The organism is Streptomyces sp. NPDC034086, from assembly GCF_055575515.1.
Genome location: NZ_JBVISM010000005.1, coordinates 114414 through 169858, shown reverse-complemented (window position 1 = coordinate 169858; position 55445 = coordinate 114414). Strand labels below are relative to the sequence as shown.

The 55445-nt window shown below is 74.2% G+C and carries 53 protein-coding genes and 1 pseudogene (2 of these 54 cut by a window edge); 25 read left to right on the top strand and 29 right to left on the bottom strand.

Going from position 1 to position 55445, the window contains the following annotated elements:
- Both ACZ514_RS15390 and ACZ514_RS15385 read right to left on the bottom strand, forming a co-directional pair.
- Window positions 1-216: the start of a UdgX family uracil-DNA binding protein gene (locus ACZ514_RS15390; protein ID WP_469124915.1), read on the bottom strand. The gene continues 507 nt to the left of window position 1, outside the view; only the first 216 of its 723 coding nucleotides appear in the window; it begins with the start codon at window positions 214-216; its stop codon lies beyond the left edge, outside the window.
- A gap of 160 nt (window positions 217-376) precedes the next feature.
- A complete protein-coding gene (locus ACZ514_RS15385) occupies window positions 377-643 on the bottom strand; it encodes a DUF4235 domain-containing protein (protein WP_468168370.1) in 267 nt (88 codons plus the stop codon).
- Window positions 644-843: 200 nt separating this feature from the next.
- On the opposite strand from ACZ514_RS15385, the gene ACZ514_RS15380 reads away from it, so the two are divergent.
- From ACZ514_RS15380 to ACZ514_RS15370, 3 genes are all read left to right on the top strand, one after another.
- Window positions 844-1071: a hypothetical protein gene (locus tag ACZ514_RS15380; RefSeq protein WP_468168367.1), complete on the top strand. Its 228-nt coding sequence runs from the start codon at window positions 844-846 to the stop codon at window positions 1069-1071.
- A gap of 260 nt (window positions 1072-1331) precedes the next feature.
- Window positions 1332-3521 (top strand): catalase/peroxidase HPI, encoded by a 2190-nt coding sequence (katG, locus tag ACZ514_RS15375; RefSeq protein ID WP_468168364.1) that lies wholly within the window; start codon window positions 1332-1334, stop codon window positions 3519-3521.
- 145 nt (window positions 3522-3666) lie between these two features.
- Entirely contained in the window at window positions 3667-4827 is a 1161-nt protein-coding gene (locus tag ACZ514_RS15370) for a baeRF2 domain-containing protein (protein ID WP_468168361.1), read from the top strand.
- Window positions 4828-4902: 75 nt separating this feature from the next.
- On the opposite strand, the gene ACZ514_RS15365 is transcribed toward ACZ514_RS15370, so the two are convergent.
- Together ACZ514_RS15365 and ACZ514_RS15360 are read right to left on the bottom strand one after the other, a co-directional pair.
- Complete coding sequence (locus ACZ514_RS15365; RefSeq protein ID WP_468168358.1) at window positions 4903-6621, bottom strand: acyl-CoA dehydrogenase family protein; 1719 nt, start codon at window positions 6619-6621, stop codon at window positions 4903-4905.
- Between the two features lie 58 nt (window positions 6622-6679).
- The gene (locus tag ACZ514_RS15360) at window positions 6680-7246 is read right to left on the bottom strand and encodes a PadR family transcriptional regulator (RefSeq protein WP_468168355.1); all 567 of its coding nucleotides are present in this window, start codon (window positions 7244-7246) and stop codon (window positions 6680-6682) included.
- A gap of 200 nt (window positions 7247-7446) precedes the next feature.
- Between ACZ514_RS15360 and ACZ514_RS15355 the strand changes: the two genes are divergently transcribed.
- Window positions 7447-8007 (top strand): DinB family protein, encoded by a 561-nt coding sequence (locus ACZ514_RS15355; RefSeq protein WP_469124914.1) that lies wholly within the window; start codon window positions 7447-7449, stop codon window positions 8005-8007.
- A gap of 17 nt (window positions 8008-8024) precedes the next feature.
- Here ACZ514_RS15355 and ACZ514_RS15350 read toward each other — a convergent pair whose 3' ends face one another.
- Together ACZ514_RS15350 and ACZ514_RS15345 are read right to left on the bottom strand one after the other, a co-directional pair.
- Window positions 8025-9017, bottom strand: a complete 993-nt coding sequence (locus ACZ514_RS15350; protein ID WP_469124913.1) for a DUF1648 domain-containing protein — start codon at window positions 9015-9017, stop codon at window positions 8025-8027.
- Entirely contained in the window at window positions 9014-9361 is a 348-nt protein-coding gene (locus tag ACZ514_RS15345; protein ID WP_468168346.1) for a GntR family transcriptional regulator, read from the bottom strand. Before ACZ514_RS15345 ends, ACZ514_RS15350 begins: the two co-directional genes overlap by 4 nt.
- 216 nt (window positions 9362-9577) lie before the next feature.
- Between ACZ514_RS15345 and ACZ514_RS15340 the strand changes: the two genes are divergently transcribed.
- From ACZ514_RS15340 to ACZ514_RS15310, 7 genes are all read left to right on the top strand, one after another.
- Window positions 9578-10525: an NmrA/HSCARG family protein gene (locus ACZ514_RS15340; protein WP_468168343.1), complete on the top strand. Its 948-nt coding sequence runs from the start codon at window positions 9578-9580 to the stop codon at window positions 10523-10525.
- 123 nt (window positions 10526-10648) lie between these two features.
- Window positions 10649-11605: a TIGR03557 family F420-dependent LLM class oxidoreductase gene (locus ACZ514_RS15335; protein ID WP_468168340.1), complete on the top strand. Its 957-nt coding sequence runs from the start codon at window positions 10649-10651 to the stop codon at window positions 11603-11605.
- Window positions 11606-11681: 76 nt separating this feature from the next.
- The gene (locus tag ACZ514_RS15330; protein ID WP_468168337.1) at window positions 11682-12095 is read left to right on the top strand and encodes a CBS domain-containing protein; all 414 of its coding nucleotides are present in this window, start codon (window positions 11682-11684) and stop codon (window positions 12093-12095) included.
- A gap of 50 nt (window positions 12096-12145) precedes the next feature.
- Window positions 12146-12460 carry a hypothetical protein gene (locus ACZ514_RS15325; protein ID WP_468168334.1) on the top strand — a complete coding sequence of 105 codons (315 nt, stop codon included), beginning with the start codon at window positions 12146-12148 and terminating at the stop codon, window positions 12458-12460.
- Between the two features lie 165 nt (window positions 12461-12625).
- A complete protein-coding gene (locus tag ACZ514_RS15320) occupies window positions 12626-13036 on the top strand; it encodes an STAS domain-containing protein (RefSeq protein ID WP_468168331.1) in 411 nt (136 codons plus the stop codon).
- 153 nt (window positions 13037-13189) lie between these two features.
- Window positions 13190-13978 carry a VOC family protein gene (locus ACZ514_RS15315; RefSeq protein ID WP_468696824.1) on the top strand — a complete coding sequence of 263 codons (789 nt, stop codon included), beginning with the start codon at window positions 13190-13192 and terminating at the stop codon, window positions 13976-13978.
- A 118-nt stretch (window positions 13979-14096) separates the two neighbouring features.
- Window positions 14097-14399, top strand: a complete 303-nt coding sequence (locus tag ACZ514_RS15310) for a hypothetical protein (RefSeq protein WP_468168325.1) — start codon at window positions 14097-14099, stop codon at window positions 14397-14399.
- 18 nt (window positions 14400-14417) lie between these two features.
- On the opposite strand, the gene ACZ514_RS15305 is transcribed toward ACZ514_RS15310, so the two are convergent.
- From ACZ514_RS15305 to ACZ514_RS15290, 4 genes are all read right to left on the bottom strand, one after another.
- A complete protein-coding gene (locus ACZ514_RS15305) occupies window positions 14418-15224 on the bottom strand; it encodes a DUF72 domain-containing protein (RefSeq protein WP_468168323.1) in 807 nt (268 codons plus the stop codon).
- Between the two features lie 37 nt (window positions 15225-15261).
- Entirely contained in the window at window positions 15262-15741 is a 480-nt protein-coding gene (locus ACZ514_RS15300) for a cupin domain-containing protein (RefSeq protein WP_468696818.1), read from the bottom strand.
- A gap of 141 nt (window positions 15742-15882) precedes the next feature.
- Window positions 15883-16686 (bottom strand): hypothetical protein, encoded by an 804-nt coding sequence (locus ACZ514_RS15295; RefSeq protein WP_468168319.1) that lies wholly within the window; start codon window positions 16684-16686, stop codon window positions 15883-15885.
- Window positions 16687-16696: 10 nt separating this feature from the next.
- Entirely contained in the window at window positions 16697-16918 is a 222-nt protein-coding gene (locus ACZ514_RS15290; protein ID WP_469124912.1) for a hypothetical protein, read from the bottom strand.
- 303 nt (window positions 16919-17221) lie between these two features.
- On the opposite strand from ACZ514_RS15290, the gene ACZ514_RS15285 reads away from it, so the two are divergent.
- From ACZ514_RS15285 to ACZ514_RS15275, 3 genes are all read left to right on the top strand, one after another.
- Window positions 17222-17485, top strand: a complete 264-nt coding sequence (locus ACZ514_RS15285) for a GlsB/YeaQ/YmgE family stress response membrane protein (protein ID WP_468168314.1) — start codon at window positions 17222-17224, stop codon at window positions 17483-17485.
- A gap of 263 nt (window positions 17486-17748) precedes the next feature.
- Window positions 17749-18966 (top strand): M4 family metallopeptidase, encoded by a 1218-nt coding sequence (locus tag ACZ514_RS15280; protein ID WP_469124911.1) that lies wholly within the window; start codon window positions 17749-17751, stop codon window positions 18964-18966.
- Window positions 18967-19015: 49 nt separating this feature from the next.
- The gene (locus tag ACZ514_RS15275; RefSeq protein WP_468696812.1) at window positions 19016-19303 is read left to right on the top strand and encodes a protealysin inhibitor emfourin; all 288 of its coding nucleotides are present in this window, start codon (window positions 19016-19018) and stop codon (window positions 19301-19303) included.
- 17 nt (window positions 19304-19320) lie between these two features.
- On the opposite strand, the gene xdhC is transcribed toward ACZ514_RS15275, so the two are convergent.
- From xdhC to ACZ514_RS15255, 4 genes are all read right to left on the bottom strand, one after another.
- Window positions 19321-20133, bottom strand: a complete 813-nt coding sequence (gene xdhC, locus ACZ514_RS15270) for a xanthine dehydrogenase accessory protein XdhC (protein WP_469125019.1) — start codon at window positions 20131-20133, stop codon at window positions 19321-19323.
- Between the two features lies 1 nt (window position 20134).
- Window positions 20135-22516 carry a xanthine dehydrogenase molybdopterin binding subunit gene (gene xdhB / locus ACZ514_RS15265; protein ID WP_469124910.1) on the bottom strand — a complete coding sequence of 794 codons (2382 nt, stop codon included), beginning with the start codon at window positions 22514-22516 and terminating at the stop codon, window positions 20135-20137.
- Window positions 22513-23976 carry a xanthine dehydrogenase small subunit gene (locus ACZ514_RS15260; protein ID WP_469124909.1) on the bottom strand — a complete coding sequence of 488 codons (1464 nt, stop codon included), beginning with the start codon at window positions 23974-23976 and terminating at the stop codon, window positions 22513-22515. The genes xdhB and ACZ514_RS15260 overlap by 4 nt, the downstream gene beginning before the upstream one ends.
- Before the next feature lie 396 nt (window positions 23977-24372).
- Window positions 24373-24660: a hypothetical protein gene (locus ACZ514_RS15255; RefSeq protein WP_468168299.1), complete on the bottom strand. Its 288-nt coding sequence runs from the start codon at window positions 24658-24660 to the stop codon at window positions 24373-24375.
- Window positions 24661-25002: 342 nt separating this feature from the next.
- Between ACZ514_RS15255 and ACZ514_RS15250 the strand changes: the two genes are divergently transcribed.
- The 4 genes from ACZ514_RS15250 to ACZ514_RS15235 all read left to right on the top strand — a co-directional run bounded on the left by ACZ514_RS15250 (window position 25003) and on the right by ACZ514_RS15235 (window position 30298).
- Window positions 25003-26430, top strand: coding sequence for an amidohydrolase family protein (locus ACZ514_RS15250; RefSeq protein ID WP_469124908.1), 1428 nt, complete (start codon window positions 25003-25005; stop codon window positions 26428-26430).
- A gap of 339 nt (window positions 26431-26769) precedes the next feature.
- Window positions 26770-28122 (top strand): uracil-xanthine permease family protein, encoded by a 1353-nt coding sequence (locus tag ACZ514_RS15245; protein ID WP_469124907.1) that lies wholly within the window; start codon window positions 26770-26772, stop codon window positions 28120-28122.
- Between the two features lie 32 nt (window positions 28123-28154).
- Window positions 28155-29591, top strand: a complete 1437-nt coding sequence (locus ACZ514_RS15240; protein ID WP_469124906.1) for an amidohydrolase family protein — start codon at window positions 28155-28157, stop codon at window positions 29589-29591.
- Window positions 29588-30298 carry a sulfite exporter TauE/SafE family protein gene (locus ACZ514_RS15235; protein WP_468696798.1) on the top strand — a complete coding sequence of 237 codons (711 nt, stop codon included), beginning with the start codon at window positions 29588-29590 and terminating at the stop codon, window positions 30296-30298. Before ACZ514_RS15240 ends, ACZ514_RS15235 begins: the two co-directional genes overlap by 4 nt.
- Here ACZ514_RS15235 and ACZ514_RS15230 read toward each other — a convergent pair.
- Window positions 30282-31358, bottom strand: a complete 1077-nt coding sequence (locus ACZ514_RS15230; RefSeq protein ID WP_469124905.1) for a LacI family DNA-binding transcriptional regulator — start codon at window positions 31356-31358, stop codon at window positions 30282-30284. The two genes, ACZ514_RS15235 and ACZ514_RS15230, sit on opposite strands and share 17 nt — an antisense overlap.
- Before the next feature lie 353 nt (window positions 31359-31711).
- Between ACZ514_RS15230 and ACZ514_RS15225 the strand changes: the two genes are divergently transcribed.
- Together ACZ514_RS15225 and ACZ514_RS15220 are read left to right on the top strand one after the other, a co-directional pair.
- Window positions 31712-31942 (top strand): CbtB domain-containing protein, encoded by a 231-nt coding sequence (locus ACZ514_RS15225; protein WP_469124904.1) that lies wholly within the window; start codon window positions 31712-31714, stop codon window positions 31940-31942.
- A gap of 14 nt (window positions 31943-31956) precedes the next feature.
- Complete coding sequence (locus tag ACZ514_RS15220) at window positions 31957-32772, top strand: CbtA family protein (protein ID WP_469124903.1); 816 nt, start codon at window positions 31957-31959, stop codon at window positions 32770-32772.
- A 66-nt stretch (window positions 32773-32838) separates the two neighbouring features.
- Here ACZ514_RS15220 and ACZ514_RS15215 read toward each other — a convergent pair whose 3' ends face one another.
- The 3 genes from ACZ514_RS15215 to ACZ514_RS15205 all read right to left on the bottom strand — a co-directional run bounded on the left by ACZ514_RS15215 (window position 32839) and on the right by ACZ514_RS15205 (window position 36520).
- Window positions 32839-34080, bottom strand: coding sequence for an MFS transporter (locus tag ACZ514_RS15215; RefSeq protein ID WP_469124902.1), 1242 nt, complete (start codon window positions 34078-34080; stop codon window positions 32839-32841).
- Window positions 34081-34163: 83 nt separating this feature from the next.
- A complete protein-coding gene (locus ACZ514_RS15210) occupies window positions 34164-35471 on the bottom strand; it encodes a DegT/DnrJ/EryC1/StrS family aminotransferase (protein WP_469124901.1) in 1308 nt (435 codons plus the stop codon).
- Window positions 35465-36520: an NAD-dependent epimerase/dehydratase family protein gene (locus tag ACZ514_RS15205; protein WP_468168269.1), complete on the bottom strand. Its 1056-nt coding sequence runs from the start codon at window positions 36518-36520 to the stop codon at window positions 35465-35467. The genes ACZ514_RS15210 and ACZ514_RS15205 overlap by 7 nt, the downstream gene beginning before the upstream one ends.
- Window positions 36521-37104: 584 nt before the next feature.
- Between ACZ514_RS15205 and ACZ514_RS15200 the strand changes: the two genes are divergently transcribed.
- Window positions 37105-37491, top strand: a complete 387-nt coding sequence (locus ACZ514_RS15200; protein ID WP_468696787.1) for a hypothetical protein — start codon at window positions 37105-37107, stop codon at window positions 37489-37491.
- 633 nt (window positions 37492-38124) lie between these two features.
- Window positions 38125-39852, top strand: a complete 1728-nt coding sequence (locus ACZ514_RS15195) for a thiamine pyrophosphate-dependent enzyme (protein WP_468168264.1) — start codon at window positions 38125-38127, stop codon at window positions 39850-39852.
- A gap of 28 nt (window positions 39853-39880) precedes the next feature.
- Here ACZ514_RS15195 and ACZ514_RS15190 read toward each other — a convergent pair whose 3' ends face one another.
- From ACZ514_RS15190 to ACZ514_RS15170, 5 genes are all read right to left on the bottom strand, one after another.
- Window positions 39881-40684 carry a phosphatase PAP2 family protein gene (locus ACZ514_RS15190; RefSeq protein WP_469124900.1) on the bottom strand — a complete coding sequence of 268 codons (804 nt, stop codon included), beginning with the start codon at window positions 40682-40684 and terminating at the stop codon, window positions 39881-39883.
- 77 nt (window positions 40685-40761) lie between these two features.
- Window positions 40762-41742: a YihY/virulence factor BrkB family protein gene (locus ACZ514_RS15185; protein ID WP_468168258.1), complete on the bottom strand. Its 981-nt coding sequence runs from the start codon at window positions 41740-41742 to the stop codon at window positions 40762-40764.
- A gap of 5 nt (window positions 41743-41747) precedes the next feature.
- The gene (locus ACZ514_RS15180) at window positions 41748-43517 is read right to left on the bottom strand and encodes a bifunctional phosphatase PAP2/diacylglycerol kinase family protein (RefSeq protein ID WP_469124899.1); all 1770 of its coding nucleotides are present in this window, start codon (window positions 43515-43517) and stop codon (window positions 41748-41750) included.
- Between the two features lie 28 nt (window positions 43518-43545).
- Entirely contained in the window at window positions 43546-44433 is an 888-nt protein-coding gene (locus tag ACZ514_RS15175; protein ID WP_469124898.1) for a DUF72 domain-containing protein, read from the bottom strand.
- Between the two features lie 312 nt (window positions 44434-44745).
- Window positions 44746-45627: a S1 family peptidase gene (locus tag ACZ514_RS15170; RefSeq protein WP_468168249.1), complete on the bottom strand. Its 882-nt coding sequence runs from the start codon at window positions 45625-45627 to the stop codon at window positions 44746-44748.
- A 263-nt stretch (window positions 45628-45890) separates the two neighbouring features.
- Here ACZ514_RS15170 and ACZ514_RS15165 point away from each other — a divergent pair, with 263 nt between their 5' ends.
- On the top strand, window positions 45891-47357 hold the full coding sequence (locus ACZ514_RS15165) for a collagenase (protein WP_469124897.1): 1467 nt from the start codon (window positions 45891-45893) through the stop codon (window positions 47355-47357).
- A 102-nt stretch (window positions 47358-47459) separates the two neighbouring features.
- On the opposite strand, the gene ACZ514_RS15160 is transcribed toward ACZ514_RS15165, so the two are convergent.
- From ACZ514_RS15160 to ACZ514_RS15150, 3 genes are all read right to left on the bottom strand, one after another.
- Window positions 47460-48959: a DHA2 family efflux MFS transporter permease subunit gene (locus ACZ514_RS15160; protein ID WP_468168244.1), complete on the bottom strand. Its 1500-nt coding sequence runs from the start codon at window positions 48957-48959 to the stop codon at window positions 47460-47462.
- Between the two features lie 260 nt (window positions 48960-49219).
- A complete protein-coding gene (locus tag ACZ514_RS15155) occupies window positions 49220-50536 on the bottom strand; it encodes a DUF5685 family protein (RefSeq protein WP_468168241.1) in 1317 nt (438 codons plus the stop codon).
- A 275-nt stretch (window positions 50537-50811) separates the two neighbouring features.
- Window positions 50812-51201 carry a VOC family protein gene (locus tag ACZ514_RS15150; protein ID WP_468168238.1) on the bottom strand — a complete coding sequence of 130 codons (390 nt, stop codon included), beginning with the start codon at window positions 51199-51201 and terminating at the stop codon, window positions 50812-50814.
- An 83-nt stretch (window positions 51202-51284) separates the two neighbouring features.
- Between ACZ514_RS15150 and ACZ514_RS15145 the strand changes: the two genes are divergently transcribed.
- Window positions 51285-52073, top strand: coding sequence for a TetR/AcrR family transcriptional regulator (locus ACZ514_RS15145; RefSeq protein WP_469124896.1), 789 nt, complete (start codon window positions 51285-51287; stop codon window positions 52071-52073).
- 193 nt (window positions 52074-52266) lie between these two features.
- Window positions 52267-53313 carry an SGNH/GDSL hydrolase family protein gene (locus tag ACZ514_RS15140; RefSeq protein ID WP_469124895.1) on the top strand — a complete coding sequence of 349 codons (1047 nt, stop codon included), beginning with the start codon at window positions 52267-52269 and terminating at the stop codon, window positions 53311-53313.
- A 132-nt stretch (window positions 53314-53445) separates the two neighbouring features.
- Here ACZ514_RS15140 and ACZ514_RS15135 read toward each other — a convergent pair whose 3' ends face one another.
- The 3 genes and pseudogenes from ACZ514_RS15135 to ACZ514_RS15125 form a co-directional block, all read right to left on the bottom strand.
- A complete protein-coding gene (locus ACZ514_RS15135) occupies window positions 53446-53766 on the bottom strand; it encodes a CPCC family cysteine-rich protein (protein ID WP_468168229.1) in 321 nt (106 codons plus the stop codon).
- A 93-nt stretch (window positions 53767-53859) separates the two neighbouring features.
- The gene (locus ACZ514_RS15130) at window positions 53860-55245 is read right to left on the bottom strand and encodes an FAD-dependent oxidoreductase (RefSeq protein ID WP_469124894.1); all 1386 of its coding nucleotides are present in this window, start codon (window positions 55243-55245) and stop codon (window positions 53860-53862) included.
- A gap of 126 nt (window positions 55246-55371) precedes the next feature.
- Window positions 55372-55445, bottom strand: a pseudogene (locus ACZ514_RS15125) (TSUP family transporter); its annotated part runs 470 nt beyond the window's last position; the annotation flags it as partial.

Here is a 55445-nt window from a genome sequence, read left to right as displayed (position 1 = left end):
CTGCTCCCCCACCAGCATCAGCCGCGCACCGGCCGGGCCGCTGCCGAAGACCGTCTGGGTGGCGTCCCGGAAGAGGGGGCACCCCTTGCAGCCCGACGCCGCCCGGGCCAGGCTCCGCAGGCCTCCCCGCGAAGGGAGGTAGGGAGTGGCGTCGTACTCCTGTCCGAGCTCGGGTCCGGCGGCCCGGGCCGAGCCGGTACGCACGCCCGCGTCCATCGCCACCACCTCCGGGCCGGGGTCCGGCTCCCGCGCCGTGGTCCGCCCCGCGTTCGAGACCGCAGGGCGGCAGTCGGCTTCTTCCCGGCGCTCCCGGCACCAAACCGGGGACCGCGGCGCGCGGGACCCGGCGGCCGGGGCACCGGCCGGGGCGAGCGGGTCAGGCGGGCCAGGTGCCGGTCAGGCGCTTGGCGGCCACGGCGCCGCTGCGGTCCACCGCCGCCTTGACGGCGGCGAAGACCGCGCCCTGCAGCGCCGCGGCGATGAGGATCTCCCGCCAGGAGCGGTCCTCGTCGGTGGCGTTCGGGGCGTCGTCATCGTGCCCGAGCCTCTTCCACAGCTGCTTGAACGCGGCGCCCGCCAGCGCGCCCCCGGCCACGCCGAGCACCAGCCCGACGGGCTTGTACGCGATCTTCGATGCCTTCACCGCGGTTCCTCCTCCTCGCTCGTCCGGTCCCCCGGCATCTGCCCGGTGGCACGTGCCGCTAACGCCTTCCCGGCCCGCGTCCGCCGTCACGGGGCGCGGCCGCCGTTTGACGGCCCGCGACGGGGGCAGGCGACGAAACCGGTGGAGTCCCTCCTCGAACCGCGACGGAGGCTCCGCCTCCAACCGGAAGGTGGGATGACGTGATGGAACCGCCCTCGGCACCGGCGGCCGGCCCGGCCCCCTCGCACCTCCTCGAAGAGGCACGGACGGCTTTGCGCGACGTCACCGAACCCTCGGCGCGGGCCGGCCTGCTGGCCGTCCTCGCCGCGGTGCAGGAACTCCAGCTCCTGACGTCCTCCATCCAGGGCATCGACGCCCGCCTGGAGCAGCTCAACCGGTACCTCGGAGCGCTCGCCAACAAGCCGTAGCCGCCGGCCCCCGCACGTCGGCCGTCCCCCGGGCCCCCGCCCGGGGGACGGCTCCCGTCCGGTCCGCGCACGCTCCGGATCACCGCTTCTCCCCCGCCCTTCCCGGGTCCCCGCACGGCGGGGGTCCGCCCGTCGTCCCCCCTCCGGGTGGAGACGCCCTGCGTGTTCTCTCGGCGGCACCGACCACGGTGCGCGACCATACGGACGCGCAGAGCAAGCAGCCAGCAGGTGGAGACACCGCGACAGGAAGAAGGACGGACGTGTCCGGCAGCGAAAGCGAGAACCCCGCAATTCCCTCCCCGGCCGCCACGCCGACCCGCCCCAGGACGAACCGGGACTGGTGGCCGAACCAGCTCGACCTCCAGGTGCTCCACCAGCACTCGCCCCGGTCGAACCCGATGGGCGAGGACTTCGACTACGCGCGGGAGTTCGCGGACCTGGACGTCGAGGCCCTCAAGCGGGACCTCTTCGAGGTGATGACGACGTCGCAGGAGTGGTGGCCCGCCGACTACGGCCACTACGGGCCGCTCTTCATCCGGATGAGCTGGCACGCCGCGGGAACGTACCGGATCGCCGACGGCCGGGGCGGCGGCGGCTCCGGTGCCCAGCGCTTCGCCCCCCTCAACAGCTGGCCCGACAACGCGAGCCTCGACAAGGCGCGGCGTCTGCTCTGGCCGGTCAAGCAGAAGTACGGCCGGAAGGTCTCGTGGGCGGACCTCCTCGTCTTCGCCGGCAACTGCGCGATGGAGTCCATGGGCTTCAGGACCTTCGGCTTCGGCTTCGGCCGGGAGGACATCTGGGAACCCGAGGAGATCTTCTGGGGTCCGGAGGACACCTGGCTCGGGGACGAGCGCTACAGCGGCGACAGGGAACTCACCGGTCCTTTCGGCGCCGTGCAGATGGGACTCATCTACGTCAATCCGGAGGGCCCGAACGGAAACCCGGACCCCCTCGCCGCCGCCAGGGACATCCGCGAGACGTTCGCGCGCATGGCGATGAACGACGAGGAGACGGTCGCGCTGATCGTCGGCGGCCACACCTTCGGCAAATGCCACGGGGCGGTCGACCCCGAGTACGTCGGTCCGGAACCGGAGGCCGCGCCCATCGAGCAGCAGGGCCTCGGATGGATGAACTCCTACGGTTCCGGAAAGGGGCCCGACACCATCACCAGCGGGCTCGAGGGCGCGTGGACGACCGAGCCCGTCAGGTGGGACAACGGCTACCTCGACAACCTCTTCCGCTACGACTGGGAGCTGACGAGGAGCCCTGCGGGCGCCCAGCAGTGGACGCCGACGGACCCGGCCGCCCAGGGCACGGTGCCCGACGCGCACGACCCGTCGAAGCGGCACGCCCCCATGATGCTGACGACGGACCTCGCGCTGAAGCTGGATCCGGTCTACGGGCCGATCTCCAGGAGCTTCCACGAGGACCCGGCCAAGCTCGCCGACGCCTTCGCCAGGGCCTGGTACAAGCTGCTGCACCGCGACATGGGGCCCGTCTCCCGCTACCTCGGCCCGTGGGTCCCCGAGCCGCAGCTGTGGCAGGACCCGGTGCCCGCCGTCGACCACGAGCTGATCGGCGACGCCGAGATCGCCGACCTCAAGGCCCGCGTCCTCGACTCGGGGCTGTCCGTCTCCCAGCTGGCGGCCACCGCCTGGGCCGCGGCCGCGTCCTTCCGCGGCACCGACATGAGGGGAGGCGCCAACGGGGCGCGGATCCGGCTCGCCCCGCAGAAGGACTGGGAGGTCAACGCGTCGGAGGAGGTGGCGCGGACGGTGCCGGCCCTCGACCGGATCCGGGAGGACTTCAACGCCGTGCAGACCGGCGGGAAGAGGGTCTCCCTCGCCGACCTCATCGTCCTGGGCGGCTGCGCGGCCGTGGAGAAGGCCGCGCGGGACGCCGGGTACGAGATCACGGTCCCGTTCGCGCCGGGGCGTACGGACGCCTCGCCGGAGCAGACCGACGTGGAGGCGTTCGCCGTCCTCGAACCCAGGGCGGACGGCTTCCGCAACTACCTCGGGGAGGGCGAGAAGCTGTCGCCGGAGACCCTCATGCTGGACCGCGCCAACCTGCTGACGCTGACGGCCCCCGAGATGACGGTGCTGACGGGCGGCATGCGGGTCCTGGACGCCGGTTACAAGGGCTCCCCGCACGGCGTCTTCACCAGCCGGCCGCAGACGCTGACCACCGACTTCTTCGTGAACCTGCTGGACACGGGGACGCGGTGGTCGCCCTCGGCGACGGACGAGAACGTGTTCGAGGGCCGGGACCGCGCCACGGACCGGGTCAAGTGGACCGCGACCGCGGTCGACCTCGTCTTCGGCTCGCACTCCCAGCTCCGGGCGCTGTGCGAGGTGTACGCCTCCCGGGACGCGGGCGAGAAGTTCGTACGCGACTTCGTGGCGGCGTGGGACAAGGTGATGACGCTCGACCGCTTCGACCTCTCCTGACCGTCCGGACCGGTACGCCCGCCCGACCCCGCCGCCCCGGCCCGCCGGCCCCCGCCGGCCCGCCGGCCCCCGCCGGCCGGCCGGCGGGCACGCCGGGGGCGGGCGGGGCATTCTGGAGGAGGACCCTCACGCCTTCCTGAACCCCTTGGGGGACGTCATGGAACTGGGCTTCCTCAAACCGCTCTTCTCCCGTCCCGGCCCCTGGGCGTCGGTGTACGCCGAGACCACCCGCGCCACCGAGGACGCGCAGCGGATCCAGGCCCTGCGTGAGCGGGCGGTCGCGTCGCAGCTGATCGACGCGGGCGCCGACGCCTACACCGTCCGGGCCGTGGTGAACCGGCTCGCCGGGGAGCCCGCCCACGGCGCGGCCCCCGGCCGTGCGCTGTTCGCGTCGGGCGCCGAGGTCCTGCTGGACGTCCCGCTCGCCAGGGCCCCCGCCGCCACCGCCGCGACCTGGTCGGTCCTGCCGCACGTCGCGCCGCTGGCCGCTCTGCGCGGGGACGAGCCGAGCTGCCTGGTGGCGCACGTCGACCGTACCGGCGCCGATCTGGAGCTGTGCGACGGCCCGCGCCGGGAGGCCGTGGGCCAGGCGCGGGGCAGCCGGTGGCCGGACCGGGGGCACCGCGGGGTGCCGGCCGACCGTTACGAGTGGCACTACCGGAACAAGGTCGAGAACGCCTGGAACGAGACGGCCGACGCCATCGCCGCCGAGCTGGCCCGGCAGTGGCCGGCGAGCGGCGCCGCTCTGGTGGTGCTCGCCGGTGACGTGCGCGAGCGCCGGGCCGTCCACCACCGCCTGCCCGAGGCGGTGCGGGCGGTGACCGTCGAGGTCGACGCCGGCGGCCGCTCGCCCGGCGCCTCCCGGGACGCCCTCGACCGCGAGATCGCGCGGGTGCGGGAGGCCTTCGCCCGCGAGCGCCTGGAGAACGCCCTGGAGCGCTTCCGCGCCGGACGGGGCCGGCCCGGCGAGCACAGGGAGTCCACCGTGGACACCGGGCCGGGGCAGGCCGCGGAGGGCATGCCCGCCGTGGTGGACGCCGTCCGGAGCCACCAGGCGGCGACCCTGCTGCTCACCCCCGAGGGCCCCGACGCGGCGCGCGAGGTGTGGGTGGGTCCCGGAGTGGACCAGGTCGCGGTGCAGCGCGGCCAGGCGCAGGCGATGGGCGTCGGCCGTCCCGAACGGGCGCGGGCGGACGACGCCCTGCTGCGGTCGGCCGCCGCGGCGGGCTGCGAGGTGCTGGTCGTCCCGGCGGACATGGCGGGACCGGCCGGCGGCCTGGGGGCGGTGCTGCGCTGGACGGTGTGACCGGGGCGGAGCGCCCCGGCGGGGAAGGCCCCGCGGCCGGCACGGCCGGCCGCGGGTCGGTGCCGGAGCCGGTGGCTACGGCGCCATCTCGTACGTCCCGGACAGGGCCTCGACGCGCTGCCAGATCCGCGCCGCGCGGTCCTCGTCCACGACGGGCCGGCGTACGGCGCCCAGGGCCCAGGCCTGCTGCGCCTCGGTGGCGGAGTCCTTGCCGTGCAGTTCGACGGCGTGTCCGGAGAAGTCCCGCACGAGGACGGAGAACAACTCGTCGAGGACGTCCGCGTCCAGGTCCGTCAGGCGGGCCTGCTCCAGGATCAGCTGGGCGTGCACCACCAGGGCGAACAGCTGGCCTACGGACAGCAGGAAGTCCAGGTCGCGGCTCTGCGCCTCGTCGGGGGCGAGGGTGGCGACGAACTCGCACAGGGCGTCGGCCTGCTCGCGGAACCGGGCCACGTTCGCCACGTCGGCGTACGCGTCGAAGGCGGGACGCCAGTCGTGGAAGCGTACGGAGCCCAGGCCGCGGGCCGGGCCCTGCCGGAAGAGGAAGTCGTCGTCGGCCGCGTCGAGGCGGGTCGGCACGGCCGGGTACGCGACCGGCTCCAGCAGGTGGTTGCGCATGAACTTGAGGATCAGCGCGAGGTTGACGTGGACGGTGCCCTCGAGCTTGGGCAGGCTGCGGATCTCGACGGCGGCCTCGGCGAAGTAGGTGTCCTTCTCGAAGCCCTTGGCGGCGATCACGTCCCACATGAGGTCGATGACCTTCTCGCCCTCCGTGGTCACCTTCATCTTCGTCATCGGGTTGAAGAGGAGGTAGCGGCGGTCGTCGGGGCCGGCGGAGCGGAAGTAGTCGACGGCCCGGTCGCTGAAGAGCTTCATGCCGACGAGGCGGACGTAGGCGTCGGCCAGTTCACGGCGCACGTGCGGGAAGGCGGTGACGGGGCGGCCGTAGAGGACGCGGTTCTGCGCGTGGGTGACGGCCTCGTACATCGCGTGTTCGCAGATGCCGATCGAGGCGGTGCACAGGTTGAACTTGCCGACGTTGACGGTGTTGAGGGCGGCGTCGAAGGCGGCCCGGCCGGTGTGCAGGACGTCGTCCGGGGACACCGGGTAGGCGTCGAGCCGGAACTCGCTCACGTACTTGGAGGAGTCGACGACGTTCTGCACCACGTGGTAGGCCGGGTGGCGGCTGTCGGCGGCGAAGAAGACGTATCCGTCCGGTCCCTCGACGTCGGTGCGGCGGCCGAAGACGGAGACGAGTCCGGCGGCGTTGCCGTTGCCGATGTAGTACTTGGAGCCGCTGGCCAGGAAACCGCCGTCGCCGTCGGGCTCCAGCAGCATGTCGGTGGAGTAGATGTCGGCGCCGTGGGTGCGCTCGGACAGACCGAACGCGAACACCTCGCCCTGGGTCAGGAGTTCGGCGGCACGGGCGCGGGCGGCGGCGTTCCCGCTCTGCCAGACCGGGCCGAGACCGAGGATCGTCACCTGCCAGGCGTACCAGTAGTCGAGGCCGTAGAAGCCGAGGATCTCGTTGAGGGCGGCGATCCGGGCGGTGTCCCAGCGCTGGTCCTCCCGTCCGGCGGCGGACGCCGGGGTGAGGAAGGTGGCGAACAGGCCCTCCTTGGCGGCGAAGGCCAGGAAGTCCCCGAGCCAGGCGCGGGAACGGTAGTCCTCGATCAGCCTGCGCTTGCCGCGCTCCTCGAACCAGTCGACGGTGGCGCGCAGCAGCCTGCGGGTCTCGGGGTCGAAGTGCGCGGGGTCGTAGGTGCGCGGGTTGAAGAGCAGGGAGTCGGCCATGAGGGGTCGCCTTCCGGAGAGGGAGGGGGAGGGAGGGATGTGGGGTGGGGTGGGGTGTTCAGGCGGACGGCGGTGCCGCGCCGAGGCGCCTGAGCGTGGCGAGGACGTCGTCCAGCCAGTCGATCGTCATCCGCTCGTACGCGATGCCGCCGCGCAGCACGGCGTGCTGGAGTTCCTGCGCGGCGTCGAGCGGGGCGGGCGCCCCGGGCCCGGTGAAGTCGCGCAGTTCCCCGGCGAGGTAGTGCGCGAGCCGCTCGCCGTGCACCCGGTGGTGCCGTTCGACCTCGCGGATCAGCGCGGCCGGGTCGTCGAAGGCCGCGCCCCGGATCTTCACGGCGAGGTCGTGGCGCATGCTCTCGGGTTCGATCGGCTCGTGCAGCCACCGGGAGAGGGCCGCGCGGCCGGGGGCGGCGACGGAGTACTCCTTCTTGTCCGGCCGGCCCTGCTGCGGGACCTCGCGGACGGTGAGCTGGCCGTCCCGTTCCATGCGGCCCAGAACGCGGTAGATCTGCTGGTGGGTGGCGGTCCAGAAGTAGCCGATGGACCGGTCGAACCGCCGGGCCAGTTCGTATCCGGAGCCCGGCTTCTCCAGCAGGGAGACGAGGATCGCGTGGTCGAGCGCCATGCCCCGATCTTTCTATGCAACTCGTTGCATAGACAAGGGCCGGGGCCCGGGTGAGACGCGGCTCACGAACGTCTCCGGCGGCCGGACGGCGTCCGCGGGCGTTCCGTACGGCCCTCGCCCCGCCCACCGCCCGCCCCCGGAGGCGGGCCGGGCGGAATCTCGGTGGCGGACCGCGGCCGTGGCGTACGAGCATGGGCCGCATGAGTGAAGACCTCGCGCGCTGGACCCGGTCGACCGTGTACCCCGACATGTGGGCGGATCCGGACGACGATCCCCGCAACAACGACGGGCCGGGCCCGGACGGCGAACTCGCCACGCTCCTGGAGTTCCTGACGGACTACCGCCTGACCCTGAGGATGAAGTGCGAGGGCCTGGACCCCGAGCAGCTGGCCCGGAGGTCGGTTCCGCCGTCGACGATGTCACTGCTCGGGCTGGTCCGCCACCTCGCCGAGGTCGAGCGTGACTGGCGCAACTGGATCACCGACGGCGACCCGCTGCCCAAGCTGTACGGCGAGCGCGACGCCGACTTCGACGGGGCCGTCGCGGACGGGGCCGTCGTCGACGCCGCGTACGCGGACCTGGAGCGCGAGCAGGCCGCGACCGATGCCGCGCTGGCGGCGCATCCGGACCTGGGCGAGCGCGTGGGCAAGGATTCCATCGCGATCCGCGAGCTGATGGTGCACCGGATCGACGAGTACGCCCGCCACTGCGGCCACGCCGACCTCCTGCGCGAGTGCGTCGACGGCAGGGTCGGCCAGTGAGCTGACCCCGCCGGGGCTCAGGGCGTGCGCGGCGCGGCCAGCGAGTTCAGCAGCGCGGCGCCGCGCTCGGCGTCCCCGACGCTGACGGCGAACTCCGTGCCGCGCAGCGGGCGGACGACCAGGCATTCACCGGCCCGGAGCATCACCGTCGTGCCCCTGCCGCTGAGCCGGTACCCCCAGCCGCCCACCTGCGCGGGCGTCCGGTGCTCGGCGCGTGCCGACGCGATGTCCCCCGCCCGCCAGCGGCGTACCGGCAGGCCGAGCGGGCCGAGGGCCACGTCCAGACCGCGGTCGGTGACGCTCGCCCGTACGGAGGAACACCCGAGGACCAGGACGGACGTGACGGCGAGGGGCGTGACGAGCGCCCACGGGGCCGGGACCCCCAGGCCCGCGACGGCGGCGAGGGCGGCGGCGGCCGCGCCGAGTCCGGTCACGGCCGCGGTCGCCCGGAGCCAGGGGTTCGCGGTGCGGGAGAACCAGACCAGCTTTTCACCGTCCGGTATCTCCATGCCCGGACCCCGCTCCGCCGCCGGCGGCCGTGCCGTGGAGGGGCGGCGGGCCCTCAGCAGGCCGGCGAGTCCCGCGGCCGCAGCCCCCGCGACCGTCAGGGCGATGCCGAGGCTCCCCAGACGGGCCTGGTGCCAGTCGGCCCGGTCCAGGTTGGCCCGGACGACACAGGCCTGCCCGCCGAGGAGGAAGACGGCGCCGGCCGGCAGGAACGCGGATGCCGCCGCCCCGTCGCGCCACCGCGCGACAACGGCGGCCGGCAGCACCAGGGCCGCCCAGACGGCCACCGGAAGCAGCGCGGCGGCCCACAGCGGCAGGGAGCCGTCGGGCGCGCCGGAGCGTGCGCTCCAGTGGGTCGCCAGCCGCTCCGGCAGCCGTTCCGACGCCGCCCAGGGCAGCGCGGCGAGCAGGGCGGCGACCCCGGCGGCCCAGAGCCCGAGGGCCCGCCGGCCCGCGGCCCCCTCCGGGCCGGCCGGCCCCTTCCGATTCCTCGGACCCTTCACGGCAACCTCCTGATCATTTCCATCAGATCGGCCCTGCTGTAGCCCAGGCGCGCCGCGTCACGGACGAGTTCGCGCACCCGGTCGAGCACCACGGACCGCTCGTCCGCTCCCGCGGCGACGGTGACGCCCCTCCCCCGCCGGAATTCCAGCACGCCCTCGTCACGCAGCCCGCGCAGACCGCGCAGGACCGTGTTGGCGTTGACTCCCCAGGCCAGGGACAGTTCCCGGGCCGACGGCAGGCGGTCGCCCGGCCCGCACTCGCCGTCGGCGATGGCGCGCCTGATCGCGGCCGCCACCTGCTCGTGGAGCGGCCGGCCGTCCGCGGTGTTCAGTCTCAGCAGCATGGTGCCAATGACGGTAGCACCATTGACTGTCCGAGAGGAGACCGCGCCCCGCGGGCGGCGCCTGCGCCGGTACGCGCGGCGGGGGGGGGCGCCGCTCGTGCGGCCATACGGGCGGGCCCGGCGTGTGGCGCCGGTCGCGTCCGGTCCGCCGCCCGTATGTTCGCGGCGGAAACGTCCCACGGGGCGAGGAGCGCGTGCGGGAGTGGGTGACCGGCGATGACCGGGAAGCGGACGATCACCGTATTCGGAGCGACCGGACAACAGGGGGGCTCCCTGGCCCGGTCGATCCTCGAGGACCGGGACGGCGACTTCGCGGTGCGCGCCGTGACCCGCCGCCCGGACTCGGAACGGGCGCGGGAGCTGGAGCGGCTCGGGGCGGAGGTGGTCCGGGCCGACATCGACGACGAAGCGAGCCTCGGCCCCGCCCTGGAGGGCGCGTACGGGGCGTTCCTGGTGACCAACTTCTGGGAGGACATGGACGCCGCCCACGAGAAGCGGCAGGCGGCGGCCCTCGCCCGGGCGACCGGCCACGCCGGCGTGCAGCACGCGATCTGGTCCACCCTGGAGGACACGCGCCACTGCGTTCCCGTGGACGACGACCGGATGCCGACGCTCCAGGGTGCGTACAAGGTCCCGCACTTCGACGCCAAGGCGGAGGCCGACCAGTACTTCCTCGACGCGGGCGTACCGGTCACCTTCCTGCGGACCACCTTCTTCTGGGACAACCTGCTGGGCAGCTTCGCGCCGCGGGCGACGGAGGACGGCGGCCTGGAGCTGATCTACCCGATGGGCGACAAGCGGCTGTCCGGCATGGCCGTCGACGACGTCGGCAGGATCGCGCACGCCATCTTCAGGACGGGTGCCGACTTCGTCGCCGCCACCATCAGCGTCGCGGGCGAGCACCTGCGGGTCGCCGACATGGCGGCGGCCCTCACCGAGTCCCTGGGGCGGCCGGTCCGCTACCGGCCCCTGACGCCCGACGCGTTCCGCGGCCTCGGCTTTCCCGGCGCCGACGAGGCGGGGAACATGTTCCAGTTCTACGCCGACTGCGAGGCCTCCTTCACCGGCGCGCGGGACCTGGACGCCGTGCGCGGCATCCACCCGGCCCTGCAGGACTTCGCCACCTGGCTGGCGGCCCACCGCGACCGGTTCCCCCCGGCCTGACGGCGGCGGCCGCCGGCGGTGCGGTCCGCCGGGGTGGGGCCTCCGCGAGGTTTGTCCCCCGTCGGCCGGGGCACGCGCCGACCACGGAGCCACGTACTTCCCGTCCCTGGAGGCACGAGACCGATGACAGCTTTCGGCTACTTCCTGGCCTGCGAGGAATTTCCCCCGGACCGGCTTCTGGAGCAGGCGCGGCGGGCCGCCGACGCCGGCTTCAGCCGGCTGGCGATCTCCGACCACTTCCACCCGTGGAACGACGCCCAGGGCAACAGCCCGTTCGTCTGGTCGGTGATCGGGGCCCTGTCGCAGACCGTGGAGCTGCCGGTGACCACGCTGGTCACCTGCCCCACCGTGCGGCTGCATCCGGCGGTGACGGCCCAGGCCGCGGCGACCTCGAGCCGGCTGCTCGACGGCCGCTTCGCGCTGGGCGTGGGCACCGGCGAGGCCCTCAACGAACACGTCCTCGGCGACCGCTGGCCGGCCTTCGACGAGCGGGCCGAGATGCTGGAGGAAGCCGTCGAGGTGATGCGCGAACTGTTCACCGGCCGTCAGGTCAGCCACCGCGGCCGGCACTACACGGTGGAGAACGCCCGCCTGTACACCGCGCCGGGGGGCCCGCTGCCCATCCACGTCTCGGGCTTCGGGCCGAAGGCGGCGGCCCTGGCCGGACGCATCGGCGACGGGTTCGTCACCATGGGCCCCGACGAGGAGGCCATCAAGCGCTTCCGGGACGCGGGGGGCGAGGGGAAGCCGGTGATCGGCGGCCTCAAGGTGTGCTGGGGCGAGGACCGGGAGAAGGCCGTCGACACCGTGCACCGTCTGTGGCCGACCGAGCAGCTGCCGGGCGAGCTGAACCAGGTCCTGCCCACCCCGGCGCATTTCGAACAGGCGAGTGAACTCGTCACCCGCCGCCAGGTGTCCGACGCCGTCCCCTGCGGCCCCGACGTCGAGGAGCACGTGGAGGCCGTCCGCGCCTACGTGGACGCGGGGTTCGACGAGGTGTACATCGGCCAGATCGGCCCCGACCAGCAGGCCTTCTTCGAGGCCTACCGCGACAAGGTGCTGCCCGCCCTCACCGGATGAGGCGTACCGGATCCGCCGCGGACCGAAGACCGCCGCGACGACGAGACGACTGCGAGAAGACGAGGAGGAACCCCAGATGACCACCGCCCGCGAGATCATGACGGAGGGCGCCGACTGCATCGGCGCCGAGGAGACCATCATCCGGGCAGCGGAGATGATGAAGGAGCTCGGGGTCGGCGCCCTGCCGATCTGCGGCACCGACAACAGGCTGAAGGGAATGCTCACCGACCGCGACATCGTGGTCAAGGTGCTGGCGGAGGGCAAGGACCCCGCCCAGTGCAAGGCCGGCGAGCTGGCACAGGGCGAGGCGGTGACCATCGGGGCCGACGACGACGCGGAGGAGATCCTGCGCACGATGGCCCGGCACAAGGTCCGCCGGCTGCCCGTCATCGACGGCCACGACCTCATCGGGATGGTGGCCCAGGCCGACGTGGCACGCGCCCTGCCCGACCCCAAGGTCGGCGAGCTCCTCGAATCACTGTCCAGCTGACCCCGCCGAGGAGCCGGGACCGAGGAACAGAGCGGAAGAAGGCGAGCACCATGGGCTGGGCCTCGTGGACGACGCGTTCGGTCGTGGCGGGCCGCGGCGGCGTCCGGACACAGGACGGCGGCGTCCTCACCGGTGAAGTGGAGGTGCACACCTCCTGGTCCGACGGGCTGGCCCGGGTGACCGTCCGCCCTCCGGGCGGCCCCACCTGGTGGCCCGTGGCCGGCGGCCCCGTGCCGTGCCCCAACGGGTACGCCAGCCGGCTCCTCCACGACGCCGTCCTCGACTCGGTCCGGGGCGACGGCGTCACGACGCTGTCGGGCCTGCGGCCCAGGACGCGCGCCACGCACGACGCCCTGGCGGCGTGAGTCGCCCGGGCGGGTACCGGCCGGCGCGGCCGGTACCCGCCTGAGCGAAACCTGACAACCCGGGCCCGACGTCAGCGAGCCTCTTACCCCTCCCGCGGGGCACCACGCCAGGATGGTGGCCCCGCGGGGCGCCGCCCGCGCGGGCGAGTCGGGAAGGGGAACGTATTGATCACCACGGACGTCCAGTACCGCGGCACCACCGTCCTGGTCAGCGCCTGCGGCGAACTCGACGAGGGGGCGGACGCGGAACTCCGGCGGGCGCTGGAGTACGCCACCCCCAGCGAGCGGGTCCTCATGATCGATCTGCACGGGGTCCCCTTCATGGACGCCGACGGCCTGCTGCACCTCCTGGACCTGCACCGGCGCGCCGAGCGCCGGGGGCTCCGGGTCCTGGTCGTCGGCTGGCAGATCCAGCCGCGGGAGCTGATGGCCCGGATCGCGGGCCTTCCCGGTCCGGCCTCGGCCACCGCCGACCGGTACGCGACGGCCGGGTTCCGGGAACTGCTCGAGGAACGCGCCGGTGACGCCCGCGCGTACGCGGAGCCCCGTACCGACCGGTTGCCCGCGGGCGGCTGAGCCGCCGCCCCCTCCCCCGTCCCCTCCGGACGAGCCGCGTTCCGGCCGTACGTCACGGGCTGACGGCCGACGGGCGGGGGGACGGCCGACGGGCGGGGGCGGCCGTCCGGTGCCAGGCTGGGGTCGTACCGGCTCCGTGAAAGGCCCACACCCATGATCACGACGACGTACGTCCCCGGCTCGCCCTGCTGGCTCGACCTCGGCACGCCCGACGTCCCGGCCGCCGCCGCCTTCTACGGCGCCGTGTTCGGGTGGCGGTACGAAGCCCTGGGGGGCGCCGAGGGCGGGATGTTCCGCAGGGACGGGAAGATCGTCGCCGGACTCGGCAAGCTCACCGAGCAGGGTGCGCGCCCGGCGTGGATGATCTACTACAGCGTCGAGGACGCGGACGCCACGACCCGGGCGGTGGAGGACGCGGGCGGTACGGTGCGGGTGGCTCCGATGACCCTGGACGACGCGGGCCGGATGGCCCAGTACAGCGACCCCCTGGGCGGGCAGTTCGCCGTCTGGGAGCCGGGGACGGACCAGGGGGTCGAGGTGGTGGACGAGCCGGGCTCGCTGTGCTGGACCGAGCTGTTCACCAGCGACGCCGCGGCCGCCAGGGAGTTCTACGGCCGCGTCCTCGGCTGGCGGTTCAGCGACATGGAGCTGCCCGGCGGCGGGGGCACGTACGCGCTCATCACCCCGGCGGGGCTCCCGGACGAGCGCATGCACGGCGGGCTCATGGAACTGGCCCCGGAGCACCTGGCCCTCACGAACGGGCGGCCGTACTGGCATCCCGTGTTCGCCGTCCCCGACTGTGACGCGGCCGTCGCCGCGGTCACCGGCAACGGCGGCAACACGCAGACGGGCCCGGAGGACGTCGAGGGCATCGGCCGCCTCTCCGTCTGCCTCGACCCCTGGAACGCCGACTTCGTGGTCCTCACCCCGGCCGCCGGCTGAGCCGGACCCATCCGAAAGACCAGGGCGAACCGGCATATATCCGCCTTTCAGCGGGTATCACGCCAGATCCGTACGCATCGATGTCCCGTACCACTGCGGGACGGACCCTGGAGGCCGGATGACCTGGGCATCGTGGACCACGCGCGGCGTCTTCGCCGGGCGGGGCGGGGTGAGAACCGCCGAATCGGTTCTCCTGACCGGTGAACTCGACGTGCACACGACCTGGACCGAGGCCGACCGGCTGGCCCACGTCGCCGTCCAGCACAGCGGCGCCACGGAGTGGCTGACGCTGGCGGGGAGCCCGGCGCCCTGCCCGAGCGAGGAGGCGAGCCGCGCCCTGCACGACGCCGTGCTGCTGGCCGTGCGCACCGGCAACGCGGCGACGCTCCCCCGGTCCGGCGCCGCGGCTCCGGCCGGCTGAGCGGCCGCCCGCCGCCGCTCAGCCGGCCGGGCCTCGGGATCGCTCCCCCGTCCGCGCGCGGGGGGCGCCGCGCCCTTCCGGCGGAGCGCCGTCGGGTCCCGGCCCTCCGGTCAGGCGGGCGAAGGCCCGGGCGTCGGTCACGGCGGCCCCGCCGGGGTCGTTGTTGAAGTACGCGAAGACGTCCGCCTCGGGCGGCCAGGTGTCGGCCACGCGCGCCGCCCAGCCGCGCAGGGCGTCCTTGCCGTAGCGCGGCCAGGGGCGGGCGCGGCCTTCGTGGAAGCGGACGTAGCCCCAGTCGGCCGTGCGCCACAGCGGTGTCACCGGCCGCGACTCCCGGTCCGCCCAGCACAGGGCGGCGCCCCGCGCGGTCAGCACCGACCGTACGGCCGGCGTCCACCACGATGCGTGCCGGGGCTCGACGGCGACCCGGACGCCGGCCGGGAAGCAGGCGAGGCAGAGATCGAGCAGCTCCGGGTCCCCCCGCAGCGTCGGCGGCAGCTGGAGCAGGACGGGGCCGAGCCGGTCCCCGAGGGAGGCGGCGTGCGCCATCAGCCGGTGGACCGGCTCGGCCGGGTCGCGCAGACGCTTGATGTGGGTGAGGAACCGGCTGGCCTTCACGGCCATCAGGAAGCCGGGCGGAGTGCGGTCGCGCCACTGGGCGAAGGTGTCCGGGGACGGCAGGCGGTAGAAGGCGTTGTTGTTCTCCACCGTCCGGAAGTGCGTCGCGTACTCCTCCAGCCACAGCCGTTGCGGCCGGCCGGGGGGATAGAACACACCCGACCAGTCGCGGTACTGCCACCCGGAGGTGCCGACGGTCACGGCCATGCGGTGCGCCTACCCCGGGGCGCGGGGGTGGATGCCGTCAGGGCAGGCCGAGCCACAGAGGGGGCCACGGCTCCTCCGCACCACCGGGGGACGCCTCGGGGCCGGCCTGAGCGAAGACGTGGACGGTGACGGCCGGTCCCGCTTCGCGGACGGGGCGCATCCGGTGGTAGAAGGTCTCGTCGAAGCAGAAGCCCAGGCCCGCCCCGACCTCTTCCGTGCGGGGGGAGTCGCCGAGCCGGGCCCGCTCGTGCGTGAGGGCGCCCCGCGCCACGTACACCGCTCCGCGTACGCGCTCGTGGTCGAGGTAGGCGGCCCCCGGAGGGAGGCACTCCCAGCCCAGGGCCCAGACCCCGAAGGGGCCGGTCCGGAACAGCGGCAGCCAGTTGCCCTCGCCGCCGGGCTCCGAGAGCCTCGGCCGCCAGCGCGGGTAGTCGCGGCCCACGTCGCGGGCGATCTCCAGGAGCTCCTCGGGTTCCATGGGGCTCTCGCCGCGCGACACGGCCGGCTGGATCTCCATGCGTACGCACCGCCTCGCGTGCTCTCGTCCACGGGCGCGCCCCGGACACGCCCGGCGTGGCTGACCGTCGCCTGCCCGGACGGCGGTTTTCCATGCGGGGGGCGACCGGCGGCGGCCGGTGGGCGGGCCGCGGCGGAGCCGTCAGCGGCGCCGGTAGAGGGTGACGCGGTCGCCGTGGCCGAGCCAGCGCACGGTCAGGGGGCAGCCGGCCCCTGCGGTCCAGTGGCGGCGCAGCTCGGCGAAGAAGTCCTCGTCGGCGCACATCCCGCCCGGCCCCTCCCCCACGTAGAGGAACGTGTCCCCGTCGTGGGCGCGCAACGCCTCCGCGGCCATCGGGTCCGCTGGGGGCGGCCATACGAGCATCAGGGTGCGTCCGGGGTGCCGCCGCACCGCGTCGGCCGCCGTGGCCGTCTCGATGTCGGCGTAGCGGAAGCCGTGGGTGAAGGCGTTGGCCTCGACCTCGTGCAGGTCCGTGGCGAGAACGTCCAGGCCGGACCGGGACAACTGCCGTGCCCAGTAGCCGGACCCCGCCCCGACTTCCAGCAGGGGCGCGCCGCCGGTGACGTCGCCGATCCACCGCGCGACGGAGCCGGTGAGCAGCGCCCAGCCGTACAGCCCGGCGAGGTCCTGGCGGCGCAGCATCAGCGGCGCCGCGTCCTCCTCCCGCGGCAGGTGGTCGAGGACCTCGACGACCACCCGGCCCCCGGGCCCCCGCGAGCGCAGGGCGGGGTACCACAGCAGCGGCACCATCTGCGGGTGCTGGTCCGCGTCGGAGACGTCCTGCTCGGGCAGCAGCTCCTCGAGGGCACGGAACGGGTGCCCCCAGCCGGGGAACGTCATCGTCGGCCGCCCGTCCCACATCCGCTGCAGCCGGGTGGAGAGCTCGACCAGCCTCTCCACCACGGGCGGCGGCCCGGCCGGCGGCGCGGCGGGGTGTTCGCTCATGCGGCGCAGTTCAGAGGGCCACGTGCCGGACGACGGCCAGGTCGCCCTCGGCGGGGGCGTCGGCGGGGGCGGAGAGCATCCCCATGTGGGCGACGACGCTGATGCCGTCCTTGCCGTCCTTGCCGTCCTTGCCGTCCGAGGCCGCCGGGCCGGCCGCACCGGCCGTGGCCGCACCGGCGAGGGCCGCGACGGCGGCCGCGACGACGGCGGCGTGACGGGTGGTCTGGTTCATGTGGGGTCCCCCTTGAATGACGTGCGGCGCGCGCCGTCGAGAACTGGTGTACGAGAACCACCCTACCTCCGGGGCCACTTGAGGTGATCACGGCCCGGCCGCCGCCCCGACGGGGTCACGGCCCGGGTGCCGCCCCGACGGGGGTCACGGCCCGGGTGCCGGCACGCGGGCCGGCGGACGGGCCGTTCCGCGCGGCGCTGCGCCGCACGGCGCAGTGTCCCGGTGGGAGAGGTTTGAGAATCGCTTGGTCGGCGTAGAAGCGCAATCGACCGCAATTCAACGCGACGAGGCAAAGAAGGCACCATGGGAATCATCGCTTGGATCCTCATCGGACTCCTGGCGGGCATCATCGCCAAAATGCTGATGCCCGGGAAGGACCCGGGAGGAATCATCGTCACCATTCTGATCGGCATCGCGGGAGCACTGCTCGGCGGGTGGCTCGGCAAGGTGATTTTCGGCGTCGACTCCGTCGACGGATTCTTCGAGCTTTCCACCTGGATCGCCGCCATCGTCGGCTCCCTCATCCTGCTGGCGGTCTTCCGCCTGTTCAGCCGCTCCTCACGATGACCGGGACCCCGGCCGGACGGTTCGCGCCGTCCGGCCGGCGCGCTCCCGGGACGGCGGGCGGCCAGGCCCGCCGAAAGCCGTTCCGGGACACGCGGGTTGCGTTTGCCGGCGGCCGCGGAGGGCGGGAGACTGGGGATACGGCGTGCCGTGGCGCGGGACCGCGCCCGGCCGGTGCCGGCGCTCCCCCCGTGCCGCCGCATCCGCACCCGCGGGTGCGCCCCTGCGGCCTGCCGCACCAGGTCCTCTCACCCAGGAGGTGGGCCATGAGCGGGAACCGCCCGGTCAACTGCATCATCCCGCCGTACATCCTCGAGAAGCTCATGGAGAGCGGGGACAGCGAGGTGCGCCAGGCCGCCCTGGACACCCTGCTGACCACCGCCCGGCTGCGGGGGGAACGAGCCGTCCGGTCGGCCTTCGCCGGCGCCGCGGCCGCCTCCCCCGGAAACGCCCGGCGCACCGTCTTCGACTGCGAGCAGAGTGAATTCCTCCCCGATGCCGTACTGGCCCGGTCGGAGGACGGGCCGGAATCCCCGGACGAGGCCGTCAACCAGGCTTTCGAAGGGCTCGGGCTGACCCGCGACTTCTACCGGGAGGTTTTCCAGCGCAATTCGATCGACGACCGGGGAATGCGCCTGAACGGGTTCATCCACTACGGCGAAAAGATCAACAACGCGTTCTGGGACGGCCAGGAGATGCTCTTCGGCGACGGGGACGGGGTCGAGTTCGGCATCCTCACCGGTTCCCTCGACGTGGTCGGCCACGAGTTGTCGCACGGAGTCACCGAGCACACCTCCGGATTCGAATACCACAACCAGTCCGGCGCCCTGAACGAGTCGATGTCCGACGTCTTCGGCTCGCTCGTCAAGCAGTGGTCGCTCAAGCAGACCGCCGAAGAGGCCGACTGGCTGATCGGGGCCGACATATGGACCCCGGGGATCAAGGGCGACGCCCTGCGGTCGATGAAGGCGCCGGGGACGGCGTACAACGACCCGCTGGTCGGCAAGGACCCGCAGCCCGACCGCATGAGCAGGTTCGTCCACCTGCCCGACACTCCGCGAACGGACAACGGCGGGGTGCACTTCAACTCGGGCATCCCGAACAAGGCGTTCTTCGTGACGGCCGTGGACATCGGCGGGTTCGCCTGGGAGGCCTCGGGGAGGATCTGGTACGAGGCGCTCAAGGCGTCCGGCTCCCGGGACACGTTCCAGGACTTCGCGGACACCACCTTCCAGAAGGCCGGGCAGCTGTTCGGTGTCGGCAGCCCCGAGCAGACGGCCGTGCTGGCGGGGTGGCAGGAGGTCGAGATCCAGATCACGGGCGTCCCGGCCGGGCTCGCCCGGGCGCGGGTCTTCTCCGTCAACGGGCACGGCGGCACCGGCCGGGAGGCCGATCTGGCGGCCCTGGCCCGGCAGGTCGGCGCACTGAGCGACAAGGTCACCGTCCTGGCCCGCGAAGTGGCCGCGCTGAAGGGCACCCGGTGAGCTCCGGGAAGCCCGGGCCGGGGGGCCGCGCGCGATGAGGGTGAGCCTGGTGTCGTACGGGGGTCTCGCGGCGGCGGCCGAGCTCCGGCGCCCGCCCCGGGTGCTGGACACGGACGCGCTGCCCCCGGACGACGCGGCCGAGCTGCGCCGGCTGGTGGCGGCGGCCGCGGCGACGCCCCCGCCCGAGGACACGGGCCGCGCCAGGGACGCGATGGGCCACTGCGTCACCCTGGAGGACGACGGCCGCTCGACGGTCCTCGAACAGTCCGACACCGCCATGTCCCCCGCGTTCGCGGCCCTGCTCGTCTGGCTCCGCAAGCACCTCGCGCAGCGGTGAGCGCCCGCGGTCCGGCACTACCCCGCGCCGCCCCCTTCGAAGGTCCGGAGCAGGTCCGCCGCCACGCCGACCGCGATCACGGCGGGCTCCTTGCCGGTGATGCAGGGCATGCCGATCGGGGTCCTGATCCGGTCGATCGCGGCCTCGTCGTGGCCCCCCTCGGTGGCCAGGCGCTGCCGGAACCGCGCCCACTTGGAGGCCGAGCCGATCAGCCCGATCGAGCCCAGGCCGGCGGTGCGCAGGGCGGCGTCGCACAGTGCGGCGTCCTCGGCGTGGTCATGGGTCATGATCAGGACGTGCGTGCCGGGCGCCAGCTCCGCCAGCACCTCCTCGGGCAGCAGCGGGGTGTGGTGGACGTGGATCCGCGCCACCGCGTCCGCGAGTACGGCGAGCCGCTCCTCGGCGAGCTGGCCGGGACGGCTGTCGATCAGGTGCAGGTCGAGGTCGTGGCGGGCCAGGATGCGGGCCAGCTCCATCCCGACGTGCCCGACGCCGAAGACGGCCACCGCCGGGACCACCGGCAGCGGTTCCAGCAGTACGCTCACGGCCCCGCCGCAGCACTGGACGCCGTGGCGGCCGGTGACCTTGTCGTTGAGGGCGAAGTCCATCAGCTCCGGCTCCGGGTCCGGCGTACCGATCACCTCCCGGGCCCGGTCGATCGCGACGGCCTCGATGTTGCCGCCGCCGATCGAACCCCAGGTCTCGGTCCGTCCCACCACGAGTTTGGCACCGGCCCGGCGGGGCGCGTGGCCGCGCACGGCCGCGACGGTCACGAGCGCGCCGGGCTCCCGGCGCGCCCGCAACCGCGCGACCGCGGCCACCCAGGTCATGTCAGACATTGCTCAATGCGCTCGTGTCGGCGGGGACCCCGCTGCCGGCGGGCGCGCCGGCGCCGCGGACCGCTTCGATCGCCCAGTACACCGCCTCCGGCGTCGCCGGGGAGGCGAGTTCCACACTGGTGCCGGCCGCCCCGAAGGCCGCGACGGCCTGTCGCAGCGCCTCCCGGACCGAGAAGGCCAGCATCAGCGGGGGCTCGCCCACCGCCTTCGACCCGTAGACGGCGCCCTGCTCGGTGGCGTTCGGCAGCAGCGTGACGTTGAACTCCTCGGGCATCTCGGAGAAGCTCGGCAGTTTGTAGGTGCTCGCGGCCTGGGTCAGCAGCCGGCCGCGGCCCGGCCCCTCCCCGGTGTCCCAGCGCATGTCCTCGAGCGTCAGCCAGCCCGCGCCCTGCACGAAACCGCCTTCGACCTGACCGATGTCGATCAGCGGGGACAGGCTGTCGCCGACGTCGTGCACGATGTCCACCCGCCGGATGTGGTACGCGCCCGTGAAGCCGTCCACCTCCACCTCGGCCGCGGCGGCGCCGTGCGAGAAGTACTTGAACGGCGATCCCTTGAAGGACTTGAGGTCCCAGTGCAGGCCCTCCGTACGGTAGAAGCCGGCAGCCGACAGCTGGACGCGCTGGAAGTAGGCGGTGCGCACCAGGTCGTCCCAGGCCAGTTCCCCGTCACTGCCGAGGACGCGTGCCACGCCGTCGGCGATGCGCACGTCCGAGGCGTTCGCGCCGAGCCGGGTGGCGGCCACCCGCAGCAGCCGCTCGCGCAGTTGCTCGCAGGCGTTCTTCACCGCCGCCCCGTTGAGGTCCGCGCCGGCGCTGGCGGCCGTGGCGGAGGTGTTGGGCACCTTGTCGGTGCGCGTCGGGGCCAGCCGTACCTTGTGCGTCGGGATGCCCAGGGCGGTCGCGGCCACCTGGATCATCTTGGTGTGCAGGCCCTGGCCCATCTCGGTGCCGCCGTGGTTGATCAGGACCGAACCGTCCTTGTAGATCAGCACGAGCGCGCCGCCCTGGTTGAAGGCGGTGAGGTTGAACGAGATGCCGAACTTGACGCCGGTGAGGGCGAGGGCCCGCTTGGTGTGCGGGTGCGCGGCGTTGAAGGCCGCGATCTCCCTCTGGCGATCGGCGAGGCGGCCGTTCTCCTTGACCTGCTGCCAGACGGCGGAGATCCGTTCGGGCTGGACGACTTCCTGCCCGTACGGGGTGAACTGGCCCGGGCGGTAGAAGTTCCGCTCCCGCAGCTCGGTCGGATCGAGGCCGAGCAGCGGCGCGCACCGGCCCATGATGTCCTCGATGACCAGCATGCCCTGCGGTCCGCCGAAGCCCCGGAAGGCGGTGTTGGAGACCTTGTTCGTCTTGGCGATGCGGCCGGTGACGCGGGCGTTGGGGATCCAGTAGGTGTTGTCGATGTGGCACAGCGCGCGGGCCACCACCGGCTCGGACAGGTCCAGGCTCCAGCCGCCGTCCGCCGTCAGGGCGGCGTCCAGGGCCTGGATGCGGCCCTCGGCGTCGAAGCCGATCTTCCACGCGGCGTGGAACCCGTGCCGCTTGCCGGACATGGTCAGGTCCTGGGTGCGGTTGAGGCGCAGCCGCACCGGGCGGCCGGTGAGCAGGGCGCCGAGAGCGGCGACGGCCGCGAATCCGTGCGGCTGCATCTCCTTGCCGCCGAAGCCGCCGCCCATGCGCAGGCACTGCACGGTCACTTCGTGGCTGTGCAGGCCGAGTACGTGCGCGACGATCTCCTGCGTCTCCGAGGGGTGCTGGGTGCTGCTCTGGACGAACACCTGCCCGGCCTCGTCGACGTGGGCCAGGGCGGCGTGCGTCTCGAGGTAGAAGTGCTCCTGCTCGGAGAACCGGAACTCGCCGGTGAACACGTGTGCGGAGTCGGCGAAGCCGGCGTCGACGTCGCCGGTCCGCATCTCGGGCCGGGCGCCGTGGAAGCTGCCGGCCTCGATGGCCTCCTCCAGGGTGACCAGGGAGGGCAGTTCGTCGAGTTCCACCTCCACGGCCGCCGCCCCGAGCCGGGCCGCCTCCAGGGTCTCGCCGAGCACCCAGGCGACCGCGTGGCCGTGGAACATGACCTCGTCGGGGAAGACCGGTTCGTCGTGCTTCATCCCGGCGTCGTTGACACCGGGCACGTCGGCGCCGGTCAGTACCCGGACCACACCGGGCACGGTGAGCGCCGGCCCGGTGCGCAGCGCGGTGATCCGGCCGCGGGCCTTCATGACCTGGACCGGGTGGGCGTGCAGTACGTCCTTGGTGCGGTGGACCAGGTCGTCGGTGTAGAGCGCGGCGCCGGTGACGTGCAGGGCCGCGCTCTCGTGCGCCACGGGGACGCCGACGGCGGGACGTGCGGGGCGTTCGGACAGATGGCTCATGACGACACCGCCTCGGGGATCTGTGCGTACAGCTTCAGCAGGCTCTGGCCGAGCATCGCGGAGCGGTATCCGGCGCTCGCCCGGTGATCGTCCATGGGGGTGCCCTGGGCCCGCAGCACCTCGGCCGCGGCCTCGACGGTCCCGGCCGTCCACGGCTCGCCCTCCAGCGCCGCCTCGGCGGCGAGGGCGCGGATCGGGGTGGCGGCCACGCCGCCGAGGCCGATGCGCGCCTTGCGGACGATCCCGTCCTCGATGTCGAGGGCGAAGGCGACCGCCACGCTGGAGATGTCGTCGAAGCGCCGCTTGGCGATCTTGTGGAAGGCCGTGACCGGGGAGAGCGGCAGCGGTACGCGCACCGCGCGGATCAGTTCACCGGGGCGGCGTACGCTCTGCCGGTAGCCGGTGAAGTAGTCGCGGAGGGGGACTTCGCGCTCCCCGTCGACGTCGGCGAGCACCACCGACGCCTCCAGCGCGAGCAGCACCGGCGGGCTGTCGCCGATGGGCGAGCCGGTGCCGAGGTTGCCGCCGAGGGTGGCGCTGTTGCGGATCAGCCGGGACGCGAACTGCGGGAACAGGTCCGCCAGCAGGGGGACGCTGTCGCCGAGGCGGCGTTCGATCTCGGTGAGCGTCTGTGCCGCACCGATCAGCAGGGAGTCGGAGGTGACCTCCAGTTCCCTCAGTTCGGGGAGCCGGTCCACGGCGACGACGCACGGTGCCCGGCGGGCCCGGATGTTCACCTCCACGCCCCAGTCGGTGCTTCCCGCGACGACCACCGCGTCGGGCCGCTCGCGCAGCAGCCGCAGCGCCTCGGCGAGGGTGCCCGGCCGCAGGAACGCGCTTCCCTCACGGGTGTACGCGGTGGCGGCGGGTCCGGGCGGGGACTGCGCGCGGCGCCGTGCCAGGGGGTCGTCGTCGGTGGGCGCGCCGACGGCGTACGCGGCGTCCCGGATCGGGCGGTATCCGGTGCAGCGGCACAGGTTTCCGCTCAGCGCGTGCAGGTCGAAGCCGTTCGGGCCGTGCTCGGGGTCGCCGCCGTCGGCGGGTTCCGCGTGCGCGTGGCGGTCGGGCCGGTAGTACTCGGCGGCCATGCTGCACACGAACCCCGGGGTGCAGTAACCGCATTGGGAGCCTCCGCGGACCGCCATCTCCTCCTGTACCGGGTGCAGGGTGGGCGGCGTGCCGGGCGAGCCCGGGGTGGCGAGGCCTTCGGAGGTGACGACCTCCTGTCCGTCGAGCGCCGCGACCGGAACGAGGCAGGCGTTGACCGCCACCCAGTCGGTGGGCTCGTCCAGCCCGGGGCGGGCCACCAGGACGGAGCAGGCACCGCATTCGCCTTCGGCGCAGCCCTCCTTGGTGCCGGTGAGGCCGCGCTCGCGCAGGAAGTCCAGCACCGAGGTGTGGGGCGGAGCGGGCTCGATGGGTGTGTCTTTCCCGTTGACCGTGATCCGCGCCGCTACCACGGCACGTCCTCGTTCCGGTGCGCGGTGGATCTGATCGTCCTAGTCGCCATTTCAGGAGCCTTCTGTTCGGTGGCGCGGCCGGGGGAACCCGGAGGGCGCGCATCGGCACGCGACGGCGTGCCTCAGGCGGTGACAGAGAATCGAAAAAGGAGCCGGGGCCGCAATCGGGCACGCCGGAGGAGGGGCCGTTCAGCAGCCGTGTGCGACGCGGCCCGGGGCCCAGGCGACCTGGTGAGCGAGGCGGAGCAGTGCGGAGATGGTCGACATCCGACTTCGCCCCCTTCCGTCAACTCACGAGCCGGTCCGCCAGAAGCTACGTGGCGGCGGGTCCATCGGTCAAGCCACCGCGCACCGGCCGCGAGCAGCCCCTTCCCGGGGTTCCGGGCCGGCCGTGGATCAGCTGCGCGGGGGGCCGGGATCCTCGTCCAGCCGGGCGGTCCAGCCGTAGGGGAGCTCCTCGCCGTCGACGGTGACGGCCTCCACGGCCCGGCTCTCGGGGTCGATCTCGGCCTGCACCCCCTCCCCCGCGTAGCGCGGGTAACCGGAGACGCCGATGGCGCCGGTGGCTTCGACCCGGGCGGTGCGCAGGACCGCGTCGTGGCCCTCGGCGTCCGGGGCGTCGGACGGGCCGGGGCTCAGGACGACGGTGTACCGGCCGGGGGCGGGGTGGGCGGCGGGAGTCATGGGCTCAGGCTAGTGACCGGGGGCGCCGCCCGCGCAGAGGCGCGGCTGGGGAAGTGCCGCCGGGTCCGGCCGGCGCGCTCCCGGGCCGTACGGGCGCGTAGCCCGCCGGTGCGCGGGGGTGCGGGAACCCGCGCGAACGGGTGTCCTGCGTCCCGGGGAGGGCGGTGAGCGGTGCGCGGAGCTGCCGGCGAACGGCCTGGGCGGAAAAACTTTTCCACCAGGCGTCTATCGAAGGGCCGTTCGCTGGGAATGCTGCGTGTGATCTCCCGCCCCGGTCCGGCGCCCGTCCCGGCGTCCCGGCCGGGCGGCCTTCCGTTCTGCGCTCTCGGGAGGTAACACGCCATGCAGTCAGCCCCCACGCCGCCGGCCCCCGGCCGCCGCGACGTCCTCGCCGGTCTCGGCCTGGCCGCCGCCGCCCCGCTCGTCCTCGGCACCACCCCCCGCCCCGCCCCGTACGAACCGCCCGCCCGTCCGGCCGTCCCCGGCGGCCGGACGGTCCTGGTCCGCGGGGCGTCCCTCGTGCTCACCATGGACCCCGCCCTCGGCAGCGGCCCGCTCGGCGCCGTCGAGAACACCGACCTCCTGGTGCTCGACGGCGCCGTCGCCGCCATCGGCACGGCACTGCGTACGCCGCCCGGCGCCCGGGTGGTGGACGCCTCGGGCAAGCTGGTCATGCCCGGCTTCGTCGACACCCACAACCACCTGTGGCAGGCGGTGATCCGGGGTGGCTGCACCGACCGGGACCTGTTCGGCTGGTTCCGGGGCTGCACCGATCCCCAGCGCGGCCGCCTGACGCCCGCGGACGTCCACAGCATCGTGCGGCTCGCCGCCCTCGACGCCGTCCAGTCGGGCGTGACGACGCTGGTGGACTGGGTGGACATCTTCGCATACGACCTCATCGAGAGCTACGTACGGGCCCTGGCCGGCACCGGACTGCGGTTCACGTACGCCATGTTCCCGCCGGCGCCCGACGCCGCGCTGGTCAGGAAGGTGAAGAGGGAACTCGTCGACCCGGCGCCCCTCGGCTCCTTCCAGGTCGCCACCCACGCGGCGCGGGCCGTCGAGTCCCACAACCGCGCCCACTGGGAGGCCGCCCAGGACCTCGGGGTCATGCTCAACTCCCATGTCCTGGAACGCCCCGAGCAGCGGGCCGACGACCCGATCGGGGTGCTCTCCGACATGGGCGCGCTGGGACCTCGGCTCCTGGTCAACCACGCGGTCCACCTGACGGACGCGGAGATCGCCGCCGTCGCGGAGCACGACGTACGGGTGGCCCACTGCCCGCTCAGCAACATGCGGCTGGCCTCCGGCATCATGCGGCTGTCCGACCTCGGCCAACGGGGCGTCAAGGTCGGGCTCGGTCTGGACGGGGGGACCAACGACACCTCGGACTTCCACGCGCTGATGAAGACGGCCGTCGGCCTGCAGCGCGCCCGTACGACCCGGGCCGGGGTCTTCCCCCAGGTGCACGACGTCCTGCGGATGGCCACGCTGGGGGGCGCCGAGGTGCTCGGCATCTCCGACCGGGTGGGGTCGCTGACCCCCGGCAAGCGGGCCGACCTCGTGGTCGTCGACCCGGCGGCGCTGAACTTCGCCCCGCGCTTCGACTGGATCGGCCAGATCGTCTTCAACGGGCGGCCCGAGAACGTCGACTCCGTGTTCGTGGACGGGCGGGCGCTGAAGCTCGGCGGCCGGCTGGTCGGCGTCGACTCGGACCGCGTCGTACGGGAGGCCGAGGCGGCCGCCACCCGCCTGCGCGCGGCGGCGTAGGGCGGGCGCGCAGGGCGGGCGCGGCGCCGGCGCGGGGACCCGCCCCGCCCGCGGGCGGTCGGGGCGTCCCCGCGGTCACGGCGGCGTCCCGCACCGCCGCCCGACGGCCCCTCGGACGGGGGGAGACGGGGAGGGGAGACCGGGGGCGGCGCCGGTCGCGCACCCGAAGGAAGCAGTGCCTCCGCAACCCTTGACGCACCTTCAGGCACCCTCACATACTGGCGGCCAAATCGATTTGGCCGCTTGATCCGACGCTGCCCGTCAGGCGGATCGCGGCCGAAGCCGGAGCGAGCCGAACGGAGCTCGAACGTGTCCAGTCCCCGCACTCTCCCCCATCCCGTGGACCAGTCCCGCCCCCTGAGCCGGATCCTCCTGTTCGGCGTCCAGCACGTCCTCGTCATGGCGGCGACACCCGTCTCGGCGATCTTCCTGATGAGCGCGACCCTGCGCCTCGATCCCGGACTCACCGTGAACCTGCTCTCGGCGGCCTTCGTGCTCTCCGGCGTGGGTTCGCTGATCCAGTCGCTGGGCCCGTGGAAGTTCGGCCCCCGGCTGCCGTTCGTCATGCTGCCCGGCGGGGCCCCGCTGATCCTCTTCCTGGCCATAGCCGAACAGCACGGCGTGCGCACCGCCACCGGAGCGGTCATCATCAGCGCGGTCTTCTACTTCGTCGTCCTGCCGGTCTTCTCCCGCCTGCTGAAGTTCTTCCCGACCCTCGTCATCGGCACGATGATCGTCATCGTCGGGGTCAACCTGGTGAAGGTCGGCGCGCTGCTCGTCACCGGACGCCCCGGACAGCCCGGTTTCGCCGACCCCGCCGACCTGGCCCTCGGCCTGGCCACCATCGGCTTCACCGTCGCCGTCTACTGGGTGTTCAGCGGCATCCTGCGGCAGCTCGCCGTGATGCTGGGCCTGATCGCCGGCACGGTGCTGGCGTTCGCGCTCGGACGGATCGACTTCGGCGGCGTCACCGAGGGCGGGATCCTGGGCGCCCCGCAGCTGATGCCGTTCGGCACGCCCGAGTTCCACCTCGTCGCCGCACTGCCCCTGATGCTGTACGGCCTGGCCTCCATGGCGGAGGCCACCGGGCAGACCGTCATCAACGCCGAGGCCGTCGGCAAGGAGATCGACAAGCGCACCCACGTCCCGCGGACCATCCGCGGCGACGCCCTCGTGTCCCTGATGGCCGGCTTCCTCGGGCTGCCACTGATGGTGACCAGCGGGGAGAACATCGGCATCGTCCGGGTCACGGGTGTGCGCAGCCGGTTCGTCACCGCGGCCGCCGGCGCGGTGCTCATCGCCATCGGCTTCCTCACCCCGGTCATCCGCGCGATCAGCGTGATCCCGTCCGCCGTCGTCGGGGGCACCGCCATGGTGGTCTTCGCCGTCATCACGGTGCTCGGGGTCCAGATGCTGGGCCGGGCCCAACTGGACCGGCATTCGCACGCGTTCGTCTGCGCGGTCGCCCTCGCCCTGGGGCTGCTGCCGATCCTCGTCCCCGGGGTCTACGCGGGGCTGCCGTCCGGGGCGCGGATCCTGCTCGAAAGCGGCGTCGCCGTCGGCGCGTTCACCGCCGCCGTACTCAACGTCCTCTTCCACCACGTCCGGCCCCGGCCGGCCCTCGGCCGCGCCGCGCGGCCGGGCCCCACCCCCGTCGAGGCGGGCGGCGCCCGCCCCCTGCCCCACGCATGACCCCGTACGCGAAGGACGAGATGAGCCATCCGATGCGACACGACACCCCCGCCAACGGTCCGGCCCCGGACGGCCCGCTGGGCCCCCACCACCTGGACGGCGACGTACGGTTGCTCGCCCCCGCCGTCGTCCTCACCCCCGAGGGCCCGATGGAGCGGTACGCGGCCGTCGTCTCCGGCGGCACCTTCCTGGCCGTCGGACCGGCCGGCCGGCTTGAGCGCGACCATCCCCGTCTGACGCCGGTCCGGCTGCCCGGACACGTCCTGATGCCGGGGTTCGTGGACGCGCACCACCACCTGACGCAGAGCTTCGGTTCGGCGCTGGCCTTCGGCGAGCCCTCCGAGATCTTCAGCCGTGTGTGGGTCCCCCTGGAGGGCGCCCTGGACGAGGAATCGGCGTACGTCTCCGCCAAGCTGGCGGCGCTCGAATCGCTGCGGGGCGGCTTCACCACCGTCGCGGACGCCGGTACCCGGGCCCCCGTGGACCTCGACGTCGTGGCGGCGGCCACCCGCGACGCGGGCATCCGCTGCGTACTCGGGCTGGTCTGCAACGACGCCGACGGCGGCGTCCTCGCGGACGGCGCCGCTCCGCTGGCCGCCGCCGGGAAGCACCTCGCGCGCTACACCGGCGGCGCGGACCTGGTCCACCCGTCGCTGGCGGTCTCCGTCCCGGACGCCGCCACGCCCGAGACCCTGCGGGACACCGCCCGGCTCGCCGCCGAGGCCGGCGCCGTCGTCCAGATCCACGTCAACGAGCACCTCGTCGCGGTGGAACGGTCCCTGGTCCGGCACGGCCTGCGCCCGCTGGAGTACCTGCGGGAAGCCGGCGCGCTGGGGCCGCAGTTGCTGGCCGCGCACGCCACGCTGGTCACCCCGGCCGAGCTGACCCTGCTGGCCGACTCGGGCGCCGCGGTGAGCTACAACCCCGTCGCCAGCGCCTGGAAGGGCAACGCCGTGGCACCGGCGTCCACCATGGCCGAGCGCGGGATCCGCTTCGGCCTGGGCACGGACGGCACCCGGGGCGACGCGCTCCGCCTGGTGGAGGCGGCCGAGTTCGCCCAGCGCCTCGCCTACGGCCTGGCCACCGGGGACTCGTCCTGCGGCGCGGGCTGGTCCTGGCTGGAACGCGGCGGCGCGGGCGGCGCCGACGCCGTCGGTCTGGGCGCGGTCACGGGCCGGATCGCCGCCGGGGCGGCCGCCGACTTCCTGCTCGTCGACGTGAGCGGCCCGGAGATGCGGGCGTCCTGGGACCTGCCCTGGGAGCTGGTCCGGCGCGGCAACCGGGACCAGATCACCGCCGTGTTCGTGGCCGGCCGGCTGCGCATGTGGCGGGGCCGGGCCGTGGACTGGGACGACTCGGCGCTCGTCGAGCGGGCGGCCGAGCTGGCCGCGGAGGTGGTCGGGCGGGCCGGGGTGACGCGCGTACACCCCACGTCCTCGCAGGCCAGGGCCAGGAGCGCCGTACGGTGACCGGCACGACGGTGGCGGTCCTCGCCCTGGTCGTGGTGGCGGCCGCGTTCGTCCAGGGCACCAGCGGCCTCGGGTTCGCGCTGCTCGTCGCGCCGGTCGCCGGGCTCCTCGCACCTTCCCTGGTCCCGGTGTTCGTCCTCGCGTCGATGATCCCGCTGAACGTCTACGTGGCCTGGCGCGAGCGGCGGTCGCTGGACCTGCGGGGCGCGGGCTGGATCACGGCGGCCCGGCTCGCGGCGACCCCCGGCGGCCTGGTGCTGCTCTGGGCGGTACCGGAGCAGCGGCTCGGGGTCGTCGTCGGCGCGGCGACCGTGCTGGCGGCGGCGGTGAGCCTCGCCGCTCCTGCCTTCGTGCCCGGCCGGGCCGCCTACCTGGGGGCCGGGCTCGTCACGGGGCTCACCGAGACCGCGACCGGGGTGGGCGGTCCGCCGCTGGCCCTGGTCTACCAGCACCGCCCGCCGGCGGAACTGCGGTCCACGGTCGCCCTGTGCTTCCTGGTCGGCGAGGTCGTCTCGCTCGCCCTGCTCCTCGCGACCGGCCAGGGCACCCCGGCGCAACTGGGCTGGGCCGTCCTGCTGTTGCCGGCCCTGGCGGCCGGGGCGTGGCTGAGCCGGCTGGCGCACCACCGCGTCGACGCCGCGCGGATGCGCCCCCTGGTGCTGGCCTTCGCGCTGGTCTCCGGCGTGGTGCTCATCCTCGCGCCGTGAGGCGCAGCGACGAGGCCCGCGCGATGACGCGGGGCTCGGGCAGCGGCCCCGCCGGGGACGGTCCCGCCTGGGCGTCCGCGCCGCGCAGGCGCGACAGGAGCAGTTCCACGGCGTCGGTGGCCGCCCGGTCCAGGTGGAGGTCGACCGCCGTGAGCGGGGGTTCACAGGTGCGCGCCCGGGGCCCGTCGTAGCGGGTGACCACCATCACGTCCTCGGGCACCCGCCGGCCGCTGTCCCGGATCGCGCGGACGGCGCCCACCGCGAAGACGTCCACGAGCGCGCAGACCGCGTCGGTCTCGGGGTGCTCGGCCAGCAGCGCCGCGCAGCGGTCGTAGCCGGCCTGCTCTCCGCCCTCCTCGGCCGCGGTGGCGACCAGGACGGGCCACCCCCCGGCGGCGGCCGCGCCCTCGTAGGCGGCGCGGGCGTCGACGGAGGAGTGGCGGGTGCCCGCGCCGATGAGCAGCGCCGGCCGGCGGGCGCCCTGCTCGCGCAGGTGTTCCAGCAGCAGTTCGGTGACCCGGCCGGCGCGCAGGTCGACGTACGGGGCGTCGGCGGGCGAGGACACCTCGCGGCCGAGCGCCACGTACGGCAGGCCCCGCTCGCGCAGTTGCGCCACGGCCGGGTCGTCCTCGCCGGGCTCGACCACGATGGCGCCGTCGATGTCGAGGGAGTGCAGCGCCGCTCCGGACCGGACGGGCGGTACCAGCACCAGGGCGTAGCCGTGCGTCATGGCGCGTTCGGCCGCCGCGGCGGCGATCTCCATGTAGAAGCCGAGCCTGGAGGCGCCGGCGGCCACCGCGAAGGGCATCGAGGAGGCGAGCGCGATGGCCTTGGCCTGCCCCTGACGCAGGCGCTGTGCGCGGAGGTTGGGCCGGTAGCCGAGTTCGGCGGCGGTCCGCTTGATGCGTTCACGGGTCCGCGGGTCGACCTTGCCCAGCCCGTTGAGGGCGTGGGAGACGGTCGTCGGCGACACGGACGCGGCCCGTGCGACGTCCGCGATCGTCGGGTTCCGCCTGCGGGCACCGCCGGCGGGGCCGGCGGCGGAACCGAAACTGGGCATCGGCGGACGCTCCTCACTGACGCGGTCGGGACGTCGCCATCTTCGCCGACCGGCCCCCCGTCCTCCAGCCCCGCCCCCCGGTGACGCGGACGCCTACGGCCGCCCGCCCGGACCGGTACCGCGTGTGATCAGTGACTCATCCGCTTGGTCGGACCGCTCGCGGCGCTGTAGCGTCACGCCGACATCTGCACACAGCGACGACGGCGAGACGGAAGCCCGGTGTGAATCCGGCACGGTCGCGCCACTGTGTGCCGCGACGGCGCCCCTTGCGGGGTGACGGCGCGGCGAGTCAGACCCGAGGGCCGTCGTCCGCACCACCACACGGGACGCGTCGTTCCCGAGGAGGTTCCCCCATGGCCGAGGCTTTCGCTTCCGCTGCCGTTCCCGCTTCCGCTCCCGCCGTCACGCCGGCGCCGCTGCCCGTACGGGCGGTCCTGCCCTGGGCGGCCTTCGTCGGCCTGCTGATGCTCGTGGCCCTGTACTTCGTCGGCGCGGAGCAGGGCGCCACCGCCGTGTTCTCCGGCGAGGGCGTCCACGAGTGGGTGCACGACGGCCGTCATCTGCTCGGCTTCCCCTGCCACTGAGGGGCCGCACGCACATGTACGCCTCCACTGTCAGAGGTCTGCTCGTCCGCGGCATGCTCGCGGGCCTGATCGCCGGCCTGTTCGCCTTCGCCGTCGCCTACGCGGTCGGTGAGCCCCCGGTACGCGGCTCGATCGCCGTCGAGGAGGCCGCGGCGGCCCGGGACGCCGCCGGCCACCCCGGTCACGGCGGCGGCGCCCCCGCCGCCGGGGAGGAGGAGGAACTCGTCAGCCGGCCCGTGCAGTCCACCGTCGGCCTCGCCACCGGCGTGCTGGTCTACGGCGTCGCGCTGGGCGGCATCGCCTCCCTCGCGTTCGCCTTCGCGCTGGGCCGGGCCGGTCGGTTCGGCCCCCGGGCGACCGCCGCCCTCACGGCCGCGGCCGCCTTCACCACCGTCTACCTGGTGCCGTTCCTCAAGTACCCGGCCACGCCGCCGGCCGTCGGCAACCCGGACACCATCGGCCGGCGCACCACGCTGTTCTTCCTGATGATCCTGCTCAGCGTCCTGCTCGGCGTGGGCGCGATCGTCCTGGGGCGGCGGCTGGCACCGCGCCTGGGCAACTGGAACGCGACGCTGGCCGCCGGGACCGGCTTCGTCGTCGCCACCGGTCTGGCCTTCCTGGTGCTCCCGGACAACGGCGACGCCGTCAAGCCGGAGTTCCCCGCCGCGCTGCTGTGGGAGTTCCGGGTCGCGTCGGTGTCCGTCCAGCTCGTGCTGTGGGCCGTGTTCGGGGTCGTCTTCGGAGTCCTCGCCCAGCGGCTGCCGGCCCTCCGCGCCGATGACGCCGGTACGGAGGCGGCGGCCCCCCGGCCGGCGTCCGCCCCGGCCTGATCCGGCGCACCGCACCGCCCCAGGAGCCCTGCTCCCCCGGAGTCCGGGGGAGCAGGGCTCCTGCCGTCAGGGGCGGCGCAGGCGGGGGGCCAGGACCGCCATCGCCGTCATCAGCGCCGGCAGCACCAGCATCGCCCACCGCAGGCTCGTCGCCTCCGCCAGGGCGCCGATGACCGGAGGTCCCGCGAGGAAACCGACGTAGCCCACCGCCGAGACGGCGGCGATGGAGGACCCGGCGCGCTCCGGCCGCAGGCCCGCCGCGTGGGCGAAGACGAGGGGGATCACCGCGGCCATGCCCAGGCCCAGCAGGGTGTAGCCGAGGAAACCGGCCGTCGTCGTCGCACTGACGATCGGGACGAGGGCCCCCGCGCCCGCCACCACGGCGCAGACGAGCGTGAAGCGGACCGTTCCGAGGCGGGCGCGCAGCCGGTCGGCGGTGAGACGGCCGATGACCATCCCGGCCGAGAAGACGGCGTACCCCAGGCCCGCCGCGCCGGGTGAGGCGCCGGTCTCCTCCTTCAGGTACACCGCCCCCCAGTCGTTGACCACCCCCTCCCCCATCAGCGCGCAGAACGCGACCAGGCCGGGGATCCACAGGCCCGGCCCGGGCAGGGCCAGCAGGGGGCCCGCCGGGGAACCCCCGTCGGCCGGCGGTGGTTCGGGGGCCAGGGCGGTGGCCGCCGCCCCCGCCACCACCAGCAGGACGAGGGCCGTCACCGTGAAGTGCGCCCGGATGCCGATGCCGGCGGAGGCCGCCAGGCCGCCCGCCGTGGCGCCGGTGATGCCGCCGAGGCTGAACATGGCGTGGAAGCCGCCCAGGACGGGGCGGCCGTAGGCGCGTTCGACGAGGACGCCCTGCGTGTTCATCGCGACGTCGACGGCCGTGTTGCCGCAGGCGAACACGGCCAGGGCGGCCGTCAGTACCGCGAGGCCGGGGACGAGGGGCAGGCTCGCCAGGGCACCCAGGTAGGCGGCCATCCCGACGCACAGCACCTTGCGGCTCCCGAACCTGGCCACCAGGCCGCCGACCAGCGGAAGCCCGGCGAAGGCCCCGCCGCTCAGGCCGACGAGGGCCACGGCCAGTTCCCCGGCGGACAGGTCCAGCCGGCCCTGGACGGCCGGCACCCGGGCCGCCCAGGTGGCGAAGGCGGCTCCGGTGACGAAGAACACCGCGCAGACGGCCAGCCGCATCGTCCGCGGCCGCCGGCTCCCGTCACGGCCGGGGCCGCTGCCACGGCCCCGGCCCCGGCCCCGTTCCCGGGCGGAGCGCACCGCACGTCCGCCCGCGGTCTCGGACTCGTCGTGCATCTGCGTCCGTCCCCTTGTCCTTCGTGCCCGGGCCGTGCCGGGCCGGTCCCCGCGCCCCGCCGGGAGGACCGGCCTTCCGCCTGTCATCGCGCCGGGTCGGCCGTCCGCCGGGTCAGGGCGATCAACGCCTCCCGTTCCTCGACAAGGACCTTGTACAGGACTTCGGCGTAGCGGCGCATCGTCGTCACGTCGTTGGGCGGGCCGAACGAGCTGAAGCTCTGCCCCAGCACCAGGCGGCGCAGGCAGACCTCCTCGCTCACCGGGTACTGCGCCGGGTCGTAGTGGTGCCCGGGGCGGGCGTGTCCGCAGCTCCAGGGACAGCCGCGGCCGTACCCGCGCAGCTCCTGGAAGAGGGTCTGCCCGGGCACCGGCTGCGGCTGCCAGCGCATGATGTGCAGGCCTTCGGCGTTGACCGCCCGGGCGAGCGCGTCACGGAAGGCGGCGACGGGCAGGCCGTCGAGTCCGAGTTCCTCGGGCACGACGAGCAGCGGGTAGAAGAAGTAGACGTGCGTGCGGTCCTCGGGCACGGCCGGCGTGCGGATGCCCGGGACGCCGGCGAGGGCCCGGGTGAGCGCGGCGCCGTTGGCCTGCCGGACGAGGGACATCTCGGCCAGGCGGGTCAGCTGGGAGCGGGCGAACGCGGCGGCGAGGACGTCGATGCGGTAGTTCCAGCCCATGATGCGGGCGTTGTAGTCGCGGCTCTGGCCCGGCAGTTCCTCGCCGAACATCAGCACCCGCCGGGCCAGCCGGTGCTGTTCCTCGTCGCGGGTCGCGAACAGACCGCCCTCGCCGAGGGCGGAGAGGGTCTTCGACCCGTTGAGGCTGGCCCCGCTCAGTGTGCCGAGGGATCCCACCGGGCGGCCCCGGTAGCGGGCGCCATGGGCCTGGGAGGCGTCCTCGATGAGGACGAGGCCGTGCCGGTCCGCGATCGTCCGCAGGGCGTCGTAGTCGGCGGGCAGCCCGTTGAGGTCCACGGCGACGATGGCGCGGGTGCGGTCGGTGATCCGTTCCTCGATCCGGGCCGGGTCGATGTTGAACGTCGCGAGGTCGGTGTCCACGAACACCGGGATCGCGTTGGCCTGGAGTACGCAGGAGGCCGAGGCCAGGAAGGTGTCGGCCGGTACCAGCACCTCGTCGCCCGGCTCCACGCCCGCGGCGGCGATCGCCATGTGCAGGGCGGCCGTACCGGAGTTGGCCGCCAGGACGTACGGCATGCCGGTGAACTCGGCCCAGGCGGCCTCCAGATCGCTCACCGTGCGCATGGGCCAGTGCCAGGGCGTCGCCTGGTCCAGGGCGTCGAGCACGGCCTTGCGGTCGGCGTCGGTGACGTGCGGCCACGGAGCCGCCCCGTCCCCGGAGAGCAGCGGGGTCCCCCCGTCGACGGCTAGCACGTCCTGGCCTCCTCACCGGCCCCGACGGCGGCGGTCAGCGTCACCCTCCGGCGGGCCGGGGGCTCTCGCCGGAACACCGCCCGGGCGGAGGGGATCTCGGGGAAGGGCCCGAGCAGGTCGGCCAGACCGGTCAGCCCCTCGGCCAGGGTGACGCGCGGGACGAAGCCCAGCCCTCGCAGCCGGGTGACGTCGGCGAGGAGGGTGAAGCTGTCCGCGAGGCTGGAGGTGTCGGCGTCCAGCAGCGCGGGGCGGCCGGTGGCCGTCCCCACCGCCCCGGCCAGCTCGCGCATCGAGACGGCGGTGCCGGTGCCCAGGTTGTAGGTCTCGCCGTCGGTGCCCCGGGCGGCCAGGGTCATCATGGCCCGGCACAGGTCCTCGACGTGGATGAAGTCGCGGCGTTTGCGGTCGATGTCGCCGACCACCGGGATGGGCTGTTCGTTGAGGTGCCAGCGCAGGAACTGCGAGACCTCCCCGCCCGCCCGGCGCGGGTCCTCGCCGGGACCGTAGACGACGAAGGACCGGCCGATGACGACGGGCAGCCCGGCGGTCGCGTGCAGGCTGCGCAGCGTCAGTTCGCCGGAGAGCTTCGACGCACCGTACGGCAGGAAGGGCTGGGTGGGGTGGTCCTCGCGGATCGGGCTGTGCCGGGGGGTGCCGTAGACGATGGCGGAGGAGAGGTAGACGAGGCGGCGCACGCCCAGCTCCAGGCAGGCGTTGCCGACGTTGCAGGTCCCGAGGGCGTTCAGATGGAAGTCATGACGGGGATGGGCCACCGATTCGGTGCCGCTGGCGTTGCCGGCCAGATGGAAGACGGCGTCGGCGTTCTGCAGCGCCAATAAGGTCTCACCGTAATCGCGCAGGTCGGCGCGGACGTAGGAGACGCCGGGCAGGGCCGCGAGCTCGGGGGGAAGGGGGGCGTGGTCGACGACGGTGACCTTCTGCGAGAGAAGGCTGAGGGCCGTGACGAGGTGCCGGCCGACGAAACCGGCGCCGCCGGTGACGGCTGCGTTCTCGTAAGGGGTTTCGGGCAGGTCGGGGCCGTGGTGCACGATCACTCCATTCCGGATGCGGGGCGGGGGGAGAAGCAGGCACGGGCGGACACTGACCGGTGGTCACCCGGGGCGCACACGCCTGCCGCCGCGCCCCTGGCGGGTGCGCTCGAAACGGGGGTGCTGTTCAACCCTGGTCCGGACTCGCGGTGCCGCTCACGCACCTGATCGGTTACGGCTCGACCAGTTCACCACGCCTCCTCCCCGTCGGCGCAAGGGGTCCCGGGGAGAGTGGCCGAGACTGCCTCCCGGCCCGTCGCGCGGCGGTCGGCGGAGCGGAGCTGCGGCTGCGCCCCGGGGATCGTGCGGCGGCGCGGGCGCCCGCCCGAACCGGAAGGGCGGCGGGCGGCCGCGTCCGGCGGGGCCGTGATGGCCGGTTCGGCGGGCTTGACCCGTGCTCCAGGGCAGGATCTTTCCGCCCGGACACCACGGGGCTGGACGAGTCGGACGCCACGAGGACCCCGGGCCGGGAGTCGCGGGGCCGGGGCCGGGGCGACCAGACCCCGTACCGGTTCCCGGGGTCGACCGGGTGAACTCCCGGAGGAACCGCGTTTACCGAACACGGATGCGGCTACACGCGCTGTATGACGGCATCAGAGAAGTCCGACAACACCAAGTCGACCGGCAACGGTTCCCGTTCGTCCTCCAACGGCACCACCACGCGCCGCCGGGCCACCCAGGCCGCCCGATCAGCGAGCGGCTCGGGAACGGAAGCGAAGGAGTCCGTGGCGGGCACCCTGACGTCCTTGCCCGCGCCCCTGGCGGAGAGGACCCACGCGGCCGCCCAGGCGGTACGCGGCACCCTCGGCAACGCCGGACGGGCGTGGACGGCGATCAGGAACCGCAAGGCCATCGCCGCCGCGGCGGCAGGAGGCACGGCGGCCGTGATCACCAGTACGTACGCGATGGGGCTCCGGGCCGGACTGCGCCGGCGCGGGCCGCTCTCCCGGCTCACCGGTGGCCGCATCTGAGTCCGGCCGCCGACGCCCGGCGGGATACCGGTCCAGGAGCGCGCGTCCGCCTCCCGCGGGCGTCCCGGCCGTTCGGGGCGTCCACCGCCCGCTGGGTGGTGGGCGCCCCGAAGGCGTACATGCCGTGCGGCGGGGGTGCGGAGGCGACGACCGGGCTCGGGGCGCCGGTGTTCGCGCCGCCGGGCACCCCGGCGGGCGCCGCCTCGGGGCAGGCCCGGCGGCCCCCTCGCACCGCCCGCCGCAACGTGCCGGCCCCGGGCCCCGGCTCCCGCCGGCCCGGCGGGCACGGCCCTGGACAGGAGCGCCCCGCCGGGCGGCACCGCGCACGGCACGGACGAGGGCGATCCCTGCCCGTCCCGCCTGCGCCCGGGCAGCGGCCGGATCCCGGAGCCCGGCACGGGCCGCCCGCTCGCACACCGCGTCCGCCCGCCGCCGCGCGCCGCGCCGCGCGCTCCACGAGTGGCCCGCCCGCGGCGGCTCCGCGGCGACGCGCACCGCCCCCGATCGCCTCCGTGCGCCTCCCGGGCCCCGGGCGGTTCGCCCCGGACCCTGTGTCCGTCGGCCGCCACGGCCGTCGCCCCCGCCCGAGCCCCGCCCCTACGACACCGGCTCCACGACCGACAGGACTCCCCCGTGACACGTACCGTTGCCCGCGTCATCGTCGACGCCCTCAAGGAACTCGACGTCCACCACGTCTTCGGCGTCGTCGGAGACGCCCTCAACCCCCTGACGGACGCCATCCGGACCACCGAGGGGGTGGACTGGGTGGGCTGCCGCCACGAAGAGGCGGCGGCCTTCGCGGCCGGCGCGCAGGCCCAGCTGTCGGGCCGGCTCGGCGTGTGCATGGGCACCGTCGGCCCGGGCTCCGTCCACCTGCTCAACGGCCTCTACGACGCCGCCAAGAGCCACGCCCCCGTCCTGGCCGTCTGCGGTCAGGTCCCCCTCGCGGACATGGGCACCGACTACTTCCAGGAAGTCGACAACGACCAGCTGTTCCGCGACGTCGCCGTCTACCGGGCGACCGTCACCTCGCCCGAGCAGATGCCCCGGATGCTGGAATCCGCGGTCCGCGCGGCGATCAGCCAGGGCGGAGTGGCGGTCCTGACCGTCCCCGGCGACCTCGGCGACCAGGAGGTCGAGGACGACCGCCCCGTGCGCTTCGCCCTGGACCGCCCGGTGACCCGGCCCGACGATCCCGCGCTCGCCGAGGCCGCCGAACTCGTCAACGCCGGCTCCAGGACCACCCTGCTGGTCGGCCGCGGGGCGAGGGAGGCCCGCGAGGAGGTACTGCGCCTGGCCGAACTGCTCCACGCGCCCATGGTGCTCACGCTGAAGGCCAAGGAGGGCTTCGAGCACGACAATCCGTACCAGGTGGGCCAGACCGGCCTGATCGGCAACCCCGCCGCGTCCCACGCCCTCGACCAGTGCGACACCCTGGTCATGCTCGGCACCGACTTCCCCTACCGCGACTGGTACCCGGACGGTTGCAAGGTCGTCCAGATCGACACCCGCGGCGAACACCTCGGCCGGCGGGTCCCGGTGGACGCCGGGCTGGCGGGCGACGTCGGCGCCACCCTGCGCGCCCTGCTCCCCCGGCTGAAGGCGTCGTCCGACCGCTCCCACCTCGAGGCCTCGCGCTCCCGCTTCGAGTCCTGGACCGAGGACCAGCACCAGCTCGCCGACCCCCGCCACGACCGCCGCCTGCGGGGCAGGCTGCGCGCCCTGGTGGACAACCGTGATCACGACGTGCGCCCCGAGGCGCTGGCCGCGGCCGTGGACCGGTACGCCGCCGACGACGCGGTCTTCACCTCCGACACGGGCATGGCCACCGTCTGGCTGTCCCGGTTCGTCACCATGCGCGGGACGCGGCGGCTGCTCGGCTCGTACAACCTCGGCTCCATGGCGAACGCGATGCCGCAGGCGCTGGGCGCCCAGCTGTGGGCGCCGGAGCGCCAGGTGGTCGCGTTCTGCGGTGACGGGGGCCTGAGCATGCTGCTCGGCGACCTGATGACGATCAAGACGTACCGGCTCCCGGTCAAGCTCGTCCTCTTCGACAACCGGCGTCTGGGCATGGTCAAACTCGAGCAGGAGCAGGCCGGCCTGCCCGAGTTCGGCACCGAACTCGACAATCCGGACTTCGCGGCCGTCGCCACCGCCCTCGGTCTGACCGGCATCCGCGTCACGGACCCGTCGGACCTGGACGACGCCGTGCGCCGGGCGTTCGACACGCCCGGCCCGGTCCTGCTCGACGTGCTGACCAACCCCCGGGAGATCGCCGTACCGGGCAAGCCCACCGTGAGCCAGGGCTGGGGCTTCGCCATCGCCAAGGTCAAGGAGACCCTCACCAGCGACCGGGCCTGACGGCCCTCCCCGCGCCGCCGGCGGGTGGTCACGGACGTCCCGGGGCCCCCGCCGGCGGTTCGGGGTGCTCGGAGCGGATCTCCGGTTCCAGTCCCTGCGCGGGAGTGGTGCGGCGCCGCCCGACGTCCGCCCGCCAGGCCTCGAAGGCCACGGCCGTCGCCGTCACCACCGCCAGCCCGAGCAGCCAGCCGCCCACCACGTCACTCACCCAGTGCACCCCCAGCGCCACCCGCGTACCGCCCACACCCCCGACCGAGACCACCGCGAGCGCCCACGCCAGCGGACGCCGGCGCCGTGGCACCAGCGGCAGCAGGACCAGCAGCAGGACCGCGCAGGAGGTGGTGGCCGTCATGGCGTGCCCGGAGGGGAAGGAGAACCCGTGCGCGTGGGAGACCGGGTCGGGCAGGTGGGGCCGGGCCCGCGCGACCACGGTCTTCACCAGTAGGCCGAGCAGGCCGCCGGCCGTGGCGGTGACCGCCGCCCACAGCGCCAGCCGTACCGCGCCCCGTACGAGGAGCCACACCACCAGCGCCGCCACGAGCAGCCGCATGGTCACCGGGTCCCACACCACGTCGCTCAGGAAGCGCAGCACCCGCACCAGCGCGGGGTGCCGGAGCGCCGCCGTGTGCAGCGACTGCGCCGCCCCCTGGTCCAGCCGCCACAGCGGCGCCCACCGCGACTCGACGAGGACCAGCGCGAGCGCGAAGGGAACGGACACGAGGGCGGTCACGGCCGTCGTCGCCACCAGCCGCGCCCCGAACCGGGCGTCGGGGCCCCAGCGGCCGGTGACGAGCCGGACGAGCGCGCGGCGCGGGGCGGAGGGTCGTGCCATGGTCGTGGTGCTTCCTTTCAGGAGTGTTCCGCCGCGTCCCGGGCCGCCCCCTTCCGGGCCGTCCGGGCGCGGCCCGTTCAGACGCCGGGATCGTCCGTGACCGGTTCCGTCACCCCCGCCCGTACGGCCTCCAGCTGGGCGGCGAAGGACAGCCCCAGGAAGAGGGCCATCGAGGTGAGGTAGGACCACAGCAGCAGGGACACGAACGCGCTGAGGGGCCCGTACACGGTGGTGAAGGACCCGCCGGCACCGACGTACAGGCTCAGCCCCCACGTCGCCAGCAGCCACAGCGCCAGGTAGACCGCCGCGCCGAAGGCCAGCCAGGTGTAACCGGGCTGGGTGCGGCGGGGCGAGAGGCGGAAGACGGCGCTGGTGGCGAGGACGGCGAGCAGGACGCCCACGGGCCAGCGCAGCAGGTCCCACGCGCGGACGGCGCCCGGACCCAGGTGGTACACCTCGGCCACGGCGCGGCTCAGGTGGGCGCCGAGGACGGTCACCGCGAAGCTCAGCCCGAGGGGCAGGCCGGCCAGGACGGACATGACGAGCCCACGGGTGTACTTGGCGAGGAACGGGCGGTCCCGTTCCGTCCCGTAGATGCGGTTGGCGCCCCGCTCCACCTGGCACAGGGCGGTGGTCACGTTCACGACGGAGAAGGCGAGACCGAGCCAGAGCGCGACCTGGCTGCCCTCCCCCGGCCGGTGGCGGCTCTGGGCCAGGGCGTCGTCCACCACTTCCTGGCTGGGGCCGCTCGCCAGCCGGCGGATCGTCAGTTCCGCGATCCGGCCGATGTCCTCGGTGTGCAGCGCGCCGGACAGTCCGATGACGGCGATGGCCAGCGGGACGAGGGCCAGGACCGTCTGCAGGGCCAGGGCCCTGGAGTGGCTGAAGCCGTCGGCGTACCGGAAGCGGACGAAGGAGTCCCGTACGAGGCTCCAGCCCCCGTAGCGCCGCAGGGCGGCCAGCGCCTCCTCGGCGGACAGTTCCTCTCCCTCCATCTCCAGTCCGGCGGTGAGGGCCGCCACTTCCTCGCGCTGCGGCACCCGCGTCGCGGTTCCCATGGCCGTCACCGCCCGCCCGGGTGGTGTGCGCGGGCGGCCGGTTCGGCCTCCGTCGTGCGCGCCCGCCCGTCCGGCGCGCGCGGCGGCAGCCAGATCCGCAGGGCGCCCGGTTCCACCTCCGCGCTCAGCCGGGTGCCGGCTCCGATGACGTCACCGTCGAGCTCGCGCGGCTGGGGGCGGGCGAAGCGGATGTCGACGCGTTCGGCGCTGAAGTACTCGAGCGCGCCGCCGGCCACCCTGCCGTACTCGGCGCCGGGGGCGGCCGACGCCCGGCCGGGCAGCATGCGCGTGCCGAGGTATCCCGCCGCCGCGAGCCAGCCGCGGACTCCGCGCGGATCGAGCAGGGCCACCTCCAGCCGGCCGCTGTCGGGCCGGGCCCCGGGCAGCAGCGGCAGACCGCCCTGGAGACTGCCGACGTTGCCGATGACGACCATGCGGGCGCGGCGCTCCCGTACGGGACCCCCGTCCAGCCGGATCGACAGGCGCATCCGGGGGTCCCGGAGGTGCCCGGCGGCGGACAGCACGTACGCGACCCAGCCCACGCGTTCCTTCACCCGCTCCGAGGCGCCGGCGACCATGGCGGCGTCGAACCCGGCTCCGGCCATGACGGTGAAGCGGGCGCTCTCCGGCCCGTCGCCCCCGACCCGGCCCACGTCGATCCGCGCCGTCTCCCCGGACAGGGCCGTCTCGAGCGCCGCGGCCGGGTCGGAGGGCAGCCGCAGGTTGCGGGCCAGCAGGTTGCCGGTGCCGCAGGGGACCACCGCGAGCGGGATGCCGGTACCGGCCAGGACGTCGGCGCAGGCGCGTACCGTGCCGTCCCCGCCGCAGACCACGACGAGGGCGGTGTCCTCCTCGGCGATCCGCGCGGCGAGGCCGCCCGCGGCGTGTTCGGCGGAGGTCTCCGTCCACGCCTGGTCGCGGTAGCCGTGGCGGCGCAGGACCCCCCGCACGCGCTCGGCCAGTTCCGCACCGCAGCCGTGCGGGTGGCGCACCACCACGGCCCGGCGCCCCGCCCCGCCGCTGCCGGCGGCGGGGCGGGCGGCCGGGAGCCGGCCGGCCGGGACGGCGCCGCAGGCCGCACGCGCGAACGGCCGGGGCGGGGCGGGCAGCAGGAGCGCGTACGCCACGACGAGCAGGGTGCAGGCCCCGTTGAGCAGGCCGCCGATCCCGTCGGACGGGTGGTGCATCCCCCGGTAGATCCGGGAGAACGCCACGAGTACCGGGGCCAGGAGCAGGACGGTGACCAGGGCGCGCCGTACCCAGGGCCTGTCGCCGCGCGGCCGGAGCGCCACGAGCACGGCGAGTCCGCCGAACAGCGCCACCGACGCTCCGACGTGCCCGGAGGGGAAGCTGGAGGTGGGTGGCGCGACGTCCAGCTGCGGGACGTCCGGACGCGGCCGCTCGACGGCGAGGGTCACCAGCAGGAAGACCGCCGACTGCGCGGCCACGGCCACGGCCAGGAACACCGCCTCCCGCAGCCGGCGTCCCCGCGAGAGCACGAGGAGGCCGGTGACGGCCAGGACGGTGAGGGCGATGACGGTCTGGGTGGCGGCCAGCAGGGACAGCCAGTCCGAGAACGCGGTGAGGGGGCCGCTGCGGTGCGCGGCCAGGCCGCGGTTGACGCCGTCCTCCACGGCCAGCGGCCACCGGTCCGCCAGCGGACCGGTGACCATCAGTCCCACGGCGGTCATCAGGGCCGCCTGTACGGGCAGCAGCCAGAGGAAGGCGGGGCGGCCGCGGCCGGGTCCGGGGACCGCACTGCGTTCAGGTCTCATTGACGGCGTGTAACCCGCCGCGGGCCTCTCATGCGTGCCCGGCCGGCCGGATCGGCCCGGCCCCTCCGCCCTGGTCGAGGAGGCCGCGCAGGGTCGTGGCGGCGCGTACCGCGGCGTCGCCGCAGCAGTTGTTGAACAGGACGTGGAGCTGGTCGACGCGTTCGGCGAGGAAGCGCAGGCGCGGCAGCCAGGCGCCCAGTTCCTCCTCGGTGTAGGCGTGGCGGAAGCGGTCCTCCTTGCTGCCGGTCCCCCAGGCGGGGCTGCGGCCGTGGAAGCGGACCACCGCGAGGCCCGGGGTGGTGACCGGGGTGACGGGGGGCATCGACGTGGGCAGCCCTTGGGCGGTGTCCACGGCCACCGCGGTGGCGTCCAGGTCCCTCAGCAGGGCGGCGGTGCGTTCCCGCCGGTCCTCGCGCCACCAGTCGGGGTGGCGGAACTCCACGGCCATCGGCCACTGGTGCGCGCGCTTCCTGGTGCGGTGGAGCACGGTCTCGGCCCGGGCGCCGGGGACGAATCGCGGCGGGAACTGGTACAGGACGGTGCCGAGCCGGCCGGCTTCCGCGAGGGGCCGCAGGGCGGCGCCGAACCGGTGCCAGACCTCGTCGAGGAGTTCCGGGTCCCCGGTGTCGTAGCCGCGCAGGTCGGCGGGCAGGGCGGACGTGCGGGTCGGGTGGCCGGTGAGGAGGGAGAACGCCTTGACGTCGAACCGGAAGTGGGGCGGCGTGCGTTCGGTCCAGAGCTCGCTGTTGCGCACGCTGGGGAGGGCGTAGTAACCGGCGTCGACCTCGACGACGGGGAACCGTTCGGCGTAGTGCCGCAGCCGCCCCTCGGGGTCACGGCGTCCGGGCGGGTACCACCCGCTGCCCACGAGGGCCTTGTCCGTCCATGAACACGTCCCGATCAGCGTCTCGCCCATACCGGCCGTCCTTTCGTCAGGGCGCGCCTGCCCGCAAGAGCCGCCGGAGATGCCGGGGACCGGTCCCGTCGTCAGTTCGGCGCGGACGCACGGCCGCCCGTTCCCCTCCCCTCACTGTTGGGGTCCGTGGCGGGGACCGCGGACCGCGCCCGGGCCGCGGGGCAGCGGGCCCGGGGCGAGGACGGGTGCCGCGGCGAGGACCAGCCGGGAACGGCGGGGGCAGGGGCCTCCCCGGGGTCCGCCGGGGCGGCCGCGCCCCGGTCCCGTCCCAGCGGGCGGGAGCGGGGGGCGGCCGGTCCCGGCGGGGCGGGCTCAGAGGAGGGACACCCGGTACTTGGCGAGGGCCTCGGGCACCGGCTGGTAGAACGTCGTACCGCCGACGGTGCAGTTGCCGCTGCCGCCGGAGGTGATGCCGAGCGCCTTCGTGCCGTCGTACAGCGCCCCGCCCGAGTCACCGGGCTCCGCGCACACGTTGGTCTGGATCATGCCGCGGACCGTGCCGCCGCCGCTGTAGTGGACGGTGGCGTCGAGGCCGGTGACCGTTCCGCTCTTCGTGCCGGTGGTGGAGCCGCTGCGCTTCACGGGCTCGCCCACGTAGGCGTCGGCGGCGGTGAAGCCGCCGGTGCGGCTCAGCGAGGTGTTGTCGTAGCGGACCAGGGCGTAGTCGTTGCCCGGGAAGCTCGACCCGACGGTGGGTCCGATCAGCGTGCTCTGGGCGGAGTTGGTGTACCAGGTCTTGACCACGTTGCCGCAGTGGCCGGCGGTCAGGAAGGAGTACGTGCTGCCGCTGACGACGTTGAAGGCGACCGAACAGCGGTAGCCGCCGCCGTAGACGGCATCGCCCGGCCCCAGCAGGGGGGTGAACGTGCCGGGGGTGCGCTCGATCCGCAGGGCGCCCGCCCCGGCCCCCGCCGCCTTGCGGATCCTCTCGAGTCCGGCGGCGGACACGGTGCTGTCGGCGGTCACGACGACCCGGCCGTTCGCCCGGTCCACGTACCAAGCGGTCCCGCCCACGTCGGCGCTCAGGACGGCCTGGTCGACCCTGGCCAGCTCCGTCGCCCCGAAGGACCGGGGGGCGGCGGCCTGGGCGGCGGGCAGGGTGAGCCCGGTGACCGTCAGCAGGCCGGCGGCGACGGCGGCGAACACGGCTCGTCTCGTCGTGCGGGTGGGGGAACTGGTGCGCGTGATCCTCACTGATCTCCTCCTCGGAGCGTCGGGGCCCGTGGGGTGGGGGCCCTGTGAGGCGCTTCAGGGCATGGCGTGTCCCTGACAGACGCTGCAGCGAGTATGTGGAGGGCCTCCCTCACGCACAAGACCGCCGACCGGACCGCCGGCGGGGCCCGCGGCAAACCGTGCGGTTCAAGGGGTTAACAGTGCCATTTCACATTGCTATGTTACGCGGCACCGCTTCCGCGGCACGCACCCTCCTCACCTGCCGAACCGTCAGGAGACCTGCCTTGCCCGCTCGGAGATTCCTGCGCGCGTCCCTGCTCACCGCGGTGACGGCCGCGACGCTCGCCCTGTCCGCGCTGCCCGCGGCCCATGCCGCCCCCGCGCCGTCCCCGGGATCCGCACCCGCCTCCGCGCCCGTCACCGCCGCGGCACCGGCCGTCGCCGCGCAGGCGGGACCCGGGCCGTCCGACCCGGCTCGTGACCGGCACGACCGGCGCGACCGGCGCGACCGCGTGGAGCGGGCCGCCACGGCCGAGTCCGCCCCCCGGGCCACCGCCGGTGGCACCTGCCATTCGCCGAAGTGCAAGGCCGAGCTCGAGGCGCGGCTCTTCCCGTACACGTACACCTACGACAAGGGCGCGATCAGGGTCCGCACCGCGCTGGACCGGACGACCGTCGACCAGCTCTACTACGCGAGCAAGCAGGTCACGTCGCAGTTCCACCGCGTGCTCGGCACCGATCAGCCGCTCGCCGGAGACACCAACGCCACCCTCACCGTCGTGCTGTACGCCTCGCGCGCCGACTACGTCGCGTACCAGCCGATCCTCACCGGTCTGAGCACCGACAACGGCGGCATGTACATCGAGTCCACGGCGACCTTCTACACCTACCAGCGGCGCGTGCCCGAGGACTCCTCGCTGACCCTGGAGGAACTCTTCCGGCACGAGTACACCCACTACCTCAACGGCCGGTTCGCCGTCCCGGGCACCTTCGGCTCGGGCGCCTGGTACAGCGGTGACCGGACCACGGCGATGGACGAGGGGACGGCCGAGTTCTTCGCCGGCGCCACCCGCGACGACGGGGTCGCGGTGCGCAGGTCCCTGGTCCAGGGGGTCATCGACGACACCGCGGCCGGCGGCCCGCGGATGAGCGTGGACCGGATCCTGCACGCGACGTACTCCGGGGACGGCTTCCGGTTCCACGACTACGCCGGCACCTTCTTCGCGTACCTGTGGCGGGACAGGCCCTCCGAACTCCAGGCCATGTACCGGTTCTCGCGGTCCGACGACGTCACCGGTTTCGACGCCTGGCGGAACCGCCTCGGCGCCGACGCAGCCGTCCAGCGGGGCTACGACGCCTTCCTCGACGAACAGATAGCCAAGGTCGCCGACCTGTACGTCCCCCGTACGGTGTTCCAGCCCACCGGGACCCTCACCCACGACACCGCGGCCCAGGTGCAGTCGGCCCTCGCGGCCGCCACCGGGACCGTGCCGCAGTGCGCGGACACGGGCGCCGGCGGAACCAACCGGCGGTTCGCGTGCACGGGGCAGCTGGCGGCCGGGCTGCGCGACGCCGCCGCCCCGGACCTGGTCTTCCAGGACATGTCGGCCGCCACCGACAGCCGGCTTATCGAGCGCGCCCTCGGCAGCGGCACCAACTTCCAGGACATGAACTGCTGGTTCGGCCCGGCCGTCATCGCCGGAGGAACCGGCACGTCCCCGTACTCCTGCGAGGGCCCGCTCAGGGGCTGACGGGACGACGCCGCCTCGGCACTGGCGAAGCCGGTGCCGAGGCGGCGTCGAGCCGGGGCCGGCACCTGCCGCCGAAGCCGGGCGCCGGGCCGGTCCCCGGGTTCAGGTGGGCGTGTGCGCGGTCTTGGCCGGCGCGGTGCCGTCCTCCTCCCGGGCCTCCGGCGCGGAAGGCTGCTCCGGAGCGGGCGGGGTGCGGATCAGCAGGGCGACCAGTACGGCCACCGCGCCGAGCACGGCGCCGATGCCGAACCCCCACCGGACGCCCGCGGCGAGTGCGCCGGTGGCGTCGGCGCCGTCGGCCGCCGCCGTGGCGGCGCGCCCCGACATGACGCTGATGACGAGGGCGGTGCCGGCGGCCGCCGCGACCTGCTGGAGCGAGCCGAGGATGGCGGAGCCGTGCGGGTAGAGGTGCGGCGGGAGTACGGACAGGCCGGAGGTGAAGACGGGGGTGAAGACGAACGCCATGCCCGCGCTCAGGGCCACGTGGAGGGCGAGCACCACCCACGGCGAGGTCTGTTCGCCCGTGAGCGCGAACAGCGCGAGGCACAGCGCGGTGAGCACGGCTCCGGGTACGACCAGGCGTGGTGCGCCGAGCCGGTCGTAGAGCTTGCCGACCTGCGGTCCGAGCAGGCCCATGGTCAGGCCTCCGGGGATGAGGAGCAGCCCGGTCTGCAGTGAGGTCAGGCCGCACACCTCCTGGAGGTAGATGGGCAGCAGGATGAACGCGCCCATGAGCGCCATGAACGACAGGCACATCAGGCCGAGGGCCACGGAGAAGTGGCGGAACAGCAGGGCGCGCAGGTCCAGCAGTGGTGCGGACGAACGCTGGAGTGCCAGCTGTCGCCACACGAACAGGCCCACGAGCACGGCGCCGGCCAGCGTGATGACCCCCGCGGGCACGGGGGGCTGGGCCGCGTCGTCGGCGCCGAGCCCGCTCAGGCCGTAGACCAGGGCGCCGAAGCCCGCTGCCGCCAGGGGGACGGACAGCCAGTCGATGGGGGCGGCCTGCGGCTCGCCGATGTTGACCAGTTTGCGCCGCCCGAATATGGCCATGGCGCCGGCGATGGGCAGCACGGCCACGAACAGCAGCCGCCAGGACCCCAGTTGTAGCAGCACACCGGAGACGGCGGGCCCGAGGGCGGGGGCGACGGAGATGACGAGGGTGATGTTGCCCATGACACGGCCGCGGTCCTGCGGGGGCACCAGGGTCATCAGCGTGGTCATGAGCAGCGGCATCATGACGGCGGTGCCGCTGGCCTGGATGACGCGGGCGGCCAGCAGTACGGGGAAGGCGGGCGCGGCCGCGGCCAGTGCCGTGCCGGCGAGGAACAGCGCCATGGCGAGACCGAACGCGGTTCTGGTCGTCACGCGCTGGAGGAACCACCCCGTCACCGGGATGACGACGGCCATGGTGAGCATGAAGGCCGTGGAGAGCCACCCCGCGGCGGCGGCGGTGACCTCGAAGTCGCGCATGAGCCGCGGGATCGCGTTGACCATGATCGTCTCGTTGAGGAGGACGACGAAGGTGGACAGCACGAGGATCCGCAGCACGGCGGTGACGCGGGCGGGTGAGGGGCTGGGTGTTTCGTGTGGTGCGGGCATGGCGCCTTCCGTCATGTGAGTGTCCTCCGCGCGTGGCGGTCACCCTGACAGACTGCGGCGCCGGCAAGAACTCATCGGTCTTCTCCGATCCTGTCGGTGCCGCCGCCCGGGTTCAAACCATTTTGCCGATCCGGAACGGCCGGGACGCGGCTTCGGAGGAAGCCGGCGCGGAGCTCCGGCACGACCGGCGGCACTCCCCGCACACGCCGTGTCACCGCCCGTCACCCCCGCCGGGCGGTGACGCCGGGTCCGCCCGTCGTTCAGTCGCAGCAGTCGCAGCAGCACTTGCACGGATTGCAGCAGCCGCCGCCACCGCCGCAGCCGTCGCCCGAGCCGCCGCCGGAGCCGCCGGAGCCACCCGGGCCGTGACCGCCGCCGGAACCGCCGGACCAGCCGCCCGAATTGCCTCCGCCCTGGCCGCCGAACCAGCCGTCGTTGCCGGAACCGTCGCGGCTGGAGCCGCCGTTGCGGCTGCCGTCGCCGAACTGGAAGGGTTCTCCGTCGTCCGGGCCGCCGTCGTCGCGGCACCGGCAGCACCTGGAGCACGATCCGCAGCCGCCGCACAGCCGGCCCCACTCGCGGCACCGCCGGCACTGCCCCTCCGGCGGCCGGCCCGACGCCGTCACCCCGCCGGCCGTGGCCACGCCCGCGAGCTCCCCCACGCCACAGGCCGAGGCCGTCTCCGCCTCCGTGCCGGTACGGCGTCCCAGCCAGGGGAGCACGCGCAGGCCGCCCCGCGCCGGGGGGCGGGACGTGTGGTGGCGGTGCCGGGGGTCGAAGACCCGGTCGACGGCACGTTCCAGCTCGCCGCCCAACAGCGTCCGGACCAGCCGCCCGTCGACGAACACGGCGTCGTCCAGGGCGAGTCGGATCCCGCGGACGGCGTCGTCGCACAGCCGGCGCACCTCGGCGCGGTCCGTGCCGGTCACGGTGATCGGGTTCCACGCGCCGGACGCCGCGTCGGCGTCCAGGTCCTCCACCGCGTCCAGCAGGTGCGCCAGGCGGCCGAACAGACGGCCCGCTTCCGCCAGCGGTTCGGCGTTGCCCGGGCGGTCCGTGAGCACCGCGGTGTGCGCGAAGGCGGCTGCGGTCGCCGTCTCCGCGGGCTCCGTGACCGCCAGCAGCGAACCTCCGGGGCCGGTCGACCGCTCGACGTCCGCCTGGCGCTCGACCGCACGGATCAGCAACGCGGTGTCGAAGCCGAGCCGTTCGCCGCCCGCGACGCCCGCGCGGTCCCAGTTGTGGGCGATCCGGCGTGCCGCCAGCGCCACCGGGCGCCGCCCCACCAGGCCGTCGCCGTCGGCCGCGTGGTCGCGCATCTTCGCCGCGGCCAGCACCAGCGACACCGTCGCCGCCAGCCGCGCGCCCTCGCCCCGCGCCACGTCCGCCGACCGCATCCCGCGCAGCGGGCACGGCCCGGCACCCCGCCGCCAGTCCCCGGTCCGCTCCGACTGCGCTTCGGTCAGCACCGAGACGATCAGGCCGTCGTAGTTGGTGGCCACCCGCGCGAACTGCCCGTACTCGCTGCGCAGGGCCAGGCACAGCCCGCACAGGTGCGCCATCCACTCGGTACGCAAGCCCTCGCCCAGGCGATGACGGCATGGCCTGATGATTCCGAACACCGATCGTTCTCCCCCGTAGGAACTGCTGCCCGGACGCATCCGGGCGGGCGGCTCGCGTACGCAGGACTGCACACGAGCACGACCCGGCGCGACGTCAACCGTGTGTGACGTCGCGCGCGGCCGACATCCTAGACGGTCCCCTCGGAGCACTGTCGGCGGAGTCGTGCGGGCGGGCCGATGAAGGCGCCCACCCGCCTCCCCGGACGGGGGAGCCCGCGCGGCCGGTCGCCTCAGCCTCCGGTGGGCGCGTTCCAGTCGACCAGCTGGACGATGACCCCGTTGGGGTCCCGGACCTGGAAGGCGCGCTCGCCCCACTCCTCGTCGGTCAGCGGCATGGTGATCGCGACGCCCTCCGAGCGCAGGCGCGCCAGTTCGCCTTCCAGGTCCTCGACGACGAAGGCCAGGATCAGACCCGCGGCGTGCTCATCGCGCTGGTCCGCCGGGAGGCTGTCGAGGCCCCGCCGCAGAAAGATGACGTTCATGCCCGCGTCGTCGCGCGTCAGAGACGCGAAACCGTCGGCCGCCATCTCCTCGCGGAACCCGAAGTGCTCGACGAGGAAGGCGCTGGACGCGGTCACGTCGTCGACGTTGAGCGAGACGGCGCTGGAAGTGATCTTCATGAAACCCTCCGGAGAAGCACGAGCAATCTCTGTACGTCGTACAATGTACACCGTACAGAGATCAAATGCGAGAGGATGACCGCGTGCCAACGGAACGAACCAGCTCGGGCGACCCCGCCGACACCCTGCGACTGCTGTGGCGGGACTCCTCCGCCGACCGCCGCCGGGGGCCGCGGCGGGGCCTGAGCATCGACGCCGTGGTCGACGCCGCCACCGGCATCGCCGACACCGAAGGCCTGGACGCGGTGACCATGCGGCGGGTGGCCAAGGAACTCGGCGTGGTGCCCATGACGCTGTACACCTACGTCCCGGGCAAGGCGGAGCTCCTCGACCTCATGCTCGACGCCGCCTACGCCCGCATGCCGCGCGCCGACACCACCGGACAGCCCTGGCGCCGACGCGTCACCGCCATCGCCGAGGAGAACAAGGCCCTCTTCGAACGCCACCCGTGGGCCGCGTCCGTCTCGACCGTCAGGCCCCTGCTGGGGCCGGGGCAGATGGCGAAGTACGAGCACGAACTGTCCGGGCTCGACGGCCTCGGCCTCAGCGACGTCGAGATGGACGACTGCCTGACCCACCTGCTCACCTTCGTGCAGGCCTGCGCCCGCGCCGCCGCCGACGCCCGCGCCGCCCAGCGCGACAGCGCCCTCGACGACCAGCAGTGGTGGGAGCTGAACGCCCCCCTCCTCGCCCAGGTCCTCGACGAGAACGCCTACCCCACCGCCATCCGCGTCGGCGCGGCCGCAGGCGCCGCGCACAACAGCGCCCACGACCCCGCCCACGCCTATTCCTTCGGCCTGCAACGCGTCCTCGACGCCTTCGCCGCACTGATCGGCCGGAGCGGATCGACCACCCCGCCGGCACGCCCCTGAACCACGGCCGGCAAGCGGCAGACGCAGACGGCGGGCGGCGACACGAAGATCCGATGATTTAGCTCGATTGGGGATGAAAGGTCCGGATTCTGCCGGGCGGCGGGCCGGCGGCATGGATGCTCTTGCGCACGACGCCTTTCCCCGGGGCACCTTGCGGCTCCGGGGCGTCTTCGTGCCGATTCTGGAGGATTTGATGCGACACCCCGTCTCCCGTCTCAGGACGCGAGCGCTCGCGGTCGGGCTCGCCCTGGTCGCGGCCGCGCTCGCGCCCTCGGCCTCCGCTGGTGCTGCCGATCAGTACACGTGGGCCGCCCTCGGCGACTCGTACACGGCCGGCGGCTTCGTCGGGGACCCGCAGCCGGCGCTCGGTGACGCGTCGAGGGACGGCTGCGACCGCACCACCGGCGCCTACCCCAGCCTGGTCGAGCAGGAGTTCACGGAGTTCCCGCCCGGCAAGCCCGTCCGCCTGACCAACGTCAGCTGCGGCAACGCCACCATCGACCACATCGCCACGGGCCGGCAGACACCGATCAGTCCGGTCGAGCCCCCCGCCGGAGGCTGGGCCGCAGTGGACCCGCAGATCCAGCGGGCCGAGCTGAGCGACCAGACCGACGTCGTCACCATCGGCGTCGGCGGCAACAGCCTCCCCTTCGGCGGCATGCTCCTCAAGTGCCTCGAACTGGGCGCCACGTACGGCGGGTCCTGCCGCGACCACTACACCAGCCCGCCCCAGGGGGAGGAGAGCATCCAGGACAAGATCGCCCGGGTCCGGGACCAGTACATCGCCATGCTGGCACAGGTGCACGAGGCCGCCCCCAACGCCAGGGTGATCACCATCGGCTACCCGGCCGTCCTGCCGGAGACCGGCAGCGACTGCAACCGCCTCTACCCCACCGAGCTGGGCGCGATCAAGCACGCCGACATCGACTGGCTCCGTGAAGACGTCCTCAAGCGGCTGAACAGCACGATCCAGCAGGTCACCTCGTTCTTCGGTGACCGCTACGTCGACGTCTACTCCTCCAGCGTGGGCCACGACGCCTGCCAGCCCGCGGACACGAAGTGGGTCGAGGGGATCTGCGGCGAGGCAGCGGACTACTGGCCCTCGAAGCTTCCCGGCACCGCTCTGGACTGCGGTCTCCTCCAGAAGCGCGTCACCCTCGTCCACCCCAACGGGGCCGGACACGCCAACACCGCCCTGCACGTCGAGCGAGCCATCCGCATCGCCCTCCTCCAAAGCTGACCGGCCGGTCGACGGCGAGCCCGTCGCGAGACCCTGATGCGCGCCGGCGCGGCCCGGGCCCGAACGCGGGCCCGGGCCGCGCCCGTCAACGGCACACCCGCACGACGGGCGCGAGCACTGCCGGGAGCCTCTTCACTCGGCCAGGTCCGGAACCTGACGTCGCGTCTCCGCCCGCCACAGCCCCTCACCGCCGCGCGTCGCGGACTCGTCGCCCGCCTCGGCCGCCTCTTCGAGGTAGTCCAGCCGGGCCCGCGTCAAGCTCAGCGAGCCGTTGGGACCCCCTCGCACGATGTGCGCGTCCGCGTCGCCCTGTCCGTCGTCCTCCCAGCCGCACTCCGGGCAGATCTCGAAGTCGGCCCGCTTCTCCAGGGTCCGCTGGAAGCAACAGGGGCAGGCGACAAGGCCGTTCGCAGGGTCGCGCGAGGGGCCGGGGGGCGGGTGTCCAGTGGTCATGGCCACCATCGTTCCGTTCTCAGGGGTGATCCACAAGAAGGGGCCCGGGGGCTGCTTCGACGGTGGGTGCGACCCGGGCCGGTACCACCTCCGTCAGCAGCCGCCGGATCGCGCGGGTGCGCCGAGGCCGACGGTGAGCGTGGTCGGGGCGGCGCAGCAGCCGCCACCGGACTCCTCTGCGGCCCGGGGCTCGTCGAAGAGTCCGGCGCCGCCGCAGACACCGGTCTCCGGAAGGGTCAGCTCGACGCGTTCGGCGGCTTCCCGGTCACCCGCGAGGGCGGCGGCGACGGAGCGGACCTGCTCGTACCCGGTCATGGCGAGGAAGGTCGGCGCACGGCCGTAGGACTTCATGCCGACCAGGTAGACGTCCTTCTCCGGGTGGGAGAGCTCGTTGACTCCGTGGGGGTAGACGGTGCCGCACGAGTGCTGGTTCGGGTCGATCAGCGGCGCGAGTTCCAGCGGGGCCTGGAGGCGCTCGTCGAGTCCGAGCCGCAGTTCGCCGAGGAAGGAGAGGTCGGGGCGCAGGCCGGTGAGGACGATGACCTCGTCCACGGGGTCCAGACGCCGGCCGTCTTCCGCCACGAGGACCAGCCTGTCGCCGTCGCGCTGGACGGCGGAGGTGCGGAAGCCGGTGACCGCGTCGGCGTGGCCGTCGTCGACGGCGGCCTTGGCGGCGAGGCCGAGGGCGCCACGGGCGGGGAGCTGGTCGGCGGTGCCGCCGCCGAAGGTGGAACCGCCGATGCCCCGGCGAAGGACCCACACCGCACGGGTGGCGGGCTCCTCCTCGGCGAGGCCGGCCAGGAGGGCGAGGGCGGTGAAGGCCGAGGCACCGGAGCCGATGACGGCGGTGCGCCTGCCGGCGTGGCGGGCGCGGACGGCCGGGTCCCCGAGGTCGGGGATCCGGTACGAGATCCGGTCCGAGGCGGCGCGCTCGCCCAGGGCGGGCAGGCCGTCGCCGCCGAGGGGGCTGGGGGTGGACCAGGTGCCGGACGCGTCGATGACGGCGCGGGCGGTGATCCGCTCCTCGGTGCCGTCGGCGTTCAGGACGCTGACGGTGAAGGGCTGCGCCTCGCGGTCGGCGTCGACGATCCGGTCGCGGCCGACCCGGGAGACGCCGGTCACCGTGGCGCCGTAGCGGACCCGGTCACCCAGGGCGTCGGCGAGCGGCTGGAGGTACTTCTCGGCCCAGTCCGCGCCGGAGGGGTAGGTCGCGCCGTCCGGGGCGGTCCAGCCGGTGGGGGCCAGGAGCTTCTCGGCGGCCGGATCGACGACCTCGGACCAGGTGGAGAACAACCGCACGTGGCCCCACGCGCGCACCGCGCTGCCGGCGGCCGGTCCGGCTTCCAGGACCAGGGGCGTGAGACCTCGCTCGAAGAGGTGCGCGGCGGCGGCCAGGCCCACGGGACCTGCTCCGATGACCACGACGGGCAGGTTCGCCTTGTCGGCCGCGCTGGCGGTGGAGCTGGCGGTGGCGTTCACGAGATTCCCCTTTGGTTCGACACATGTCGATGTCCGACCCGATCAGCATTCCACCTGCTTCGATGGGCGTCAACATAGACATTTATCAAAATGCATGAGGGACCTGCGCTCGCGGCGTCAGGTGCGCTGCAGGCGGGCGCCGAGGCAGCCGCCGATCAGGCCGCCCGCACCGCAGGCCAGGCCCAGGCTCCAGTCGGGAG

Excerpts from the sequence above, each read along its gene's own strand:
- ACZ514_RS15365 (WP_468168358.1), bottom strand. The coding sequence starts at position 6,621 with ATGGCCGACTCCCTGCTCTTCAACCCGCGCACCTACGACCCCGCGCAC.
- ACZ514_RS15360 (WP_468168355.1), bottom strand. The coding sequence starts at position 7,246 with ATGGCGCTCGACCACGCGATCCTCGTCTCCCTGCTGGAGAAGCCGGGC.
- ACZ514_RS15355 (WP_469124914.1), top strand. The coding sequence starts at position 7,447 with ATGAGTGAAGACCTCGCGCGCTGGACCCGGTCGACCGTGTACCCCGAC.
- ACZ514_RS15345 (WP_468168346.1), bottom strand. The coding sequence starts at position 9,361 with ATGCTGCTGAGACTGAACACCGCGGACGGCCGGCCGCTCCACGAGCAG.
- ACZ514_RS15340 (WP_468168343.1), top strand. The coding sequence starts at position 9,578 with ATGACCGGGAAGCGGACGATCACCGTATTCGGAGCGACCGGACAACAG.
- ACZ514_RS15335 (WP_468168340.1), top strand. The coding sequence starts at position 10,649 with ATGACAGCTTTCGGCTACTTCCTGGCCTGCGAGGAATTTCCCCCGGAC.
- ACZ514_RS15330 (WP_468168337.1), top strand. The coding sequence starts at position 11,682 with ATGACCACCGCCCGCGAGATCATGACGGAGGGCGCCGACTGCATCGGC.
- ACZ514_RS15325 (WP_468168334.1), top strand. The coding sequence starts at position 12,146 with ATGGGCTGGGCCTCGTGGACGACGCGTTCGGTCGTGGCGGGCCGCGGC.
- ACZ514_RS15315 (WP_468696824.1), top strand. The coding sequence starts at position 13,190 with ATGATCACGACGACGTACGTCCCCGGCTCGCCCTGCTGGCTCGACCTC.
- ACZ514_RS15310 (WP_468168325.1), top strand. The coding sequence starts at position 14,097 with ATGACCTGGGCATCGTGGACCACGCGCGGCGTCTTCGCCGGGCGGGGC.
- ACZ514_RS15305 (WP_468168323.1), bottom strand. The coding sequence starts at position 15,224 with ATGGCCGTGACCGTCGGCACCTCCGGGTGGCAGTACCGCGACTGGTCG.
- ACZ514_RS15300 (WP_468696818.1), bottom strand. The coding sequence starts at position 15,741 with ATGGAGATCCAGCCGGCCGTGTCGCGCGGCGAGAGCCCCATGGAACCC.
- ACZ514_RS15295 (WP_468168319.1), bottom strand. The coding sequence starts at position 16,686 with ATGAGCGAACACCCCGCCGCGCCGCCGGCCGGGCCGCCGCCCGTGGTG.
- ACZ514_RS15290 (WP_469124912.1), bottom strand. The coding sequence starts at position 16,918 with ATGAACCAGACCACCCGTCACGCCGCCGTCGTCGCGGCCGCCGTCGCG.
- ACZ514_RS15285 (WP_468168314.1), top strand. The coding sequence starts at position 17,222 with ATGGGAATCATCGCTTGGATCCTCATCGGACTCCTGGCGGGCATCATC.
- ACZ514_RS15280 (WP_469124911.1), top strand. The coding sequence starts at position 17,749 with ATGAGCGGGAACCGCCCGGTCAACTGCATCATCCCGCCGTACATCCTC.
- xdhC (WP_469125019.1), bottom strand. The coding sequence starts at position 20,133 with ATGACCTGGGTGGCCGCGGTCGCGCGGTTGCGGGCGCGCCGGGAGCCC.
- xdhB (WP_469124910.1), bottom strand. The coding sequence starts at position 22,516 with ATGAGCCATCTGTCCGAACGCCCCGCACGTCCCGCCGTCGGCGTCCCC.
- ACZ514_RS15255 (WP_468168299.1), bottom strand. The coding sequence starts at position 24,660 with ATGACTCCCGCCGCCCACCCCGCCCCCGGCCGGTACACCGTCGTCCTG.
- ACZ514_RS15250 (WP_469124908.1), top strand. The coding sequence starts at position 25,003 with ATGCAGTCAGCCCCCACGCCGCCGGCCCCCGGCCGCCGCGACGTCCTC.
- ACZ514_RS15240 (WP_469124906.1), top strand. The coding sequence starts at position 28,155 with ATGCGACACGACACCCCCGCCAACGGTCCGGCCCCGGACGGCCCGCTG.
- ACZ514_RS15230 (WP_469124905.1), bottom strand. The coding sequence starts at position 31,358 with ATGCCCAGTTTCGGTTCCGCCGCCGGCCCCGCCGGCGGTGCCCGCAGG.
- ACZ514_RS15225 (WP_469124904.1), top strand. The coding sequence starts at position 31,712 with ATGGCCGAGGCTTTCGCTTCCGCTGCCGTTCCCGCTTCCGCTCCCGCC.
- ACZ514_RS15220 (WP_469124903.1), top strand. The coding sequence starts at position 31,957 with ATGTACGCCTCCACTGTCAGAGGTCTGCTCGTCCGCGGCATGCTCGCG.
- ACZ514_RS15215 (WP_469124902.1), bottom strand. The coding sequence starts at position 34,080 with ATGCACGACGAGTCCGAGACCGCGGGCGGACGTGCGGTGCGCTCCGCC.
- ACZ514_RS15200 (WP_468696787.1), top strand. The coding sequence starts at position 37,105 with ATGACGGCATCAGAGAAGTCCGACAACACCAAGTCGACCGGCAACGGT.
- ACZ514_RS15190 (WP_469124900.1), bottom strand. The coding sequence starts at position 40,684 with ATGGCACGACCCTCCGCCCCGCGCCGCGCGCTCGTCCGGCTCGTCACC.
- ACZ514_RS15185 (WP_468168258.1), bottom strand. The coding sequence starts at position 41,742 with ATGGGAACCGCGACGCGGGTGCCGCAGCGCGAGGAAGTGGCGGCCCTC.
- ACZ514_RS15180 (WP_469124899.1), bottom strand. The coding sequence starts at position 43,517 with ATGAGACCTGAACGCAGTGCGGTCCCCGGACCCGGCCGCGGCCGCCCC.
- ACZ514_RS15175 (WP_469124898.1), bottom strand. The coding sequence starts at position 44,433 with ATGGGCGAGACGCTGATCGGGACGTGTTCATGGACGGACAAGGCCCTC.
- ACZ514_RS15160 (WP_468168244.1), bottom strand. The coding sequence starts at position 48,959 with ATGCCCGCACCACACGAAACACCCAGCCCCTCACCCGCCCGCGTCACC.
- ACZ514_RS15150 (WP_468168238.1), bottom strand. The coding sequence starts at position 51,201 with ATGAAGATCACTTCCAGCGCCGTCTCGCTCAACGTCGACGACGTGACC.
- ACZ514_RS15140 (WP_469124895.1), top strand. The coding sequence starts at position 52,267 with ATGCGACACCCCGTCTCCCGTCTCAGGACGCGAGCGCTCGCGGTCGGG.
- ACZ514_RS15135 (WP_468168229.1), bottom strand. The coding sequence starts at position 53,766 with ATGACCACTGGACACCCGCCCCCCGGCCCCTCGCGCGACCCTGCGAAC.